The sequence below is a fragment of the Nonomuraea composti genome, assembly GCF_012034275.1.
GTDB lineage: Bacteria > Actinomycetota > Actinomycetes > Streptosporangiales > Streptosporangiaceae > Nonomuraea > Nonomuraea composti.
In genome coordinates, this window is the sequence record NZ_JAATEP010000064.1 from 1 (window position 1) to 57,671 (window position 57,671).

The following is a 57,671-nucleotide window of genomic DNA, read 5'->3' on the forward strand; positions in this document are numbered from 1 at the left end:
AGACGCTGGCCGCCAGCACGGCGTCGGCGCCCGCCGCCACCGCCGGCGGGAAGTGCTCCAGCCGGCCCGCGCCACCGCTGGCGATCACCGGCACCCGCACGGCCGCCCTGACCGCCCGCAGCATCTCCAGGTCGTAGCCGTCGAGCGTGCCGTCGCCGTCCATCGAGTTGAGCAGGATCTCGCCCACCCCGAGCTCCTCGCCCCGGGCGGCCCACTCCACGGCGTCGATGCCGGTGCCGCGCCGCCCGCCGTGCGTGGTCACCTCGAAGCCGCTCGCGGTGCCGGGGGCCCGGCGCGCGTCCACCGACAGCACGACGCACTGCGCGCCGAACCGCCTGGACGCCTCGGTGAGCAGCTCCGGCCGGGCGATGGCGGCGGTGTTGAGCGACACCTTGTCGGCACCGGCCCGCAGCAGCCGGTCGACGTCGTCGACCGAGCGCACTCCCCCGCCGACGGTGAGCGGGATGAACACCTGCTCGGCGGTCCTGCGCACGACGTCGAGCATCGTCTCGCGCTCGCCGGAGGACGCCGTGATGTCGAGGAAGGTCAGCTCGTCGGCGCCCTCCTCGTCGTAGCGCCTGGCCAGCTCGACGGGATCGCCCGCGTCGCGCAGGTTCTCGAAGTTGACGCCCTTGACCACGCGTCCGGCGTCGACGTCGAGACAGGGGATGACTCTTACCGCTACGGTCATGTTCGCAGTGCCTCTATTTCGATCTCGACCAGCATTCTAGGGTCGACCAGCCCCGCGACCCGCACTCCTGTGCAGGCCGGCCGTACCTTGCAGAAGACCTCGTGGATGGCCTGTCCGACGGGGTCGAAGTGGCGCTGCTCCACCACGTAGTAGCGGACCATGACGACGTCCTCCCGCGTCAGGCCGCCCATCAGGACGGCTTCGAGCGCGATGTCGATCGCGGTCAGTGCCTGCTTGTACGGGTCTCCGACGTGCCGCACCTCGCCCGCCACCGTGGCCGTGCAGCCGGACACGATCACCCGCTCGCCCGCCACCACGGCCCGGGCGTAGCCGTACCTCTCCTCCCAGATGCCGCCAGAAAACACCCGGTAACCGGTGCTCTCCATGCCGATGCTGCTGACGCTCATCCCGCCCCCTCCCGGCGAGCTACACGCGTACCGCGGAAAGCGCGTCTTCCAGCGTGAACGCGTGAGCGTAGAGCGCCCTGCCCACAATGGCGCCCTCCACTCCGTCCGGGACGAGAGAAGCCAGTGCCACCAGGTCATCGAGGCTGGAAACGCCGCCGCTGGCGATGACCGGCCGGTCGGTGCGGGCGCAGATCCGCCGGTAGAGGTCGAGGTTGGGGCCCTGGAGCATGCCGTCCTTGGTCACGTCGGTGACGACGTAGCGGGGGCAGCCGTCGGACTCCAGCCGGTCGAGCACCTCCCACAGGTCGCCGGCGTCCTCGGTCCAGCCGCGGGCGGCGAGGGTGGTGCCGCGCACGTCGAGCCCGACCGCGATCCGGTCGCCGTGCTCGGCGATGATCTTCCGGCACCACTCCGGGTTCTCCAGGGCGGCGGTGCCGATGTTGACCCGGCGGCAGCCGGTGGCCAGGGCGGTGGCCAGCGACTCGTCGTCGCGGATGCCGCCGGACAGCTCGACGTTCACATCGAGCTTGCCGATCACCTCGGCGATCAGCTCGCGGTTGCTGCCCCGGCCGAACGCGGCGTCGAGGTCGACCATGTGGATCCACTCGGCGCCCGCCTCCTGCCAGGCCAGCGCGGCGGCCAGGGGCGTGCCGTGGACGGTCTCGGTGCCGGCCTCGCCCTGCGTCAGGCGTACGGCCTGGCCGTTCACGATGTCGACGGCGGGCAGCAGTACGAGCGACATTCAGGTCCTCCGGTCGAAAGCGAGGGTCACGACAACGGGTGCGAGCAGCAGGGAGAAGACGAGCACGCCGAAGCTGAGCGGGAACGAGCCCCAGATCAGCCAGACGATCACCTGCACGAGCAGGAAGCCGAGCGCCACCACCGCGTTCTGGGCGCGGTGGCGGCGGGCCAGCACGCCGCCCTGGCGGTAGAACCGCACCGGGCGCGGCGTCAGGCGGGCCAACACGGCGCGGCGGCGGGCCCGGCGGGCCTGCCGCTCCTCGTTGGCCCGGATCGCGCGCGCCCGCTCGGCCTCCCGCTCGGCCCGGCGGCGCGCGCGTTCCTTGCTCATGACGGGCTCACAGCGTCTGGAGCCAGTTGCGCAGCAGCGCGGCTCCGGCGTCGCCGGACTTCTCGGGGTGGAACTGGGTGGCCATGAGCGGGCCGTTCTCGACGGCGGCCACGAACGGCACGCCGTGCTCGGCCCACGTGACGGCCGGCTCGGCGAAGCCCTCGCCGGTGCGCAGCTCCCACTCGCGCACGCCGTAGGAGTGCACGAAGTAGAAGCGGGTGGCCGCGTCGAGGCCGTCGAACAGCACGCTGCCGGCGGGCGACTTGACGGTGTTCCAGCCCATGTGGGGCAGCACCGGCGCCTCCAGCCGCTCGACCGTGCCGGGCCACTCGCCGCAGCCCTCGGTCTCGACGCCGTGCTCGACGCCCCTGGCGAACAGGATCTGCATGCCGACGCAGATGCCGAGCACCGGCCGGCCGCCGGACAGGCGGCGCCCGACGATCTGCTCGCCGCGCACGGCCTTGAGGCCCTTCATGCACGCCTCGAACGCGCCCACGCCGGGCACGACGAGGCCGTCGCACTCCAGCGCCGCCTCGAAGTCGGGCGTGACGGTCACCTCGGCGCCGGCCCTGGCCAGGGCCCGCTCGGCCGAGCGCAGGTTGCCCGAGCCGTAGTCGAGCACCACGACGTTCTTCTTGCTCACCACCACAGCACCCCCGCCGTGATCGCCATCGCCGCGCCCAGCGCGCAGACGGCCGCACCGATCTTGAGCCCCTGCTTGCCCAGGGAGAAGACGCCACCGGCCAGGAACAACCCGAGGAAGACCATCACGATGGCGAGGACGTTGTCGGTCATAGCACGCCCTTGGTGCTGGGCACCCCAGTGGCGCGGGGGTCGAGTTCGGACGCCTCGCGCAGCGCCCTGGCCAGCGCCTTGAACTGGGCCTCCACGATGTGGTGGGCGTTGCGGCCGTAGGGGACGTGCACGTGCAGGCAGATCGCGGCCTGCGCGACGAACGACTCGAGGATGTGGCGGGTCATCGTCGTGTCGTACTCGGGGCCGATCATCGGCGCCATGCCCTCGGGCTCGGTGTGCACGAGGTAGGGGCGGCCGGACAGGTCGACGGTGACCTGGGCGAGCGACTCGTCGAGCGGGCACGACGCGCTACCGAACCGCCTGATGCCCGACTTGTCGCCCAGCGCCTCGCGGAACGCCGCGCCCAGCGCGAGCGCGGTGTCCTCGATCGTGTGGTGCGAGTCGATGTGCAGGTCGCCCTCGGTCTTGACGGTCAGGTCGAACAGCCCGTGCTTGCCGAGCTGGGCCAGCATGTGGTCGTAGAAGCCGACCCCGGTGGCCACCTCGACCCGGCCGGTGCCGTCGAGGTTCACCTCGACCAGGACCGAGGTCTCCTTGGTGACACGCTCGATGCGACCTACGCGGCTCAAAGCACTCCTTCCAGGGCGGCGCGGAAGGCCGCCATCTCCTCGCTGGTGCCGATCGAGACACGCAGCCACTCCGGCGGGCCCACCTCGCGGATGAGCACCCCGCGCTCCAGCATCGCCTCCCACACCTTGCGCCGGTCGGGGAAGCGCCCGAACAGCACGAAGTTCGCGTCGGAGTCGGCCACGGCCAGGCCCTGGGAGCGCAGCCACGTCACCGTGTCGTCACGCTCGCGGCGCAACGCGCCGACGGTGCCGAGCAGCTCCTCCTGGTGCCGCAGCGCCACGCGCGCCGCCGTCTGGGTGAGCGTGGACAGGTGGTACGGCAACCGCACCAGCAGCAGCGCCTGCACCACGGCCGGGTGCGCGGCCAGGTAGCCCACGCGGGTGCCGGCCATGGCGAACGCCTTCGACATCGTCCGGGTGACGATCATGCGCGGGTGCGCGGGCAGCAGCGTCAGCGCCGACGGCGTGCCCTCGCGGGCGAACTCGGCGTAGGCCTCGTCGACCACCACGATGCCGGGCGCCGCCGCGGCGACCGCCTCGATCGTGTCGAGCGGCTGCGCGGTGCCGGTCGGGTTGTTGGGCGAGGTGATGAAGACGATGTCGGGGCGGTGCTCCTCGATCGCGGCCACGGCCTTGCCGGGGTCGAGCGAGAAGTCGTCCTCGCGGCTGGCCTTGACCCACTCGGTGCTGGTGCCGCTGGTGATGATCGGGTGCATCGAGTAGGACGGCTCGAACCCCATGGCGCTGCGGCCGTGGCCGCCGAACGCCTGGAGGATCTGCTGGAGCACCTCGTTGGAGCCGTTGGCGGCCCACACCTGCTCGGTGCTCAGCCCGTGGCCGAGGTAGGCGGCCAGCTCGGCGCGCAGCTCGACGGCGTCTCTGTCGGGGTAGCGGTTGAGCTCGCCCGCCTGCTCCCCGATCGCCCTGGCCAGGTCGGCGACCAGCTCGGGCGAGGGCGGGTAGGGATTCTCGTTGGTGTTGAGCCGGACCGGGACGTCGATCTGCGGCGCGCCGTACGGCGTCTTGCCCCGCAGGTCGTCGCGGATGGGCAGGTCGTCGAGGTTCACTCGGGCACTCGCCAGTCGAATCGGGCGCGGATCGCCGCGCCGTGTGCGGGCAGGTCTTCGGCGTCGGCCAGGACCGACACGTGGGCCGCCGCGCCGGCCAGCGCCTCGCGGCTGTAGTCGACGACGTGGATGCCGCGCAGGAACGACTGCACCGACAGGCCACTGGAGTGGCAGGCGCAGCCGCCGGTGGGCAGCACGTGGTTGGAGCCGGCGAGGTAGTCGCCGAGCGAGACGGGCGCGTAGGTGCCCACGAAGATCGCGCCGGCGTTGCGCACGCGCGCCGCGACGGCCGCCGCGTCGGCGGTGTGGATCTCCAGGTGCTCGGCGGCGTAGGCGTCGACGACCTTGAGGCCGTCGTCGATCGAGCTCACCAGCACGATGCCGGACTGCTTGCCGCTCAGCGCCTCGGTGATGCGCTCGGAGTGCTTGGTGGCCGAGACCTGGCTCGGCAGCTCCTTCTCCACCGCGTCGGCCAGCTCGGGGCTGGTGGTGACGAGCACGGCGGCGGCGATCGTGTCGTGCTCGGCCTGGCTGATCAGGTCGGCGGCGACGTGCACCGGGTCGGCCGTCTCGTCGGCCAGGATGGCGATCTCGGTGGGGCCGGCCTCGGAGTCGATGCCGATCAGGCCCTTGAGTAGCCGCTTGGCCGCCGCCACGTAGATGTTGCCGGGGCCGGTCACCATGGTGACGGGCGCGCACTCCTCGGTGCCGTACGCGAACATGGCCACCGCCTGCGCCCCGCCCACGGAGTAGACCTCGTCGACGCCGAGCAGCGCGCACGCGGCCAGGATCGTGGGGTGCGGCAGGCCGCCGAACGCCTTCTGCGCCGGGCTGGCCACGGCCAGCGAGCCGACGCCCGCCTCCTGCGCGGGCACGACGTTCATCACGACGCTGGAGGGATAGACCGCGCGGCCGCCGGGGACGTAGAGGCCCACGCGATCGACCGGCACCCACCGCTCGGTGACCGTGCCGCCGGGCACGACCTGCGTGGTGACGTCGGCGCGCCGCTGGTCGCGGTGGACGAGCCTGGCCCGCCTGATCGACTCTTCCAGCGCCGCCCTGACCCTGGGATCGAGCTCGGCGAGGGCCCGGTCGAGGGCCTCGGCGGGCACGCGGGCGGAGGCGATCTCGACACCGTCGAACCTGGCGGTCAGCTCCCGTACGGCTGCCGCCCCGCGATGGCGCACGTCGTCGCAGATGGGCCGCACCTTCTCCAGGGCGGCCTCGACGTCGAGCTCGGCGCGGGGCAGCACGTCGCGCAGGTCCTCCGGCAGAGAACCGCGCATGTCAATACGGGAAATCACCCTGACAGTCTACGGAGTCCGGGCCCTGAATCTGGTTCTGTCCATCATGCGGACATGTCGGGCGCGGCGCTTTGGGGGCGGCTGCGAGGGCGGCACGTCGGGCGCGGCGCTGCGAGGGCGGCACGTCGGGCGCGGCGCTTCGAGGGCGGCACGTCGGGCGCGGCGCAAGTGAAGGCCGCGGGGCGGGCGCTCGCCGACGCGCGCCCCGCGGCCACCATCACCCCGGACCGGGCCTGCCGGGGCGGAAGCCGTGGCCGTCACGGGGGCACGGCCACGGCAGGGAAAAGCTCAAGGGGTCACAACTGCCCGGGAGCGGCCGGATCTAACGTCTCCGCCAAGAAAAACTTTGAGTAATCAAAAGCTAACGTTACGTCATCTTTACGGCCGGGCACGTGTCGTAGAGGGGCCGTCTCATGCACCACACCAGCACCGGCACACATCACCCGGGCCGGACGATCTGCTCATCTCTCCAGCACGCCGCGGCCCTGCACCCGGTCGCGACCGCCGAGCCCGGCGCGGTGGCGGGCATCCCGCTCGTCCGGCCGGCCCGGCATCGACCCCGGCTACGCGATCCCCTCCCACGTCGCCGCCGCCGGCGTGCCGCGCGGCGCCCTGTGGAAGAACGTCCCCGCCGCCGAACCGGGCGAGGAGCACTGGGCCGAGGTACGCAAGGTCTGCGGCGGCTGCTTCACCGACGACGAGCGGCGGCGCGGCACCACCGTCATCGGCCAGCGCGCCACCCACCCCACGGAAAGGCTCGTGCTCGACCACTTCGAGGAGCTGATCTCCCGCTACCCGGAGCACCTGGCGTTCGGCGGCCGCCTGGGCACCCGCTACCCGTGGCGGGCCGCCACCGCCACCGCCGCGGGCGGCACCCGGCTGCGGTACTCCGTGACCAGCGAGATCCGCAAGGCCGTCACCGCGTCCGGCGGGTGGGCGGCCGGCGGCACGATCGACATCACGGTGCCCGGGCACGCCGCGTTCACCGGCGGCTACACGCACGGGGTCGGCACCACCAGCCCCTGGCCCAGCTCCGACACCGTGCACTCGCACCTGCTCGTCGAGCCGGGCGAGCGCGGCAGGATCGACGTCCACGGCATCGGCGGGATCTACTCCGGCTTCCTCTACTTCGCCATGACCGGCTTCCCCCGCCACGACGAGCACGGCGCCCGCTGCTTCGACCTGGGCGGCCACCACGTCTGGACGACCCTCGGCTACCTGTGCTTCCCCGTCGAGGACGCGTTCGTCAAATCGCCCGACGCCCCCGCGGCCGTGCTGCGCTTGCGCCGCACCTGGCCCGACGGCGTTCCCGAGCCGGGCCCCGCCCTGCTCGGCACCCCGGGAGAGGGCCGCCGTTGACGTGTCCATCATGTCCGGGCGCATACCCTTACCGGCATGGGACAGTGGCGCGGGCCGGACGGCATCCTCGTCGAGGCGATCATTCTGGACGATCGCCCGCTGCTGCGTGTCTCCCACCAGGTCAACGGGCGCACCTACCTGCGCGGCTACTGCACCACGGTCTCCGAGCTCGGCCAGCACGGCGTGGACCTGGCCGAACTGGTCGAAGACAGACCTCTTGACCATCTGTAGACCCCTCCTCACCACTGTCGATCAAGCGGACGGGGTACGGCATGAGCCATGGTGCGGCTGCCGGCCTACGCGCCGATGCTGGCCCAGCTCGGGACGCTGACCTCCGTCCAGGGCGACGACTGGGCCGTGGAGATGAAGTGGGACGGCGTGCGGGCCCTCGCCTACATCGAGGACGGCGCCGTCCGGCTGATGTCGCGCAACGGCAAGGACATCACCCCCGCCTACCCCGAGCTGCAGCTCATGGCCGGCGCCATCGGCCGGCACGACACCGTCCTCGACGGTGAGGTGGTGGCCTTCGACGACGCCGGGCGGCCCAGCTTCGAGGCGCTGCAGCCCCGCATGCACCAGCGCAACCCGGCCGCCGTGGCCGAGCTGACCAGGGCGGTGCCGGTCACGTACATGGCCTTCGACATCCTGCACCTCGACGACTCCGGCGTGCTCGCGCGGCCCTACACCGAGCGGCGCGAGCTGCTGGAGGGCACGCTGCGGCCCGGGTACCGGTGGCAGGTGCCCGTGTGGTTCGCCGACCACGCGTCCCAGGCGTTCGACTCCTCGCGGCAGCTCGGGCTCGAAGGGGTCGTGTGCAAGCGGATGGGCTCGCCCTACCGTCCCGGCCGGCGCAGCGGCGAGTGGACCAAGATCAAGAACGTCAGCGCGGTCGAGATCGTCATCGGCGGGTGGAAACCGGGCGGCGGGCGGCGCTCGGGGATGATCGGATCGCTGCTGCTCGGCGCCTACGACCCGCGCGGCCGGCTGCGGTACGTCGGCCACGTCGGCACCGGCTTCACCGAGGCCATGCTGCGCGACCTGCACGACCGGCTCATACCCCTGGAGCGGGACGACTCGCCGTTCGACGAGGTGGTGCCGCGCGAGCACGCCCGCGACGCCCACTGGGTGGAGCCCCGGGTCGTCGGTGAGGTGCAGTACGCCGAGGTCACCGGCGACGGGCGGCTGCGGCACCCGTCGTGGCGGGGGCTGCGGCCCGACCGCGATCCGCGCGAGGCGAGCACCGCCGACCTCCTCCCCGGGCAGGGGGACGCCGCCGCGGGCTGATTTACCCGACACGGACCCCCCGACAGCACATCGTCACCATTTGGTGACTTAAGGTGACCAGAGGTCATCGAGCCGCTCGGGGGACATTGTGCGCAAAACTCTCGTCACCACCCTGACCACGCTGGCCGGGGTCACACTCGCCCTGCCCGCCGACCTGCCGGCGGCGGCCGACCCGCCGCCCGCCACCGGCACCACACCGACCGGCCAGTCACCACCCTCCCTCCAGACGGCGCCCGTCGCCCAGACCGTGCGGCCCGCTCCGCAGGGCCGCCCCTGGGGGGCCGCCGCGTCGCCGGTGATGCGTCCCGGACGGGCGGTGCGGTACTGGACGGCGAACAAGCAGGCCAAGGCCAAGGCCGCCGACCTGCCGCCCAGCGTCCCCAGCACGGGAGTGGGCGCGGGCGTGGGATCGGGATCGGGCGTCGGCGGGGGCACGAGCGTCCGCGCCGGTGCAGGCGTCGGCGCGGACGGGACGGGCACAGGGCCGGGCACGGGCTCAGGCACGGGCTCAGGCACGGGCTCAGGCACGGGCGCCGGTGAGGAGTCGGACGACAGCGGCGGGGCGGCCGAGCGGCGCAGCGTGCCCTCCGCCAAACGCATCACGCCCGGCGGCGACACCAACGGTTACGCCCGGGTGCGCCGCCCGTACACAAGCACGCCGGCCAGCCGGATCACCGGCCGCCTGTTCTTCGTCAACGCGGCCGGCAACGGCGACTCCTGCAGCGCCTCGGTGGTCCGCTCGGCGTCCAGGCTGCTCGTCGTCACCGCCGCCCACTGCGTGTACGGCGTGCCCGCCGGCGCGGCGACCGGCCGCTGGCACACCAGCTTCGCGTTCGTGCCCGCCTACGACGGCCGCGGCGCCACCGTACGGCAGCGCGAGCCGTACGGACGCTGGGGCGGGCGGCGCGCGTGGAAACCCGACGGCTACACCGGCGCGCCCGGCGGCGACTGGAACTCCATCTACGACGTCGCCCTCATCGAGGTCGGCCGCCGCAGCCGCACCCTCCAGGACGCCGTGGGCGCCTTCACCCCGCTGCTCAACCAGGGCGGCAAGCACACGATCGCGACCACCGGCTATCCGGGGCTGCTCGGCAGGAAGCCGTACGACGGCAGGGACCAGCTCTGGTGCCTGGGCAGGACCAGGCCGGCGCTCGGGATCGCCCACGGCGACGGCGTGCTCGCCGCCCGCAGCGCGGCGGCGACGTCGAAGGCGGGGCGGATGGAGACGTTCAACTGCCACCTGTTCAAGGGGCACAGCGGCGGGCCGTGGGTGGTCAAGGGCACCGGCGACCTGGTCGGGGTGCTGTCGGCGGGCAAGGAGGACGGCGAGTCCGACGGCAACTCGGTGGCCAACGCGATCAACCTCGACGGGTACGGCGCGATCGTCAAGCGGGCCGACCCGCGCGGGGTGTACGACGCGCGTTCCATCACTCTGACGGGCCCCGCCCGACCGGTGCGGGCCGGTGGCACCGCCACGCTCACCGCCACCGTCACCATGCGCGGGCTGATGGCCGCCGCCCAGGTGCCCGTCACGCTCACCCTGCCGCCCGGCGCCAGCCTGGCCTCGATCAGCGGCGCCACGTGCAGGAGCGGCGAACGCGAGGCGTCCTGCACGATCGGCAGCCTGCATCCGGGCCATCCGGTACGGCTCCAGGCCCGCGTCCGCGTGGCACCGGGCGCGCCGGACCGGCTGCCGGTCACGGCCCGCGTCACCTCGACCCGCCTGGACCCGGCGCAACGCGACAACACCAGCGTCCTGCGCCTGGCGACCACCCGTTAGCCGGTGGCACCACCGCCTCCCACCCGATCGGACGGCGGCCACCGCCTCCCGCTCGACCGGACGGCGGCCATCGCCTCCGGCCCGGTCGGACGGCCTCCTTCAGCTGGTCAGGCGGCCTGGCTGCTCCGGCGGCGGGCCGGTCAGGCGGCGGGCACCGGCTCCTTGATCGTGCGGGCCATGAGCAGGGCCAGCAGCGGGAACACGATCAGGCAGGCCAGCGCCGTCCGCAGCGACGCCGCCTCGGCCACCGCCCCCACCAGCGGGCTGGCCACGCCGCCCACGCTGACCGCCAGCCCCAGGGTGACGCCGCTGGCCGTGCCCACCCTGGTCGGCAGGAAGTCCTGCCCCAGCGTCACGTGCAGGGAGAACGGGGCGTACAGGGCGATGGAGGAGGCGGCGACGAACAGGTACGCGGCGGGGCCGGGTACGAGCACCACGCCGGCGACGGCGGGCACGGCCAGCGCGTACGACAGCCGCATCGTGCGCACCCGCCCCAGCCGCGCCGCGGCCCGGCCGCCCACCACCGTGCCCACCGCCCCGCCGGCGAACAGCACGAACAACGCCACCGCCCCGGCCGCGCCGCCTCCCATGTAGAGGGCCACGAAGGCGCTCAGCCCGACGTACACGACCGAGCGGAAGACGATCACGAGCGTCAGCCGGGCGAACGACGCCCAGTCGTCCCGCCCCGTGACCGGACCTTCCGCGCGTCCCCGCGGAGCGCCACCGGACAACGCCACGATCGCCGGCAGCGTCAGGACCGCGCCGAGCACCGCGGGCAGCACGAGCAGCGGCGAGGCGCCCAGCCCCCACCCCGCCAGCAGCGGCGTCACCAGCACGGGTGCCGACGCGAAGCCCAGCGTCCCGCCCGTCGCGAACCAGCTCATCCGCACATGGCTGCCCTCGCTCGCCATCCTGGCCAGGCGCGCCGACTCCGGATGGTAGGCGGCCACGCCGAGCCCGGACAGGGCCGCCGCCAGCCAGGTCAGCACGTACGAGTCCGAGACGCCGCACACGGCGACCCCCGTCCCCGCCAGGACCATGCTCGCCGGGATGAGCCACGGCATGCGCCACCTGTCCGTGAGCACCCCGAAGATCGGCTGCACGATGGACGACAGCAGCGTGGCGGCCAGCACGATGCCGGACACGGCGACGTACCCGTAACCGCGCCCCGCCACGAGGAACGGCACGAGCGCGGGGACCGCGCCCTGGTAGAAGTCCACGGTGGCGTGGCCGGCGGCGAGCATGGGGATCCTGTTCACCCCTCGATCCTCGCCCCGGGGACGGATGGCCCGCTTCCGATAAAATGCCAACACATGACGGAAATCCGCCACCTGTCCGAAGCTCCCACTGGCAGGCGCCCCCTGGCACCCGGGGCGGGCATCGACGCCCACCGCCACGACACCCACCAGATCGCCTACGCCGGCCGCGGCGTCATCTCCGTCACCACCGACGCCGGCACCTGGGTCGCCCCGGCGAACCGCGCCCTCTGGGTACCGGCGGGCACCGTCCACGAACACCGCGCCCACGGCGACACGGACCTCCGCCTGGTCGGCCTCACCCACAACCCCCTCGGCCTCAACCGCCCGGCCGTCCTCGCAGTCGGCCCCCTGCTCCGCGAACTGATCATCGCCTACACCGGCGACCCGTCACACGACGCCGCCGACGCGCGGCGGGACGGCAGAGACTCGCAGGGGCGTGCCGGGGACTCGCAGGGGCGTGCCGGGGAGCGGGCGCGGCTGCTGGCGGTGCTGCTCGACCAGCTCAAGCACGCCCCCGAGCAGCCGCTCCACCTCCCCACCGCCCGGGACCCCCGCCTGGCCGCCGTCTGCGCCGTCCTGCACCGCGACCCGGCCGACCCCAGCCCCCTCGCCCGGCTCGCCGCCCGCGCCGGCACCAGCGACCGTACGCTGGCCCGGCTGTTCAGGGCCGAGCTGGGGATGACGTTCCCGCAGTGGCGCACCCAGCTCCGCCTCCACCACGCCCTCCTCCTGCTCGCCGACGGCCTCCCCGTGACCACCGTCGCGCACCGGTGCGGGTGGGCGTCGGCGAGCGCGTTCATCGACGTGTTCAGAAGAGCGTTCGGGTACACGCCCGGCCGGGTGCGCACGACCCCGGGGTGAGCGCCCCGACTCGAACGGCGGCACCCGCACCATGATCGTCAGCCATCGCGCTATGGTCATCAACCATGTCGCGCAAAACCAAGACTGGGGGCACTCCGGCCACCATGGCGCTGGCCAAGGCGGGGGCGGAGTTCACGCTTCATCCGTACGAGCACGATCCCGCCGCCGCGGCCTACGGCGAGGAGGCCGCCGACGCGCTCGGCGTACCGTACGAGCGCATCTTCAAGACGCTCGTCGCGGAGGTGGAGAGCGGGCTGGCGGTGGCGGTCGTGCCGGTGGCGGGCAAGCTCGACCTCAAGGCCCTGGCCGGCGCGCTCAACAGCAAGCGGGCCGCCATGGCCGACGCCGCCAAGGTCGAGCGGGTCACGGGGTACGTCGTGGGCGGGATCAGCCCGCTCGGGCAACGCAAGCAACTCCCCACCGTGGTCGACTCGTCGGCACTGGACTTCGAGACGATCTACTTCTCGGCCGGCAAGCGCGGGCTCCAGATCGAGACCTCCCCCGACAACCTCATCACCCTCACCCGCGCCGTCACGGCCCCCATCGGCAAGACCGCCTGACCCCACCCCTTCCCCACCGCACTCCGGCCGAGCTCCTTCCGGGGTGAAGGGGGAAGGGGCCGCCCACCCTCCGGCCCCGGGGCAGCGGCGACGGGCGCAACCACACCACCAGGCGGCAACGCCCCACGCGCCCGCACCGCAGGAGGGCGGCACACCGGTGCCCGCAGAGCACGGCGGGCCAGCACACACCACAGCGCAGGGCACACGCGTGCACCTCACCACCGACCGGCACCGCACCACGCGCCCGCACCGCATCACCGGAGGCAGCGCATCACCGGAGGCAGCGCACCGAGCGCTCGCACAGCACGGCAGGCCGGCGCAGGGCCGCACGCGCCCGCACCTCACCCGCCGGTCGGCGCCGCGGCACGCCGGAGCGTAGCGCGGGTCCGGTCACCGTCTCCGGCCTTGGTGATGGCCTTCAAGGGGCAGGGCTGGGCGGTGGCGGTGGGGGTGGTCACGCCGCGGGCGTATGACGAGGTGGTGGGGGCGGTCCCCGTGGTGGGGTGGCCATTCCAGGGAGGGTGTGCCGGGGCCCTGGCCGAGGAGCCATTCGAACAGCCTCCGGTAGCGGCGTCCGAACGGGTGGTTCCCGCGCTTCTTGCGTTCCTCCTCCGCCAGCGCCTTCTCCAGCCCCGGCGTGTGGCCGCCGCCGAAGCGGGACATGTCGGGACCCGGGAAGCCGCGGGGTTCGGTCCGGCGCAGGGCGGCGTCCATGGAGTCGACCCAGATCGGCCCGGGCAGCGACGCCCCCTGCACCGACCCGAAGTACTGGTCCCCGATCTGCACCCCTTGGAGGGGGAAGCGGTAGGAGCCGCGGATGTCGCCGACGCTGACGGCCGCCGCGAGGTGCGGCGTGTAGCCGGCGAACCAGGCGGAGGTGTAGCCGTTGTTGGTGCCGGTCTTGCCGGCGGCGGGCCGCCCGAGGGACTGCCCTTTCATGGTGCCCTTGTCGAACACGCCCTGGAGCACGTGGCTGACGGCGTCGGCGACGCCGCGGTCGAGGGCCTGCTCGCAGGAGGGCGGGACGTGGGTGCGCCGCCCGTCCCTGCCGACGATCTCCACGATGGCGAGCGGCCGGCAGTACAGTCCCCGGGCGGCGAAGGCGGCGAACGAGGCGGCGACCGTCACGGGGTCCATCTCGTTGACCCCGAGCGTGAACGTCGGCACCTCCTTCAGAGGCTTCCCGTCGGCCCTGGTGATGCCGAGCGTCCTGGCCATGCGGACGACGTTGCAGAGCCCGACCTTGCGCTCCAGCATCATGTAGAAGATGTTCACCGACTTCCACGTGCCGGTCTCGATGCTGTGCGGCCCGCCCTCGCCCTCGCCGCTGGCGTTCAGCACGCGGGTGTCGGGGTCGTTGACGGGCCGGCCGGAGCAGTCGCGGTAGCCCTGCCCGGGTACGAGCGAGCCGGGCGTCTGGAACCCGTCGCCGAAGCGCCACCCCTGCTGCAGCGCGGTGGCGAGGGTGAAGACCTTGAACGTGGAGCCGGCCTGGAAGCCCTGCCCGCCTCCGTGCGCCACGTCGGCGGGCAGGTTGAAGGTGGTCTTGGGGCCGTTCTTGCGGTCGCCGGGGTTGCGGCCGAAGCGTTTGCTGGCGGCCATCGCCCTGATCCGCCCGGTCCGCGGCTCGACCATGGCCTCGGCGGCGACCTCGGTGTCCTCGGGTGAGACGCGCTCGCGGATGGCCCGTTCGGCGGCGCGCTGCGCGATCGGGTCGAGGCTGGTCCTGATCGTCAGGCCGCCCCTGGCCATCCTGACCTGGCGTTCGCGGGCGGTGTTGCCGAAGACGGGGTTCGACAGGAGCTCCTGCTGCACGTACAGGCAGTAGAACGGGTACCGGCTCTGCGCGCAGCCGCCCGGCTCGGGGCGCAGCTTGATGGCCAGCGGCGCCGCCTTGGCGGCGGCGGCCTCCTGCGGGGTGATCTGCTTGAGCCCGGCCATGCGGTCGAGCACGAGGTCGCGGCGCATCTTCAGGCGTTCCCGCTGCGCCTGCCCGAGCGAGGGGTCGGTCGAGTACGGCATGCGCACCGCCCCCGCCAGCGTGGCCGCCTGGGTCAGGGTCAGCCGGGAGGCCGTGGTGGAGAAGAAGCGCCTGGCGGCCGCCTCCACGCCGTGCGCGCCGGCGCCGAAGTAGGCGATGTTGAGGTAGCGCTCCAGGATCTCGTCCTTGCGGTACTTCTTCTCCAGCGCCAGCGCGTACCGCAGCTCGGTGATCTTGCGGGCGAGGTTGGGGGCGCGCGCCCGGTCGCGTTCGGCGTCGCTGCGCGCGCTCTCCACCAGGATGTTCTTGACGAGCTGCTGGGTCAGGGACGAGCCGCCCTGCCGGATGCCGCCCGCTTGGGTGTTGGTGAGCAGCGCCCGGATGGTGCCTCTGACGTCGAGGCCGCCGTGCTCGTAGAAGCGGGCGTCCTCGATCGCGACGATGGCCTTGCGCATCACGGGCGCGACCGCGCCGAGCCGCACGGCCGTCCTGTTGGCCTCGTAGAACTGGGCGAACGGCCGCCCGTCCTTGTCCAGCAGCCTGGTCACCTGGGCGAGCGGCTCCTCGCGCGGGGCGGGCGGCAGGTCCACGAAGGTGTTCGTGACGCTCATGGCGGCCAGGCCGCCCCCGCCGACCAGCGGCGCGGCCAGCGCGGCCGCCAGCACCCCGCCGAGCGCCCCCGCCAGGCCGAGCGCTCCGACGGATCTGAGTACGGTCACGTCAGATGATCTGCGACGTCCCGATCAGTGGCAAACGCCCGCTTCCTGCCTCTTTACCGTTGCCGTGTGATGTTCAGACCGAGCGAGGCGAACTGCTCGAACGGCCGGTGGTAGCCGCGTTCGATGTGGTGCACGCCGCGCAGCGTGGACGGGCCGTCGGCCACCGCGGCCGCCAGCACCGCCGAGAACCCGGCCCTGATGTCGGGCAGCGTCACGTCGGCGCCCTTGAGCTTGGACACGCCGCGCACGACGGCCGAGTGGCGGGCGTTCGTGTCGTGGTAGCGGCAGGCGGGGCCGCCGAGGCACTGGTCGAACACCTCGATCTCGCAGCCCATCTTCTGCAGCGCCGGCACGTACACGAGGCGGTTCTCGAAGACCGTCTCGTGCAGCACCGACATGCCCTGGCTCTGCGTGAACAGCACCATCAGCGGCGTCTGCCAGTCGGTCATGAACCCGGGGTGCGTGTCGGTCTGCACGGCCGCCGAGCGCAGGCCCTCAGGGGGCGCGGTGGCGCACAGGTACTCGTCGTTGATGTCGAACTGGGCGCCCATCCTGGCCAGCGTGGTGATCGCGGTGACCAGGCGGTCCTGCGGGCAGCCGTGCACGCGCACCTCGCCGCCGGTGATCAGGCCCGCCGCCAGGTACGAGAACGCCTCGATCCGGTCGCCGGTCAGCCACGTCTGGGCGCCGCGCAGCCGTTCGACGCCCTCGATGACGATCCTGCGGTCGGGCGACAGCTCGATCCTGGCCCCCATCCGCTGCAGGAACAGCGCCAGCTCCACCACTTCGGGCTCGGTGGCCGCGTTCTTCAGCACGGTCTTGCCGTCGGCCAGCACCGCCGACATCAGCACCGTCTCGGTGGCGCCCACGCTCGGGTACGGCAGCTCGATCCGGGTGCCGTTGAGCCGCTTGGCCTTGGCGTAGATGCCGGTGTCGCCCACCTGCACCTCGGCGCCCATCGCGCGCAGCGCCTCCACGTGGAAGTTCACCGGCCGCCGGCCGATCGGGTCGCCGCCGACCAGCGGCACGAACGCCTCCCCCGCCAGGTGCAGCAGGGGGCCGAGCATGAGGATCGGGATGCGGTTCAGGCCGGTGAACGCGTCGGGGACGCGCGGCTCGATCTCCGCGCCCTTCTCGATCCTGATCTCGGTACGGGAGATCTCGACGTGGATGCCGAGCGCCCGCAACATCTCGGCCGTGATGCCCACCTCGCCCACCTCGGGGGCGTTGTGGATGCTGCTCTCGCCGTTGCCCAGCATGGCCGCGACCATGTGCTTGGACACGCCGTTCTTCGAACCGCGCACTTCGACGTCGCCCCGGAGCGGTCCGGAGGGCTCTATCAGCCAGGCCTCTTCTGCAATCACGAAGTTCTGCCCTTTTCAATCGAGGTCGTGCGCAACCGCGCACGATGCACGATCGTACGTCGATGCGCCCCGGATGCCGCACTTGTCCGGGGATCACGACGCGCAGGAGGGCCGCCGGCCGGGCTGAGGGATACCATCGAGCTGATTCGGACGTACATGTGAGGGGGAGTGGCGTGACGAGGGAAGTACGCGCTTTTGCGGTAACTGTCCTCACACTCGCCGCTCTCGGGGTCGCCGCCGGACTGCTCTGGTCAGGGCTGACGCCGCGGGCGCCGTACCAGGTCACGGAGCAGGGCACGGTGCTGGCCGACCCGACGACGCAGGCGCTGATCGCGGCCGACGGCTGGTTCGCGGTGATCACGGGCGGGCTCGGGCTGCTGTGCGGCGGAGTGGCCTGGTTCGCGGCGCGGCGGTGGATGTTGCCGGTGCTGCTGGGGTTGTGCGCGGGCGGGGTGGCGGCGGCGTTCCTGACGTTGTGGGTCGGGTCCACGTTCACGCTAGGGGCGGTCACGGTGGAGGCGTCCCCGGCGCTGACGGCGGCCGGGACGAAGGTCGTCCCGGGCGCGCTGCATCTGACCGCCAAAGGGGTGATGGTGGCCTGGCCGCTGCTGGCCGTGGGGTTCTTCGGGCTGCTTGAGGGCATGCACGGCTACCGCGAGTCGCCACTGCGGGAGCCGTACGGCGGCATCGGGCCGGTCTGAGCCTGGAGTGGGAGCCGTACGGCGCGGTCCGAGCTCCTAGAGCGGGGGGCGGCGCAGGCCGTGGCCGGTGGCCTGCTCGAAGGCCCGGGCCACCCGCAGCACCCGGGCGTCCTCGAACGGCCGGCCCACGATCTGCACCCCCACGGGCAGCCCGTCCTCGGTGAACCCGGCGGGCACCGAGGCGGCCGGCGCGTGCAGGACGCTGATCCAGTACGCCGAGCGCATCCACGCCAGGTAGTCGGGCAGCTTCTGGCCGTTGATCTCGCTCACGTACGGCTGCTCGATCGGGAACGGCGGCACCTGGCTGACCGGCGCGAGCAGCACGTCGTAGGTGTCGAAGAAGGCGGCCATGCGCTGGTAGAGGCGGCTGCGGGCGCGCTCGGCCCGGGCCAGGTCGGCGCCGCTGACCTGGCGGCCCTGCTCGACGTTCCAGGCCGTGTTGGGCCCGAGCCCTCCCGTGTCGCCGTGCAGGTCGCCGAACACGAGCAGGTAGTTCCAGGCGCGGTAGGTGCGGAAGGCGTCCTCGGCGTCGCTCAGGTCCAGCTCGACCTGCTCCACGCGGGCCCCGAGCCGCTCGAAGACGGCGGGCGCGGTCGCGGTGACCGCCGCGGTGCGCGGGTCCACCGGCAGCCCGCCGAGGTCGGGGCTCCACGCCACGCGCAGCCCGGCGACCCCCTGCTCGGGCTCGGGCGCGAACACCTCCTTGATCGAGTACGGCGAGCGCCGGTCGAACCCGGCGATGGCCCCGAGCATCAGCGTCACGTCCTCGACCGTCCTGGCCATGGGCCCGGAGACGCCCAGCGTGTACCAGGCGTTGATGTCGGAGATGTCGGGCACCCGGCCGGGTGTGGGCCGCAGGCCGACGACGTTGCAGAAGGAGGCGGGGTTGCGCAGCGAGCCGCCCATGTCGGAGCCGTCGGCCAGCGGCACCATGCCGGTGGCCAGCGCGACCGCGGCTCCCCCGCTGCTGCCTCCGGCGGACTTGGCCGGGTCGTAGGGGTTCCTGGTGGCGCCGAACACCTCGTTGACGGTGTGGGAGCCGGTGCCGAACTCGGGGGTGTTGGTCTTGCCCACGGTGACGGCGCCCGCCGCCCGCAGCCGCTGGACGATCACGTCGTCGTGGTCGGGCACGTGCTCGGCGAACAGCGGGGACCCGTAGGTGGTGCGGATCCCCGCCGTGTCGACGAGGTCTTTGTGCGCGACCGGCACCCCGTGCAGCGGCCCGGCGGCCTCTCCCGAGGCCAGGGCCGCGTCGGCCGCCCTGGCCGCCTCCATGGCCCGGTCGGCGACGAGGGTGACGATGGCGTTGACGTGCGGGTTGACCTGCTCGATCCGGTCGAGATGGGCCTCGAGTACCTCCACGGCGCTCACCTGCCGGGCCCTGATCAGCCGGGCCAGCTCGGTCGCGGTCAGGAAATGCAGTTCGCTCACGCCTGCGATCCTGCCCCACGGCGCCGCCTCCCGGAAACGGGAGGCCGGCGCGGGGGAACGGAGGTCAGGCGCCGAGGCAGGCCGGGCCGAGGAGCTGCTTCAGGTCGCCCATCAGCGCCGGGGACGGCGTGACCCGCAGCCGGTCGTCGACCCGCATCACCGTCGTCTTGGGCCCGTTGTGCACCTGGAGGTGCACCTCGGACGTGCCGGGGTGGGTGGTGAGGATCTCCTTGAGCCGCCCCACCACCGGCGGCGTGCAGCGGGTCAGCGGCAGGCTCACCAGCAGCGGCCCACCGGCCTCCACGGTGAGGTCGGGCGCGGTCACCTCCATCGCGATGATCTTGGCAACGTCCTCCCGCTTGTCGATCCGGCCCTTGACGAACACGATCGCGTCTTCGGCCAGCAGCGTCGAGCAGAGCTGGTACGCCGACGGGAAGATCATCACCTCGATGGAGCCCGCGAGGTCTTCGAGCTGGGTCAGCACCCAGGTGTCGCCCTTCTTGGTGACCTTGCGCTGCACCCCGCTCAGGATGCCGCCCACGGTGACCACCTGCCCGTCGGCCCGGCTCTCGTCCTGGACGGCGCCGATCGAGCAGTCGGCTCCGGCCGCCAGGATGTGCTCGACGCCGAACAGCGGGTGGTCGGAGACGTACAGGCCGAGCATCTCCCGCTCGAACTGCAGCAGCGTCGTCTTGTCCCACTCGCCCACCGGAATCTGCACGTCGAAGGTCTGGTCCTCGCCGCCGTCGATCGCGCCGAACAGCGAGTCTTGGCCGATGGCCTCGTTCTTCTTGATGTCGATGATCGCGTCGACGGCCTGCTCGTGCACCATGACCAGGCCCTTGCGCACGTGCCCGAGCGAGTCGAAGGCGCCCGCCTTGATCAGCGACTCGATCACGCGCTTGTTGCAGACGATCGCCGGCACCTTGCGCAGGAAGTCCTTGAAGTCGGCGAAGCGGCCCTTCTCCTTGCGCGCGGAGATGATGCCGTCGACGACGTTGCCGCCGACGTTGCGGATGGCCGACAGGCCGAAGCGGATGTCGGTGCCGCGCGGGGTGAAGTCGAAGTCGGAGTCGTTGACGTCCGGCGGGAAGACCTTGATGCCCATGCGGCGGCACTCGTTGAGGTAGAGGGCCGACTTGTCCTTGTCGTCCTTGACCGACGACAGCAGCGCGGCCATGTACGCGGCCGGGTAGTTGGCCTTGAGGTAGGCGGTCCAGTAAGCGATGAGGCCGTAGGCGGCCGTGTGGGCCTTGTTGAAGGCGTAGTCGGAGAACGGCAGCAGGATGTCCCACAGCGCCTTGACGGCCTCGGGCGGGTAGCCGCGCTCCAGCATGCCCGCCTCGAAGCCGGCGTACTGTTTGTCCAGCTCCGCCTTCTTCTTCTTGCCCATGGCGCGGCGCAGCAGGTCGGCGGCGCCGAGGGAGAAGCCGGCCACCTTCTGGGCGATGGCCATGACCTGCTCCTGATAGATGATCAGGCCGTAGGTCGTGTCGAGGATGTCCTTGAGCGGCTCCTCCAGCGCCGGGTGGATCGGCGTGATCTCCTGCTGGCCGTTCTTGCGCAGCGCGTAGTTGGTGTGCGAGTTGGCGCCCATCGGGCCGGGGCGGTAGAGCGCGAGGGCGGCGGAGATGTCCTCGAAGTTGTCGGGGCGCATGAGGCGCAGCAGCGAGCGCATGCCGCCGCCGTCGAGCTGGAACACGCCCAGCGTGTCGCCCCTGGCCAGCAGCTCGTACGACTTGCGGTCGTCGAGCGGCAACGCCAGCAGATCGACCTTCTCACCCGTGGTCGCCTCGATCATCTTGAGGCAGTCGTCCATGATGGTGAGGTTGCGCAGGCCCAGGAAGTCCATCTTCAGCAGGCCGAGCGTCTCGCAGGTCGGGTAGTCGAACTGCGTGATGATCGCGCCGTCGGAGTCGCGACGCATGATCGGGATGTGGTCGGTCAGCACCTCGCGGGACATGATCACGCCGGCGGCGTGCACGCCCGTCTGCCTGATCAGGCCCTCCAGGCCCCTGCCGAGGTCCATCGTCGCCTTGACGTCGACGTCTTCCTCGTAGAGGCGGCGCAGCTCGCCGGCCTCGGCGTAACGCGGGTGGTCTTTGTCGAAGATGCCCGACAGCGGGATGTCCTTGCCCATGACGGCGGGCGGGAACGCCTTGGAGACGCGGTCGCCCAGCGCGTACGGGTAGCCCAGGACGCGGCCCGCGTCCTTGATGGCGGCCTTCGCCTTGATGGTGCCGAACGTGGCGATCATGGCGACCTTGTCGGCGCCCCACTTCTCGGTCACGTAGCGGATCACGTCGCCGCGCCTGCGCTCGTCGAAGTCGATGTCGACGTCGGGCATGGAGACGCGCTCGGGGTTGAGGAACCGCTCGAAGATCAGGCCGTGCGGGAGCGGGTCGAGGTCGGTGATGCCCATCGCGTACGCGACCAGCGAACCGGCGGCCGAGCCACGGCCGGGGCCGACCGGGATGCCGTTCTCCTTGGCCCACATGATGAAGTCGGCGACCACGAGGAAGTAGCTCGGGAAGCCCATCTGCTCGATGATGCCGATCTCGTACTCGGCCTGCTTGCGGTGCTCCTCGTCGTAGCCGTCGGGCCAGCGGCGGGCCATGCCCTCCCAGACGGTCTTGCGGAAGAACTCGCTCTCCGTCATGCCCTCGGGGATGGGGTAGGTCGGCATGAGGTTCTTGAACTCGAAGAACCCGGTCGCGTCGACCCGCTCGGCCACCAGCAGGGTGTTGCGGCAGCCCTCGGCCCACAGGTCGGAGGAGTCGACCGCGCGCATCTCGTCGGCGCTCTTGATGTAGTAGCCGGAGCCGTCGAAGCGGAAGCGGTCGGGGTCGGAGAGCTGCTTGCCCGTCTGGATGCACAGGAGGGCGTCGTGGGAGGCGGCGTCGGACTCGTAGGTGTAGTGCGAGTCGTTGGTCACCAGCGGCGGGATGTTGAGCTCTTTGCTGATCCTGGTCAGGCCGTCGCGGACGCGGCGCTCGATCTCGAGGCCGTGGTCCATGATCTCCAGGAAGAAGTTCTCCTTGCCGAAGATGTCCTGGTATTTCGCGGCGGCCTTGAGCGCCTCGTCGTACTGGCCGAGCCGCAGCCTCGTCTGCACCTCGCCCGACGGGCAGCCCGTGGTGGCGATCAGGCCGTCGGCGTGCTCGGCGAGGATGTCGGCGTCCATGCGCGCCCACTTGCGCACGAAACCCTCGGTGTAGGCGCGCGAGGACAGCCGCATCAGGTTGTGCAGGCCCGTCTTGTTACGCGCCCAGATCGTCATGTGGGTGTAGTAACCACCCGCCGAGACGTCGTCCTTCTTCTGGTGCGGCTCGCCCCACAGCACCGGCTTCTTGTTGTGGCGCGACTCCGGCGCGACATACGCCTCGATGCCGATGATCGGCTTGATCTCGGCGGCCGTGGCCTGCTTGTAGAAGTCGTAGGCGCCGTGCATGTTGCCGTGGTCGGTGATCGCGATCGCGGGCATCCCCAGGTCGCCGACCTGCTTGAACATCTGCTTGAGACGGGCCGCCCCGTCGAGCATGGAGTATTCGGTGTGAACATGCAGATGAACGAACGAGTCGCTGGACGACATGGAGCGGCGCCTCCCGGTCTCTGATGGGTTGTGGCATCTGACTCTAGTGGGCTCCACCGACATCCCGGGGACGCTCCACCGCTCCCCCGGGACGGCGCGCCGCGGGAGGCCGCGATCAGCAGCGGCGATAGTCTCGTACGCACCATCGGTAATCGAGGAGTCACCGAGTGCGCACGCAGACCGACGAGGGCTACACGCACGCGCTGGGCAACCGCCAGGTCCAGATGATCGCCATCGGCGGGGCCATCGGCGTGGGGCTGTTCCTCGGCGCGGGGGGCCGGCTGGCCGCCGCCGGGCCCGCGCTGGTGCTCTCCTACGCCGCCGCCGGGCTGGCCGCCTTCTTCGTCATGCGGGCGCTGGGCGAGCTCGTCCTCTACCGGCCGGTCTCGGGCTCCTTCGTCGAGTACGCCGGCGAGTTCATCGGCCCGTGGGCGGCCTTCGCCAGCGGCTGGATGTACTGGATCAACTGGGCGTTCACCGGCATCGCCGAGCTGACCGCGATCGCCGCCTACATCCACTACTGGGCCCCGGCCTTCCCCCAGTGGCTCACGGCGCTGGTCGCGCTCGGCTTCGTCATGACGGTCAACCTGCTGTCGGTGCGCCTGTTCGGCGAGCTGGAGTTCTGGTTCGCCCTGCTCAAGGTGCTGGCCATCACGGTGTTCCTGGTCGTCGGGCTGGTGCTCGTGGTGTTCGCGATCGGCGCGGCCGGCCCGCACAACCTCGTCGCGCACGGCGGCTTCTTCCCCACCGGGTTCCCTCTGGTGCTGATGAGCCTGCAGTCGGTCGTGTTCGCCTACGCCTCGATCGAGCTGGTCGGCATCACGGCGGGCGAGACGGCCCGGCCGCACGAGGTCATGCCGAAGGCCATCAACGGCGTGGTGTGGCGCATCGCGATCTTCTACGTGGGGTCGGTGGCGCTACTGGCGATGGTGCTGCCCTGGACCGCCTACCGCGCGGGCACCTCCCCGTTCGTGACGGTCTTCGCCGGCCTCGGCGTCCCGTGGGCCGCCGACGCGATGAACCTCGTCGTGATCACCGCCGCGCTCTCGTCCTGCAACTCCGGCCTGTACGCCACCGGCCGCATCCTGCGCTCGATGGCCATGAAGCACGAGGCCCCCCGCTTCGCCGGCGCGCTCAGCGGCCGGCACGTGCCGATCGGCGGCATCCTGTTCACCGCGAGCATGTTCCTGGCCGGGGTGGCGCTGTTCTACTTCCTGCCCGAGCGGGCCTTCAACATCGCCACCGCCGTCGCCTCGCTGGGCGTGATCACCACGTGGGGCGTGCTCGTGTTCTGCCAGACCCGGCTGCGCCGCACCGGGCACCGCTCGGCCTTCCCGATGCCCGGCTCGCCCTACACCAACTGGCTGACGCTGGCGTTCCTGGCGCTGGTGGTGCTGCTGATGCCGTTCGCCGACCAGGACCAGCGGGTCGCGTTCTTCCTCATCCCCGCGCTGGCGATCGCCATCGCCGGAGGCTGGCTCGTCGTGCGGCGCCGCCGCCCGTCCTGACCGCCCCCGCTTGGGTAGGCTCGATGGCGCAGCATCGGAGTCACCGCGTGGGGAGGTCGCACTGGACGCTGCGAGACGGAAGATCGTCCAGACGGCGGCCGCGGCCGCGATCGGCGTCGCCCTGGCGTTGACGTGCCTGCCCCTGGGGGTCTACCCCCGGCTGGCCTGCGCCGTGCTCGACGCCGGCTGCCCCGCCGGCGCACCCCGCGGCGAGTTACCGCGCGTGACCAGGCTGACGGCCGTCCAGGTGGCCCAGAGCGGCACGTACGTCGCGCTCGGCGACTCCTACTCCTCCGGCGAGGGCGTATGGGAGCTGAACCAGCCGCCGGTCAACGACGGGGCCGACCGCTGCCACCGCTCCGAAGGCTCCTACGTGCCGCTCGTCGCCAGGACCTACCGCTTCGGCGGCGGCACCGCCTTCTACGCCTGCAGCGGCGCCACCACCCGCCAGCTCCTGTCGGGCCAGCACGGCCAGCCGCCCCAGATCACCCGCGTCACCTCGGCGGCGAGCCTGGTGACGCTCAGCATCGGCGGCAACGACGCCGGCTTCTCCAAGGTGCTGACCGGCTGCATCGTCAAGCTCCCGTGGTCGTCGGCCTGCGTCGAGCAGGACGCCGCGGTCGCCCGGCGCATCGAGGAGCTGCGCACCGACCTGCTCAAGGTGCTCAGGGAGGTACGCGTCCGCGCCCCCGCCGCGCGGATCATCGTGCTCGGCTACCCCCGCCCGTTCCCCAAGGAGCCGGTGGAGACCATCGACAACCTCTCCGCGGCCGACCAGCGCTGGCTGAACACCGTGGCCCGGCGGCTGAACGACACCGTGGGGTCGGTGGTGAAGGACTTCGACCGGGCCATCGCCGCGTTCGGGGCGCCGGGCAGCGCCGAGTACGTGGACGCCTACGAGGCGTTCGACGGGCACGAGGTGGGCAGGCCCCAGCCGTACCTCAACGGGCTGGCGGTCGACATGGACGAGCTGCAGGTCAACGCGCGCAGCTACCACCCGACCGGCGCCGGCTACCGCCGCTTCGCCGAGCTCATCACCCACCAGATCGCCGCCGGGCCCGGCAGGCCGATGAACAACGTGCTGCTCACCGATCCGAACGCTCCTCGGCCAGGTGCAGCCCCGCCTCGATGACGGCGTTCATGATGGCCGACAGCCGCGACTCGCCCAGCGCGGGCGCCCGCACGGCCATCCTGGCCACGACGTCGCGCTCGCGCCCCAGGTCGCGCCCGGCGAAGCCGCCGACGGGCTTGAGCCGCTGCACCATGCCGGCCAGCTCGGCGCGCCGCTCCAGCAGCGTGGCCAGGGCGGCGTCGACCCGGTCGATGGCCTGCCGGCACTCGGCCAGCGTGCCGGGCCGCTCGTCGCGCAGCAGCGCGCCGACGACGGTCACGGCCTCCTCGGCCACCCGCCGCCGCGCCGCGGAAGCAGCCGCCCGGCCCGCTGCGGTGGCCGCCCCGTTCACGCCCGCCGCTCCCGGATCCGCCGCGTCCGTCTCGTCCGCTTCCGTGCCCTCCGCGTCCGTCCCGATGATCAGACCGTCGGCGCCGGCCGCGACGGCGGCGGCCGACAGGCCGAGGTCGGCGGAGACGTCCACCAGCACCGGGCGCCCCGAGGCCGCCCGCGCGGCCCGTACGAGCGCCAGGTCGGGGCGGCGGCCCCCCTCGCAGAGGATCACCCTCCCGTCGCCCTCGCCCGCGCAGTAGGCCGCCAGCTGCAGCCACTCCTCCATGGAGGCGGCGGCCCGCCGCTCCACCACGACCGGCAGCCCCAGCCCCGCCGCCGCGCGCACGAGGGGGATGTCGCGCGTCCACGACGCCCCCACCACCACGGCCGCCGCGTGCTCGGCGATCTCCGGCAGGTCGGCGGCCGTGGCCGGCTCCGCCAGCGTGACGCCCGCGCGCAGCGCCGCGCGCGGGCCCGTGCGCAGGCTCACCCTGTCGCTGATCACCACGGCGGGCCCGGCGCCCACGAGGAGGCCGCCCACGGCGACCGCGTGCCGTTCCAAGGTCGATGACATCCCGACTCCTCATTCGGCCGGCCCCTGGAGCCGGCGGAAAACCAAAAAGGCAGAGACGGGGTGTCTCTGCCTCGTGCCGACTCCAGGTGGTCGCTAGCTGACGACCGGCTCTCCCGGAGCCGGCTCGGTAAACGCGTAGCGACGACAAGTCATATCCGAACCCTACACCCCCGCCTCCACCTGCTGGGCGGCACTTCTCACATGGCGGACTGTCCTTCTGGCGAGTCGCCGTTGATCCCTGCCCGTGAGAGTATTTCTTGGCCTAGAGGAGGGTTTGAGGCCGTTGATGTCGGATCGCAAGCAGGACGGACGCCGCATCGCCGGCCGCTACCAGCTGCAGGAACCCATCGGCAGGGGCGGAATGGGCATCGTGTGGCGCGCCTACGACGAGCTCCTGGACCGCACGGTCGCGGTCAAGGAGGTCAGGTACGCCGCCGCCCTGGGCGAAGAGGTGCAGCTGCTGAACCGGCGCACGATGCGCGAGGCGAGGGCGGCGGCGAGGTTCGAGCATCCCAACGTGATCGTCGTGCACGACGTGATCGAGGAGGACGAGCGTCCCTGGATCGTCATGCAGCTCGTCCCGTCGCGCTCGCTCGGCGCGGTGATCAAGCAGGACGGGCCGCTGCCGCCCAAGCGGGTGGCCGAGATCGGCCTGGCCGTGCTCGACGCGCTGCACCGCGCCCACGAGGCGGGCGTGCTGCACCGCGACGTCAAGCCCGAGAACGTGCTCCTGGCCGACGACGGCCGCGTCGTGCTCACCGACTTCGGCATCGCCACGCTGGAGACCGAGACGCAGCTCACCGTGACGGGCCTGGCGGGCACGCCCGCGTTCATCGCGCCCGAGCGGCTCAAGGGACTGCCCGCGCGGCGCGAGTCCGACCTGTGGTCGCTGGGCGCCACGCTCTACACGGCGGTGGAGGGCCGCTCCCCGCACGAGCGCGGCATGGCGCTGGCCACCATGCACGCCGTGCTCACCGACGAGCCCGATCCCGCCACCCACGCGGGCCCGCTCACCGACGTGATCAACGGGCTGCTGGTGAAGGAGCCGGTGCAGCGGCTGACGTACGAGGAGACGCAGCGCATGCTGCGCCGGGCCCTGGCCGACATGACGGCCGCCGAACTGGCCGCCTCGGCCCCCGCTCCGGCCCCGGCGCCCACCGCCCAGTTCCCCGCCGCGCGGCCTCCCGTCCAGGAGCTGCACGTGCCGGCCGCGCCCCAGCGGCCCGCCGCGCCGCCCGCCCAGCCGAAGCGGACCCGCCCCGCCAAGGCCAGGCGGCCGTACGAGCCCGTCGAGGACGACACCCCCACCGACCCCAACCTGCGCGCCGCCGCCGCCCTCCCCGGCGCCGCCGAGCAGGAGGAGATGCCGGAGACGGGCGCGCGCATCCCGCAGACGCCGACCGTCGAGCCGCCCCGGCCGACGGCCGAGTCCACCATGGACGCGGCCAAGCCCGAGCAGCAGAGCCGCCCCACGATCGTCATCGCGGCGGCCGTGGCGGTCCTGCTGGTGGCGGCCGTCGGCGGCTACCTCGGCCTCAACTCCGCGCCCGACGACCAGACCGCGCAGCGCGCCGGCGCGCGGGCGGCGACCGTGACCACCGGCCCGACCCAGACGCCCGGCGCCTCCACGTCGCCGTCGGCCCCGCCCACGTCGGCCCAGCCCACGACGGCCCCGCCTTCGACGACGCCGCCCTCGGCCTCACCCTCCGAGCCGGCCTCCCCGAGCTCCTCCCCCACCTCGACGCCCGAGGAGACGAAGGACCCGCTGCCGTCCGGCTGGAAGTACTACACGGACAAGAAGCTCGGGTTCAAGATCGGCCTGCCCAAGGGGTGGGACGAGTGGACGCGCACCGGCCGGAGCGTGGAGTTCAAGGGCCCGGGCGGCGCGCCCAACGCGCACGTACGCGTCGAGGAGATGCCCAAGCTGGGCAAGGACCCGCTGAAGGGCTGGAAGAAGCTCGAACCCCGGATGAAGGACCAGTTCGGCGGCTACGACAAGATCGACATCAAGAAGGTCGACTACCGCAAGGCCGCCGCCGACTGGGACTTCTACTGGCCCACCAACACCGGCAAGAGCCGCATCCGCTACCGAGGGTTCATCGCCGAGGACGGGAAGGCGTACGCCATCTACTGGCACACGCTCAGCAGCCACTGGAAGAAGGACTACGACTTCTTCGAGGGCTTCTGTGCCACTTTCGTGCCACCCAAGTAGGTAGGCTGCGCTGCGTGCACGTCAGCAATCGCTACCGCCTCATCGAGCCGCTCGGCGAAGGCGGCATGGGCGTCGTGTGGCGGGCCTACGACGAGCTGCTCGACCGTACGGTGGCGATCAAGGAGGTCCGCTACACCGGCGTCGGCGACGCCAAGCGGGCCGAGCTCAACCGCCGCACCATCAGGGAGGCCAGGGCCGCCGGGCGGCTCGACCACCCGTCGGTCGTCGTCATCCACGACGTCGTGGAGGAGGACGGCCGGCCCTGGATCGTGATGCAGCTCGTCCGCTCGCGCTCGCTGGCGCAGGTGATCGGCGAGAGCGGGCCGCTGCGACCCGGGCAGGTCGCGGTGATCGGCGGCCGGGTCCTCGACGCGCTGCGGGCCGCGCACGCCACCGGCGTGCTGCACCGTGACGTCAAGCCCGAGAACGTGCTGCTGGCCGACGACGGCCGCGTCGTCCTCACCGACTTCGGCATCGCCTCCATGGAGACCGAGGCGGGGCTGACGGCCACCGGCGGGCTGGTGGGCACGCCCGCGTACATGCCGCCCGAGCGGCTGAACGGCGATCCCGCCCGCCCCGAGTCCGACCTGTGGGCGCTGGGCGCCACCCTGTACACGGCGGTCGAGGGCCGGCCGCCGTTCAAGCGCGACTCGTGGGCCGCGACGGTGGCGGCGGTGCTGCGCGACGAGCCGGAGCCGCCGGTGCGGGCCGGCGCGCTGGAGCCGGTCATCATGGGGCTGCTGCGCCGCGACCCCGCCGCCCGGCTGCCCGCCGAGCAGGCCGCCAGACTCCTGTACGAGGCCGCGTCGGCGCCGCCCGGCCCGTTCGCCCCCGCGCCTCCTGACACCCCGTCGTCGCACTGGCAGGCGGCCACCGGCCCCGGCCCGCGCGGCACCACCGGCCCCGGCCCGCGCGGCACCACCGACCCGGCGGCCGGCAGCCACTGGCGGACGACCGGCAGCGGCCCGCACCCGGGCGGGCCCGCTTCGGGCCCGTCGCACACCATGCCCGAGCAGCGGCGCGGGCGGCGCAAGGCGCTCTGGATCGGCCTGCCCGCCGCGCTGGTGACCGTGGCGGCGCTGGGCACGGGCGGCGTCCTGCTGTCCGACAAGTGGAACGCCACGGCCCCCACCCTCAGCCCGGCCCCCAGCCCCACCCGGACGACCCCCAGCCCCACCGAAGCACCCACCACAGCACCCACCACAGCACCCACCACAGCACCCACCACTGAGCCGGCCGAGGCCACCGCCACCCCCGAGCCCACCCGGACGGCGGCGACGGTGCCCGAAGGCTGGCGCTCGTACCGGAACGCGGCCGGCCGCTTCCGGATCGCGATGCCCGAGCGGTGGCGCGCGGAGAAGAACCCCACCCGCGACAGCATCACCATCAAGGGCCCCGGCACCCCCGGCATGATGATCGTCGAGTGGACCGTCCCCGACATCCCGTGGGACGACCCGGTGCGGCACTGGCTCGGCCTGGAGAAGGAGATCCGCGCCAAGGGCGAGTTCCAGCAGTACGAGCGCGTCGGCATCACCCCCACCGGCTACCTGGGGCTGAAGGCGGCCGACTGGGAGTTCACCCGGGTCCGCGACGGGCAGACGATCCACGTGATCAACCGCGGCTTCCACACCGACGACGGCCGCCCGTACGCGCTGTACTGGGAGACCACCGACTCCCGCTGGGACGCCGACCGGCACTACTTCGAGACGTTCGTCAAGACGTTCAGGCCCCTGTGAAGGAGCAGGCCCGGTTCTGGCGGCACCCGGCGGTGCCGGGCACCGACCTGCTCAAGGCCCGCTACGTGACGCACCGCTTCTCCCGGCACGTGCACGACGGCTACGCGATCGGGCTGATCGTCTCGGGGGTGGAGGAGTTCGACTACCGCGGCACCCTGCACCGGGCGGCGGCCGGCGAGCTGGTGCTCGTCAACCCCGACGCGGTGCACACGGGGCACGCCGGGGTGCCGGGCGGGTGGGCGTACCGGATGCTCTACCCGTCGATCGACGCGCTGGCCGGGATCGCGGCGGAGCTGGGGGCGCCCTTTGGGACGCCGCACTTCCCCGAGCAGGTGGTGCGCGACGAGCAGGTGGCGGCGCTGCTGCGGCGGGCGCACGAGGCGGCCGAGCGGGGTGACGCGCTGGCGGCCTCGACGCTGAGCCGCACGATGTTCGCCCGGCTGCTGTCCCGCCACGCCGCGCCGAGGCCCGCGGCGGTGCTGCCGGCGGAGGGCAGGCGGGCGGTGCGCGCGGCGCTCGACGTGCTGCACGAGAGCCTCGTGGACCCGCCGACGCTGGAGGGGCTGGCGCAGGCGGTGGGGGCACGGCCGTTCGCGCTGCTGCGGGCGTTCAAGGCCGTCACGGGGCTGCCGCCGCACGCCTACCTCACCTCGCTGCGAGTGCGGCAGGCGCGCCGGCTGCTGCAGTCCGGCGTGCGGCCCGCGCGGGTGGCCGCCGAGGTGGGCTTCACCGACCAGGCCCACCTGAGCCGCCACTTCAAGCGCATCGTCGGCGTTCCGCCCGCCGCGTATCAGCGGGCCGCAGGAGCGTAGAAGCCGCCGCCCGTCAGCGGGCGTGGGGGCGTACCCATCAACAAGCCGCAAGAACGTACAAGACGGGCTATTCGCCCGGCGCCTAGCGTCGGGCGGCATGGAAGAGACGACCTCCCGTTCCGCCGCCGTGCGGGACGGTCTCGGCGTGGGGCTGGCCGTGGGCCTGTCCGGGATCGCCTTCGGCGCCGCCGCGGTCACCGCGGGCCTGTCCGTGCCGCAGGCATGCGTGCTGAGCCTCCTGGCGTTCACGGGCGCCTCGCAGTTCGCGCTGACCGGCGCGGTCGCCGCCGGCGGCGACCTGGTGGCCGCCACGCTGGGCGCGCTGCTGCTCGGCGGCCGCAACACGCTCTACGGCCTGCGCATGGCCGAGCTCCTTCGGGTACGCGGCCCGCGCCGCCTGCTGGCCGCCCACGGCGTGATCGACGAGACCACGGCCGTCACGATGGCCCAGCCCACCCCGGAGTCGGCCCGCACGGGTTTCGTGACGACGTTCGCCAGCCTCTACACCACCTGGAACCTGAGCACGCTGGCCGGCGCGTACGGCACCTCGTTCCTGGGCGACCCGGCCGTGCTGGGCCTGGACGTGGTGGGCCCGGTGGCGTTCCTGGCCATCCTGTGGCCGCGCCTGGCGGCCAGCGCGGAGCTGCGCTGGCTGGCGGCGGGGGCGGCGGCGATCGCTCTGTGCGCGACCCCGTTCCTGCCGGCCGGCGTGCCGGTGCTGCTGTCGGCCGCCGCGGTGCTGGTGGTGCTGTTCCGATGACCGGGGGTGCTCCGATGGCGTTGTGGTGGGCGATCGCGGCCGTCTGCGCGGGCTGCTACGCGTTGAAGCTGGCGGGGCTGGCCGCGCCCCGGCGGGTGCTGGAGCATCCGCGGGTGCGCAGGTTCGCGGAGCTGGTGCCGGTGGCGCTGCTGGCGGCGCTGATCGCGGTGCAGACGTTCACGGCTCAGGGCGGGCTGAGCTTCGACCCGGCGCGGGCGGCGGGGCTGGGGGCGGCGGTGGTGGCGTTGCTGCTGCGGGCGCCGTTCCTCGTCGTGCTGGCCTCGGCGGCCGTGGTCACCGCGCTTGCCCGGATGCTTCTGGGGTAGTCGCCGTGCATGTCCGATTCAGTAGGGTTGGTGGTCGGTGGGCGTTATCGGCTGCTCAGGACCATCGGAAAGGGCGGCATGGGCATGGTGTGGCATGCCCACGACGAGGTGCTCGGCCGGGACGTGGCCGTCAAGGAGGTGCTTCCCCCTCCCAACATGAGCGGCCCTGAGCGCGAGGAGTTCGCCGTACGGACCTTCCGCGAGGCCAGGGCGGCGGGCCGGGTGGCGCATCCCGGCGTGGCCACCGTCTATGACGTCCTGGAGGAGCGCGGTCACCCCTGGATCGTCATGCAGCTCGTGCAGTCGCGCACGCTGGGCGCGCTGATCCGCGAGGAGGGTCCGATGCCGCCCGCGCAGGCGGCGGGCATCGGGTTACAGCTCCTGGAGGCGCTGCGCGCGGCGCACGCGGCCGGGGTGCTGCACCGCGACGTCAAGCCCGACAACGTGCTGCTGTCGCAGGACGGCCGCGCGGTCCTGACCGACTTCGGCATCGCCACCACTGAGGATGAGGCGCCGGTCACGAGGACGGGCATCCTGGTCGGCACCCCCGCGTTCATGGCGCCGGAGCGGGCCGCCGGCGGCCGGGCCACGCCCGCCTCGGACCTGTGGTCGGTGGGCGTGACGCTCTACCTGGCCGTCGAGGGCCACTCCCCCTTCCAGCGGGACACCGCCCTGGCCACGCTGGGCGCCGTCATGCACGCCGAGCCCCGGCCGCTGGCCCGCGCGGGCGTGCTCGCCCCCGTCCTGCTCGGGCTGCTGCGCAAGGACCCGGCCGAGCGCATGTCGCTGGAGGAGGCGGAGCGGCGGCTGACCGCGATCCTGACCGGCGCCGCGCCCGAGCGGACCGGCCCCGTCACCGTCCCGGCGGGTCACCGGCGCCCGCGGCGGCGGCTGCTGCCGCTGGCCGCGATCGTCGGCGGCGCGCTGGCCGTCGGGCTGGTCACCGGGGGCGCGGCCTGGTGGTCGCAGCGACCGCGGCAGCCGGTCACCCCCAGCCCTGTGCCCGCCGTGGTGACCACCGAGAAGACGACCGTGTACGAGTCGCCCACCCCGGAGCTGAAGACCACCCGGCCGGAGAGCACCGCCCCGTCCCCCTCCGGGCCGCCGTCTCCGCCCCAGTCCCGGCCGCAGTCCCACGAGGCGAGGACCAGCAGCACCCCGCCGCCGACGCGCGAGCAGCAGCCGCGCAGCCCGTCGCCCACGGCGAAGAAGAAGACCCCCACCAAGGAGCCGAAGCCGACCAAGACCAAGGAGGAGGCCACCGGCCGGGCCCCCGGCCAGATCGAGGGCACGGGCAACGGCCGGGCGCTCGGCAAGGGCAAGAAGAAGAAGTCCGCCTGAGCGGCTAGGACTCCTCGCGCACGATGTCGAGCGCCTTCTGCAGGTCCTGCGGGTAGTCGGTGCTGAACGACATCCACTCCCCCGTCGAGGGGTGCTCGAAGCCGAGCGCGACCGCGTGCAACCACTGCCGCGTGACGCCCAGCCGGGCCGCCAGCGTCGGGTCGGCGCCGTACAGCAGGTCGCCGACGCACGGGTGGCGCAGCGCCGACATGTGCACCCGGATCTGGTGCGTACGCCCCGTCTCCAGCTTGATGTCCAGCAGCGACGCCGCCCTGAACGCCTCCACCGTGTCGTAGTGCGTGACGGACGGCTTGCCCCCGGCCACCACCGCGAAGCGGCCGTCGCCCGACGGGTGCCGGTCGATGGGCGCGTCGACCGTGCCCCTGAACGGGTCGGGATGGCCCTGCACCAGCGCGTGGTAGCGCTTGTCGACCGTGCGCTCCTTGAAGGCCCGCTTGAGGTGGGAGTAGGCGTGCTCGCTCTTCGCCACCACCATGGCGCCCGTGGTGTTGGCGTCGAGCCGATGCACGATGCCCTGGCGCTCGGCGGCGCCGCTGGTGGCGATCGTGTGCCCGGCGCCGAGCAGCCCGCCGATCACCGTGGGGCCGGTCCAGCCGACGGTGGGGTGGGCGGCCACGCCGATGGGCTTGTTGACCACGATGATGTCGTCGTCCTCGTACACGATGGACATGCCCGGCACCGGCTCGGCCACCGGCATGGGCGTGCTGACCGGCGGCGGCAGCGTGACGTCCAGCCACGCGCCCGCGTGCACCCGGTCCGACTTGGCCGGCTGGCGGCCGTCCACGAGCACCTCGCCGGCCGTGATCAGCTCGGCCGCGCGGGTGCGGGAGAAGCCGAACAGCCGCGAGAGGGCGGCGTCGAGCCGCTCGCCCTCCAGCCCGTCGGGCACCGGCAGGCTGCGCTGCTCAGTCATTGCCGCTCACCTCCCTCGACCCGTCGATCTGCACGTTGCGCCAGGCCAGGATGACCGCCAGGATGCCGCCGCAGACGATCGCCGAGTCGGCGATGTTGAAGACCGGGAAGTAGTCGATGACCGGGAAGTTGCCCGGCAGCACCTCGATGAAGTCGACCACGTGCCCCTGGAGCTGCGTGGAGCGCCCGAACCCCGACGGGTAGCGCAGCAGCCGGTCGGTGAGGTTGCCCGTCGCGCCGCCCAGCAGCAGGCCGAGCGTGACCGCCCAGGACCGGCTGCCGAGCTTGCGCGCCGTGCGCACGATCGCCACGACGACACCCGCCGCGATGAAGGTGAAGATGAACGTCATCCCGGTGCCGATGCTGAACGCGGCACCCGAGTTGAAGATCACCCTGAACTGCAGCACGCCCGGGATGACGACCAGCGGCGGCTCACCCTCCAGCGACCGCAGCACCACCGTCTTGGTGGCCAGGTCAGCCGCGTAGATCACGGCCGCCAGCGCCACGAGAACGGCGAAGAGGCGCCGGCGGGGCCTGCCCGCCGCGCCTCCCGTGCCCGTGGCGGGGGAGCCCGTTACCGGCGCTCCTCCTTCTGCTTGCAGGTCACGCACAGCGTCGCCCTCGGGAACGCCTGGAGGCGTTCCTTGCCGATCGGCTTGTGGCACGATTCGCACACTCCATAGGTCCCTGCGTCGATCCTGGCGATCGCACGTTCGTTCTGCGCGACCAGATCGCGCGCATTCAGGGTAAGGGCGATCTCGCGTTCGCGCTCGTACGTCTTGGCGCCGGCGTCGGCCTGGTCGTCGCCCGCGCCCTGGGTCACGTCCCCAGAGGCTATCTCCGACTCGTGGCGGAGGATGTCCGCCTCGAGCTCGTCGATCTCCGTCTGGAGCCTGCCGCGTACCTCGGCCAGCTCCTCTTCCGACCACATCGAGGGTGTCGCGGTCTGCGTGACTGCCGCCATGGCTGCCTCCATTGCTGATCAAGGCCGTAAATGGTGCGGGCAGCTTAGGATCCAGATAACGGAACGGCAAACGACCCGCCGGACGGTTTACCTCCCCCGTACTATCCCGCCTCGCGCATTCAACTCCTCCCCAGCGGCGTCCATTCCCACATCTTTGCGCCGTTGACGACTTGCGTACCGGTCGCTGATCGGGGGACGGGGCGCCACCAGGAAAACAAGGAAGCCTTCGCCTCCACTCTGCGTTATGGTTTGAGACTGCAAGGCGTTGATGGGGCCCCACTGTGAGGGATATCACCCCGGAGCCGCCGGAAGAACGGCTCTCCCGAGAGCTCATTAGACCCGGCAGCAGCCCAAAATGAAGAGGGCCCCGCCCCGCGCGGGGTCAAGAAGGGTGGTACCGCGGAGCCGCCAGGCTTCGTCCCTTCACGCGTCAAGCCCAGTCGTTTGATCAAGCGTGGAGGTCGCGCCCGAGATGTCTTCCCCATCATTCCGCTCTCTTCCCGCGCAGGTCGACCTGCCCGCGCTCGAGCGCGAGGTCCTCGACCGCTGGCGGGACGGGAAGATCTTCGAGCGTTCCGTCGAGCAGAACGCGGGCAACCCCGCCTGGGTCTTCTACGAGGGCCCGCCCACCGCCAACGGCCTGCCCGGCGTGCACCACGTCGAGGCCCGCGTCTTCAAGGACCTGTTCCCCCGCTACAAGTCGATGCGCGGCTTCAGCGTGCCCCGCAAGGCGGGCTGGGACTGCCACGGCCTGCCCGTCGAGGTGGGCGTCGAGCGGGAGCTGGGCCTGTCGGGCAAGCGCGACATCGAGACGTACGGCATCGCCGAGTTCAACGCCAAGTGCCGCGAGTCGGTGCTGCGGCACGTCGACGCCTTCGAGCAGATGACCGAGCGGATGGGCTACTGGATCGACCTGTCCCAGGCCTACCGCACGATGGACCCGTCCTACGTCGAGTCCGTGTGGTGGTCGCTGAAGGTCGTCTTCGACAAGGGCCTGCTGTTCCGCGACTTCCGCATCACGCCCTACTGCCCGCGTTGCGGCACCGGCCTGTCCGACCACGAGCTGGGCCAGCCCGGCGCCTACGAGACCGTCTCCAGCCCGTCGGTCTACGTCCGCATGCCCGCCACCTCCGGCCCGCTGGCCGAGCTCGGCGCCGCGCTGCTCATCTGGACGACCACGCCGTGGACGCTCGTCTCCAACACCGCCGTGGCCGTGCACCCCGACGTCACCTACGTCGCCGCCCGCACCGCCGACGGCGAGGTCCTCGTCGTGGCCGAGCCGCTGCTGTCGGTGCTCGGCGAGGGCGCCACCGAGGTGGCCCGCTTCACCGGCCGCGAGCTGGAGCACACCACCTACACGCGCCCGTTCGACCTGGTCGACATCCCGGGCGCCCACTACGTCGTGCTCGGCGACTACGTGACCGTCGAGGACGGCACCGGCCTGGTCCACCAGGCGCCCGCCTTCGGCGCCGACGACATGGCCGTGATCAGGAAGTACGAGATGCCGGTCGTCAACCCGATCGGCCCCGACGGCCGCTTCCTCGACGACGTGCCCATGGTCGGCGGGACGTTCTTCAAGGACGCCGACGAGGAGCTGACCGAGGACCTGCGGGCGCGCGGCCTGCTCTACCGCGGCGGCCACTTCGAGCACAGCTACCCGCACTGCTGGCGCTGCCACACGGCGCTGCTCTACTACGCCCTGCCCTCCTGGTACATCCGCACCACCGCGATCAAGGACCAGATGCTGTCCGAGAACGCCGACACCAACTGGTTCCCCGAAACGATCAAGTGGGGCCGGTTCGGCGAGTGGCTGCGCGGCAACGTCGACTGGTCGCTGTCGCGCTCGCGCTACTGGGGCACGCCGCTGCCGCTGTGGGTGTGCTCCGAGGACGAGTCGCACGTGACGTGCGTCGGGTCGCTGGAGGAGCTGGGCACGCTGGCCGGCCGCGACGTCTCGGCCCTCGACCCGCACCGCCCGTACGTCGACGACGTCACCTTCGACTGCCCGTCGTGCGGCGCCCTGGCCACGCGCGTGCCCGACGTCATCGACGCCTGGTACGACTCGGGCTCCATGCCGTTCGCCCAGTGGGGCGAGCGCGGCAAGCCGGACGTCTACCCGGCCGACTTCATCTGCGAGGCCACCGACCAGACGCGCGGCTGGTTCTACTCGATGATGGCCGTCGGCACGCTCGTCTTCGGCCAGTCGTCCTTCCGGAACGTGCTGTGCCTCGGCCTCATCCTGGCCGAGGACGGCCGCAAGATGAGCAAGCACCTAGGCAACATCCTCGAGCCGATCCCGCTGATGGACCAGCACGGGGCCGACGCGCTGCGCTGGTTCATGGCCTGCTCCGGCTCGCCGTGGGCGGCCCGCCGGGTGGGCCACACCACGCTGGAGGAGATCGTCCGCAAGGTCCTGCTGACCCTGTGGAACACCTCGTCGTTCTTCACCCTCTACGCCAACGCCGAGTCCTGGTCCCCGGACAAGCTCGCCGAGGCCGCGCCGGCGGCGCAGCGCCCGCTGCTCGACCGCTGGGCGCTGGCCGAGCTGCACCGCACGGTGGCCGAGGTCACCTCGGCGCTCGACGAGTACGACACCCAGCGGGCCGGCCGCCGCCTGGCCGACTTCCTCGACGACCTGTCCAACTGGTACGTCCGCCGCTCGCGCCGCCGCTTCTGGCAGGGCTCCCCGGACGCGTTCGCGACCCTGTACGAGTGCCTGGAGACGGTGCTGCGGCTGATGGCGCCGATCACGCCGTTCGTCACCGACTACCTGTGGGACGTCCTGCGCCCGGCCGGCGCGCCCTCCTCGGTCCACCTCGCCACGTGGCCCGAGGTGCGCGCGGACCTGCTCGACCCGGCGCTGTCGGACCAGATGGCCCTCGTGCGGCGCCTGGTGGAGCTGGGCCGCTCGGCCCGCGCCTCCTCGGGCGTCAAGACCCGCCAGCCGCTGCGCCGGGCCCTGGTCGGCGCGCACGGCTGGCCGTCGCTGCCCGACGAGCTGCGCGGCCTCGTCGCCGACGAGCTGAACGTCCAGGCACTGGAGGACATGTCCGGCTTCAGCGCCGACCTCGTGTCCTACACGATCAAGCCGAACTTCCGCGCCCTGGGCAAGCGCTTCGGCTCGCAGACCAAGCTCGTGGCGGCCGCCGTCACCGCCGCCGACGCCGCCCGCGTCGCCCGTGCCCTGCGCTCGGGCGCCACCGTCATGGTGGAGGCCGACGAGCTCGGCGAGGTCATGCTCGGCCCCGACGAGGTGATCGTCAACGAGCAGCCCCGCTCCGGCTGGGCCGTCGAGACCGGCGCCATCGGCACCGGCACCGGCGAGACGATCGCGCTCGACCTGGAGCTGACCGACGAGCTGCGCCGCGCCGGCCTGCTGCGCGAGGTCATCCGCCTCGTCCAGGAGGCCCGCAAGTCGACCGGCCTGTCCATCACCGACCGGATCGACCTGTGGTGGAGCGCCACCTCCGACGACCTCGCCGCCGCGCTGCGCACGCAGGGTCACGTGGTGGGCGAGGAGGTCCTGGCGACCACCATCGCGGAGGGCACCGCCGCGGACCTCCCGTCCCACACGGACGCCGACCTCGGCCTCACCTTCCAGCTCCGCCGCGCCTGACCGACCCCGGGGAGGGGGCACCCTCCGGCGCCCCCTCCCCGCCCAGGCCCTCGACGTCCCGCACACCCCGCGGGGCCCCGTCCAGATCCTCGACATCCTTCACGCCCCGCAGAGCCGCGTACACCGGCAGCGGCGACAGCAGCACGACGACCGCCGCCACCCACAGGGTCTGCCGCGCCCCCGCCACCTCCCCCAGCACCCCGCCCAGCAGGGCGCCCAGGGGGAACAGCCCCATCATGAGGAACCGCATGGTGGCGTTGACCCGGCCCAGCATCCGCTCCGGGCACAGCCGCTGGCGCAGGCTGACGTTCGTGACCGCGTACACGATCTGCCCCAGCTCCCCCGCCGCCGTCCCGACCACGAGCAGCCCCACCGCCCAGCCCCGCCCCGCCAGGGGGCTGAGCATCGCGACGGGCCCCGTCACGGCCAGGGCCAGCCAGATCACCCTCGCCGACCCCGCACGGCGCGCGAGCAGCGGCGTGAGGGCCGCACCCGCCAGGGCGGCGACGGAGCCGGCGGCGAGCACGAGCCCGATGCCGGTGGGCGACAGGCCGAGCGTGCGGACCATGAACACGAAGCTCACCGCCGACGCGAGCGCGAAGGCGAAGTTCCCGGCGGCACTGGTGATCGCCGTCGCCCGCAGCACCGGCGTCCTGAGAACGAACACCAGCCCTTCCCTGATCTCGGCGCCCAGCCCCGCCGACGCCGATGCGGCGGGAACCGGCGCCGGCTCACGGGCCTTGATGGCCAGCAACGAGACGGCCGACGCAGCGAACGTGACCGCCTGAACGAGCACCACGTTCGCCGCGCCCAGCACACTCACGGCCCACCCACCGGCCCCCGGCCCCGCCACCTGCCCACCCGCCCGGATGCTCTCCATCGCCGAGTTCCCCGCGAGCAGACCCTCCCGCCCCACCACGGACGGCAGATAACTCTGGTACCCCACATCGAAGAACACCCTGGCAACCCCGGCCAGCAGCGAGACGACCACGAGCTGCCAGATGCCCAGCACCTCGAACATGGCGGCGAGCGGCACCGTGGCCAGCACCACCGCGCGAGCCAGATCGGCCCCCACGAGCACGGGCCGCCGCCGCCGCCACCGATCGACCCACGCCCCGGCCGGCAGCCCGATCACCGCGAACGCGACCGTCCCGGAAGCCGTGATCAGGCCGAGCTGCAGGGGTGAGGCATCAAGGGTCACAACGGCCAGCAACGGCACCGCCACGCCGCTGACCTGCGTACCGAGCTGGGCGGTGGTCTGCCCGAACAGGAGCAGCCGGAAATCGCGCCGCTTGAACGGCGAACGGCTGGACATCGAAGAGCCTCCAGAGAGCCGGTGGGTGTCGAACCCCCACCCGCAGCTCCGAAAGGCGTCGCTAGGGGTGGGGTACGTTACCGCCCCCCACCCCACCCGTCAACCACCCGCCCCCTCGCCCGTCTCACGCCGACGCCCCGCCTGCGCACAGCGCGCCCCGCGCCTGCGCGCCGCCGTGCCCGGTGCCCCATGCCGACGTACAGCTCCGGACGCAGAACGGAGCCAAGTTGGGCCGGACGCACGAGCTGGACCCCGCAGACTTCCCTCCCCTTGGACAACCGCACGCCTGAGCCACTAAGGTACCGACCGTCTAGACGGTCGGCACCTTGGTCATGCACGACGAAGAGGAACGATGCGAGATCGAATTCTGGACTGTGTCGAGCACATGCTGATCGCCGGAGGCGCGGATGCGATCCGGCTCGATGCGGTCGCGGCGAAGGCCGGAGTCAGCAAGGGCGGCCTGCTCCATCACTTCAGGTCCAAGCAGGCCCTGCTGGAGGGTGTGCTCGACCGGCAGGTGAAACGCTTCCAGGCCGAGCTGCCACCGCCGGGATCACCGCCCGGGGCCTTCACCCGAGCCTGGCTGGACGCCACCATTCCCGACACCGACGTCCCTGCCCAAGCGCACTCCGACCAGGTAGCGGTGGCTCTGCTCGCCGCCCTGTCCGGCGGCCCGGAGGTGCTGGCGTCGTTCCGGCGCCAGTACGAGGCCTGGCAGGACAGGCTCGCCGACGACGGCCTCGATCCGAGCACGGCCTACCTCGTCCGGCTGGCCGTCGACGGCTGGTGGCTGGCGCGCCTGCTGAACCTCGCGCCGCCTCGCGACGACCTGCACCGCCAGGTTCGCGCGCGACTGACCGCCATGCTCCAGGACGGGACCAACCTCCAGGACGGGACGAACCGCCCGTGAACCGCATCCTGGGCGCGACGAAAGTCGCCATGCTGATCACCGACGTCGGGCTCCTGCTGTACTGGGCGGTGGTGTTCGCCGGCCTCATCCCGCCCGAGCTGGCCTACCAGGACTACACCAACCCGATCCTGACCGACTGGAACGCCTCGTTCGTCCTGCTCGACCTGGCCGCGAGCCTGACCGGCCTGGCAACCCTGTGCACCACGTCCTCGCCGCGCCCCCTGATGACGGTGTCCCTCACCCTGACCAGCACCGCCGGCCTCCAAGCCATCGCCTTCTGGGCGCTGCGCGGCGACTTCACCCTCACCTGGTGGCTGCCCAACCTGTTCCTGCTGCTGTTCCCGCTGCCTGCGCTCATCGTCCTGCTTCGCCCAGCCACGACCACTGCCACCGGCCGGTAGCCGACCCCCCACCCCCTCACACCCTCGCGCACCATGCCCGCCACTCTGGGGCGCACGAGGATGCTGGGGGCATGGGACGCGCATGGGCATGGCGCGTGAGGGCGTGCGGGTGCCCCACCTCGTCCGGCCCGCACGAGTGCGCCTGTGCCCACGCGCCCTGTGCTCGCGCGCCGCTGTGCCACGGCACCCTGTGGGCCCCACCCGTGGCCGCGCGCCACCACACCCGCCCGCACTCAGCGCGCCCAGGGCGTCCAGGGCGTGCAGCGCCTCATCCCCTTGCACCTTCGTGTGCGACGCCCGCACTCTCACACCTCCGAGCACCTCATTCGCGCCGCCCTCATGCGCTTCGCACACCTGCGCTCCGGCAGCCGTACAGCCGCAGCACCCGGGCCCAGCGCCCCGCTCCCTCGCTCTCCGCGCCCTGTGCACTCCCTCCGGTGCCTTCCCAGCGAAGCTCGTACCCCGCGTGACCCACACCGCGGGGCCCACACCGCGGGGCCCACACCGCGGGGCCCATACCGCGGGGCCCGCGCCCCAGCAGGAACCCGCCGCCCCCTTCCCCCAGGCCGGAATGCCGAAAGGCCCCCAGCATGATGCTGGGGGCCTTGGTGGTGGATCTCAGGTCGTGGGCTCAGCTGACCGTCTCGCGGTCGTGCTGGCACACCGAGCAGCTGGTCAGCCCGGCCGCCTCGGCGGCGGCGAGCGTCATCGTCTCCACGCCGGTCTCGCCCGCGCCGCGGATCAACGGGCAGGCGGTGCTGTGGTAGCGGCGGGTGCCGACGATGACCTTCACCGTGCCCTGCCGTTCGCCCTTATCGTCCTTGGCAGGCTCGTCACCCGGCTTTCCGGTAGCCGCGCCCTTCGGCGGCTCCCCCTTGGAGACACCGGCCTTGGGCGCGGGCGGGCGCTCGGGCACGGTCTTCCCGGGCTCGGTCTTCCCGGGCTCGGACATGCTGGACTTGGGCTTTCCAGGTGCGGACGATCCCGGAGCGGTCGCGGGCTTGGACGGCTTGGCGGGAGCGCCCGGGGGCAGCGGGCCCTTGGGCTTGGCGGTCGACTCGGCCGAGGACGCGGGCCGCTCGTGCAGCACCACGGTCTCCCCCGGCGCGGGCGGCTCCTCCGTACGGCCGGACGGGCGCTTGGTGGCCGACTCTCCGGACGACGTCTCGGACACCGGCATGCCGGACGCGGTCACTCGCGGCTGCGGCGCCGTGTCGGGCCCCGACACGTCATCGTCGTCGACCCGCCACGCGGCCACCCCGGACGCCACCCCGGCCGGGCCACCGGCCCGCTCGCCCTTGCCGCCGGACGGCTGCGGCCGGCCGGCCGGGCTCTGCGGCTGCTCACCGGGGCTCGCGGTCTTGGCGTCGGCGGATGTCCGAGGCTTGCCACCGGAGGTCTGCGGCTTGGCGTCGGCGGACGTCTCAGGCTTGGCGCCGGAGGTGTGCGGCTTGCCGTCGGGTGTCTGGGGCTTGCCGCCCGCCTGCCCCGGCTTGCCCGCCGCACCGGGCCGCGGCGCGGCGGCACTGCCGGTCTGCGTCGGCTTGCCACCCGGCTGCTCGGACTTGCCGGCCGGCTGCTCGGGCTTGCCACCGGCCTGGCCTGGCCTGTCGCCGGACTGCCCGGCCTTGCCGCCAGTCTGCGTCGGCTTGCCACCGGGCTGCTCAGGCGTGCCGGCGGTCTGGCCGGAGGACGTCTGGCCGGACGACGGGGCCTGACCGGGCCGGGCCTCGGGCTTGGGGCCGGTTGCAGGCTTCGGGCCGGTTGCGGGCTTCGTTCCAGGCTGCTCGGGACCGGTGGGGGCGGGGCGGGAGGGCTTGGCGGTCGGGCGGGCGTTGGCCGGGGAGGTCTCCGTCTCGTCGGAGGCGGGCTCGCCGGCGGAAGGGCCGGCCTTGCGCGCGAAGGGCGGCGGCCGGAAGTAGGAAGTCTGTGCGTCGTCCGCCTGCTCGTCGTCCGAGCCGGGCTCGGGGGCGGCGGACGAGGAGGTCTTGGCCTGGCCGGCCGCGGGGGCGGCGGGGGATCGGCCGAACCACCCGGTGGCGCCTTCCTCGTGGGAGGCGGCAGGCTCCGGGCTGGGGGTGGAAGCCTTCGTGTCGGGCTTCGGCGGGGCGACCGGCGGACGTACGTCGCGGGTCTCCGCGGAGCTTTCGGCCCTGCTCGCCGTGGGAACGTCGGCGGGGCCGGCGGTGACGGCGGGCTCGGGGTCGGCGGCAGGTGGGAGCTGCCGTCCGCCGAGCGCTGCGTCCGGCAGGCACGCCGTGCAGGGCGTGAAGCCCTCCTCGCGTGCCTCTTCGTAGGTGAGCTCCTCGTGATCCCGGCCGATCAGCTGCCTGCAGCCGGGCACGTGGTAGCGCTTGCGTCCGGGGATCACCAGCACGATCGCGTCCGGCGAGATGCCGCCCGGCGCGGGACGGCGCGGACCGGGGGCCGGTGCGGTCGCCGTCCGCTGCGGCGCGTGGGGAGGCGCCTGCGGATGTTGCCGTGGCTGCGGATGCTGCTGGTGAGCCATCGGACCGGTCTGGTTGTACGGCGGCGCGGGCGGCGTGAGCCCCTTCGGGGGGGTGGCCGGCGCAGCGGCCTGCCCACCTCCGGGAAAAAGCTCGTTGCGCCGCAGGAAAGCCCCGATCACCAGGAACAGCGCGGACAGCACGCTGACCACGATGGACCACATGATCAGGAACGGCTTCGCCAGTACGAAGCCCGCGATCAGCAGAACCACTGCCGCGAGCACCAAACCAGCACTGATAAGGATCACAGGGGGCTCTTTCGAGTGACAGGTCCTAGTGACCCTTTACTCTACCGGCGGTCGTTGTGCGGACCGTCACTGCCGGGGAAGGCGCCCTGCGGTGCCTCGCCGCCGAACGGGCTCGGGCCACCGGGGAGAGGCGGCTGGCCGCCCTGCGGCACGGCGTGCGACATGGCGGGAGCCTGACCCTGCGGACCACCGGACATGACCGGGAACCCCCCGCTGCCCTCGGCGGAGACGTTGAGCTCGGCCAGCTGGTTCTCCAGGTAGAGCTTGAGCCGGCTGCGGTATTCGCGCTCGAAGCTGCGCAGCTCCTCGACCTTGCGCTCGAGCTCGTCGCGGGTCTGGACCAGCGAGCCCATGGCCTGGCGGTGGCGCTCCTGGGCGTCGCGCTCGAGCGTCTCGGCGCGGGCGCGGGCGTCGCCGATGACCTGCTCGGCCTGGCGGCGGGCCTTGGTGAGGATCTCGTCGGCCTCGCGGCGGGCGCGGGTGACGGTCTCGTCCGCCTCGCGGCGGGCGTCGGCGATCGCCTGGTCGGCGGTCTGCTGGGCGAGCGCGAGCACGCGGGCCGCGGTGTCCATGTTGTCCTCGGCGGGAGGCATGCTCATCGCCACGGGGACCGGCGGCTGCTGCTGCACCGGCGGCGGCTCGGGGGCCCGCATGGGCTCCGGCTGCGGCGGCGCCATCATCTCGGGCTTGGGCTGCTCCTGGATCGGGGCGGAGGCCATGGGCATGTTCATGCCGCCCGGTACCTTCCCGCGCAGGCACTCGGCCAGCTTCGCGCGGAGCTCCTCGTTCTCTTGGATCAGGCGGTCGAGCTCAGCCTCCACCTCGTCGAGGAAGGCGTCGACCTCTTCCTCGTCGTAGCCCGGCCGGAGCCGGGTGGTACTGAACTGCTTGTTCCGCACATCAGCGGGCGTCAGCGGCATTTTTTGGTCTCCTTGGCGCGCTTGGAGTCTGTCCGGAGGACGGTAACCCGAATCACTTCAGCGCGGACACGAGTTGGATCACGACCGGCGCCTCACCGGCCCGGTCATCGCAGGGTCCCGGCGATCTGGATCAAGATCAGGACCACGATGAACAGGACAGTGAAGCTTAGGTCAAAGGCCACCGTACCCAACCGGAGCGGAGGAATGAAACGGCGGAGGAACTTGAGGGGTGGGTCGGTCGCGGTGTAGGTGGCCTCCGCCAGCACCAGGACGACGCCGGAAGGCCGCCACTGGCGGGCGAAAGCCTGCACCGTCTCAAAGATCATCCTGCCGATGAGCAGCACCAAATAGAGAGACAGGACAACGACCAAGATCCCACCGATGATCTCCACGGCCCGGCCGCGCCTCCACTTCTGATGTGCCCTCCCGGCCTCGGTGAGACCGGGTTGGGTCCGATAGGCATACAGAGACTCTAACTCTGGTTGAAGAACCCGCGTTCCGCGATTCGAGCCTTGTCCTCGGCAGTCACCTCGACATTGGCAGGGGACAACAGGAACACCTTGTTGGTAACACGTTCAATGCTGCCGTGTAGGCCAAAGACCAGACCTGCCGCGAAATCCACAAGCCGCTTGGCGTCGCTGTCAACCATCTCGGTCAGGTTCATGATCACCGGGGTGCCGTCGCGGAAGTGCTCGCCGATCGTCCGGGCCTCGTTGTACGTGCGGGGGTGCAGGGTGGTGATGCGGGCCAGATCGGTCGTACGGCGTTCGACGATGGTCGTGGTGGGCCTCGGTGCGGGGACCCCCGCGTCGGGCTCGTCCTCGCGTTCCTGGACCGCGACGGCGCGTTCCTCGCCGGGCCGCTGCACGTCGTCGTCGTAGGGGTAGTCGTCGGTGTAGGTCTCGTACCTCTCGTAGCGGTCGTCCTCCACGAGACCGAGGTAGACCGCCATCTTGCGCATCGCGCCGGCCATCGCTACGTCGTCCTCCTGCTCATGGTCGCACTCGCTCGGGCCCGTCGCCGTGTCCGAGGCGGTAGCCGTACCCCCTTGGAGCTCACCGCTGCTCGACCTCTACTTGGTCATGGGCCTGAAGACCCACTTGAGGGGACATTACCTGACGAAGGGCTTGCGACGACCGAGCAACGCCGTACCGACCCGTACGTGTGTCGCGCCGTAGGCGATGGCCTCGGCGAGATCCTCGCTCATCCCCGCCGAGATCATGGTGGCCCGGGGGTGCTGCTCCTGGAGGCGCAGCGCGAGGTCGCGCAGCCGGGCGAACGCCTTGGCGGGGTCCTCCCCCAGGGGCGCGACCGCCATGACGCCGCCGAGCCACACCCCTTCGGCCAGCGCCACCTCGTCGGCGAGCTCCAGCAGGTCGGCGGGGCGCACCCCGCCTCTGGCCGGGTCGTCGTCGAGGGCGATCTGCACCAGGCAGCCGATCCTGCGGCCCTGGCGCACCGCCTCCTTGCTGATGGCCTCCACCAGCCTGAGGCGGTCGACGGAGTGGATCACGTCGGCGTACCCGACCACGGAGCGGACCTTGTTGGTCTGCAGCTGGCCGACGAAGTGCCAGGTGAGCGGCAGGTCGGCGAGCTCGCGCGCCTTGACGGCGGCCTCCTGGTCGCGGTTCTCGCCGACGTCGCGCACGCCCAGCTCGGCCAGGACGCGGACGTCCTCGGCCGGTCGGGTCTTGGTGACGGCGATCAGCGTGACCTCGCCCCGGTCGCGCCCCACCGCGTGGCACGCCTCGGTGATGCGCGCGTCGACCTCGGCGAGACCGGCCGCGATCTCGTCCCTTCTCACGTGCCTCTCCCCCTCACTCAGGTGTCCTCGCCGGCATCACGGACGCACACCGTGCTTCACGTACGCACACCGCGCTTGACGTAAGCACACCGTGCTCGACGTACGCACGACGGCGCCGCTCCCGTGGTCCCTGGGGGGAGCGGCGTCAGGCGCGGCTACTTGACGGCTACTTGAGGAAGTCGGGAACGTCGAGTTCCTCTTCCTGCTCCTCGAAGATCACTCGAGGACGTTTGGGCGGCTCCGACATGCGGGAGGTGATGGGCGTGGGCGGGTTGGCGGGCTCGGGCGCGGGCCGGGGGATCGAGACGGGGCCCGACGGCTCGTCGGCCGGGTCGTCACCGGGCCCGGAGTCGCGCACGGAGTCACGCCCGGTGTCGCGCACGGCCTCGCGCAGCGGCTCGCGCGGCGTGTCTCGCACCGGCTCGACGGGGCGCACCGGCTCGGGGCGGGGCGGCTCGGGCCTGAACTCGGCACGCGGCTCCGGCCTGAAGTCCGCGCGCGGCTCAGGACGCGGCTCAGGGCGGGGCTCGGGGCGCGGCTCGGGCCGGAAGTCCGCACGAGGCTCGGGACGGGGCTCAGGACGCGGCTCAGGGCGCGGCGCGGGCGGCTCGGACTTGATGCTCGGGGCGGCCGCGCTGGGCCGCGGAGGCGACGCAGGAGCGGGCGCGGACGGCTGCGCGGGCGCGCGGCCCATCGGGCGTGGCGCCTGCTTCTCCGCCGGGCCTGGCACGTCGTCGAAGCCGGCCGCGATCACGGTCACGCGCACCTCGTCGCCGAGGGCGTCGTCGATGACCGTACCGAAGATGATGTTGGCGTCGGGCGCGGCGGCCATGGAGACGAGCTGGGCCGCCTCGTTGATCTCGAACAGGCCGAGGTCGGAGCCGCCGGCGATCGACAGCAGCACGCCGTGCGCGCCGTCGATGCTGGCCTCCAGCAGCGGGCTGGAGACCGCCATCTCGGCCGCCGCCACCGAGCGGTCGTCGCCGCGGGCGTGGCCGATGCCCATGAGGGCGGAGCCGGCGCCCGACATGACCGACTTGACGTCGGCGAAGTCGAGGTTGATCAGACCGGGGGTGGTGATGAGGTCGGTGATGCCCTGCACACCCGACAGCAGCACCTGGTCGGCGGCCTTGAACGCGTCGAGCACGCTCACCTGCCGGTCAGAGATCGACAGCAGCCGGTCGTTGGGGATCACGATGAGGGTGTCGACCTCGTCGCGCAGCGTCTCGATGCCCGCTTCCGCCTGCGAGGCCCGGCGCCGCCCTTCGAAGCTGAACGGCCGGGTCACGACACCGATGGTGAGCGCGCCGAGCGATCTGGCGATGTTGGCCACGACGGGGGCGCCGCCCGTGCCGGTGCCGCCGCCCTCACCCGCCGTGACGAAGACCATGTCGGCCCCCTTGAGGACCTCCTCGATCTCCTCACGGTGGTCCTCGGCCGCCTTCCGGCCGACGTCGGGGTTGGCGCCCGCGCCCAGTCCGCGCGTGAGCTCGCGGCCCACGTCGAGTTTCACATCGGCGTCACTCATCAGCAGCGCCTGGGCGTCGGTGTTTATCGCGATGAACTCGACGCCCTTGAGTCCCTCCTCGATCATCCGGTTGACGGCGTTGACTCCGCCGCCGCCGATGCCGACGACCTTGATGACCGCGAGGTAGTTCTGCGGTGCTGCCACGACGAGGGGCCTTTCCGCTCGTTGACTTGCCATTTCGGTGCGGATTGTCTCCGCTTTTTGTTAGTTCGGGTAACTCTCAACCTCAGGTTGAGATTTAGATTTATGTCAACCTGAGGATTGATACGGACAGTAGGAGTTACGCTCCAGGCGGGTCAACTAACCGCGCCGCAAGCACGTCCGGCGTGTCGCGGGCTGTCCGTTTCGCTCCGCAGTCTCGCCTGGTGGCGGCCCTCCTTCGCCGAAAGTCCGGCTTACAGGCTCTCACGCCGCGACCCCCGCCTCGCACAGGCTCGGCGATGCCCTTGCCGCTGAGTTGCCAGACCCTGACGATCACGATCACTTCAGGGTCACCACGTCGGGCGAGCTGACGTCGTACATCGTGGCCGACCTTTCGCGCTTCAGCAGCGTGCTCAGGATGCGGCCCTTCTCCTCGGGACGGTCGGGGCCGCCCCACAGCACGGTACGGCCGTCCGACAGCACCAGCGTGACACCCTCGGCGGTGCCCGCGCGTACCTGCCTGACCTTGGCCGCCACCTCGTCGGGCACCGCCTGCACGACCTTGAGCGCCGCCATCATGGCGGGGTCGCCCTGCTGCGGGCGGTCCACCTTGAGCAGCGGCAGCATGGGCGGGGCCGTCTGCCTCAGCTCGATCACCACGCCCTGGCCGTCGACGATCGCCACCTTGTCGCCCGCCGGGACGGCGGCGACCGGCTCGCGCTCGACCACCTCGATCCTGAGCGTGCCCGGCCAGATCCGGTCGACCTTGGCGGAGGCGAGCTGTCTGATGCCGAGGACGCGGGTCTGGACGTCGGCGAGGTTCACGGTGGCGAGGGGATGCAGATCCGCCACGCCGGCCTGCTGCTCGATGCGCTCGCTGGGGACTGTGAGATTTCCCACGATCTCGATCGAGCGTACGCCGAGCACGGGCGAGAAGAACACCAGCCACGCGGCCGATCCCACCACCCCTGCCGTCAGCAGCACCAGGAACGCCGTGCGCGCCTTCATCGCCCTCCCCACCACATGCGGCTCATGTCGGCACCGAACCTACGCCGACACGCGGCCCTACACCCGCGCGCCACGCCCAAACACCCCACCGTCCGGGTCGCCGCCGCAGCGCACCCCTCGCCGTCCAGCGCCGCCCGCGCCACCGCACGGGGCTGAGGTCCTTCGAGGGGTGGCGCGCCGGAGAGGCGTGGCCCTCCGGCGCCCGCAGCCGAGCACCCGGCGGACCTGCGTCGAGGGCCCGGCGGGCGGGCGCCGGGGACGCGGCAGGCCGACGTCGAGAGCGCGGCGGGCGGGCGCCGGGGGGCGGCAGGCCGGCGTCAGGAGCCGAGCGGGCCGGCGTCGGGGCGTCAGGACAGGCGGGCCACGATCTGCGGCCCCAGCTCGGTCACGTCCCCCGCCCCCATCGTCAGCACGATGTCACCGGGCCGGGCCCGCTCGGCCACCAGCCCCGGCACCGCCGACCGGTCCGGCGCGTACGCGACCCGCTCCGGCGGCAGCGGCACCCGCCCCGCGACCATGGCCCCCGACACCCCGGGCTCGGGATCCTCCCTGGCCCCGTACACGTCGAGGACGATGGCCTCGTCGGCCAGCCCGAGCGCCGCGCCGAACTCGTCGGCGAAGAACCGGGTGCGCGAGTAGAGGTGCGGCTGGAAGATCGCGATGACCCGCCCGGTGCCGGAGTAGGACGCCACGACGTCGCGCGCCGCCTTGAGGTCGGCGGTCAGCTCGGTCGGGTGGTGGGCGTAGCTGTCGAACACGGCGATGCCCCCGGCCTCGCCCTTGGCCTCGAAGCGCCGCTTGGCCCCGGTGAAGGCCCCGAGGCCCTCCCTGATCTCCTCGAACGGCAGCCCCAGCTCGTCGGCCACGGCGATCACCGCGGTGGCGTTGAGCGCGTTGTGGGCCCCGGGGACGGCCAGCCGCACCTCCCCCCGGCCCTCGATGGCGAAGACGGTGCCGAACCCGTCGGGCCGGACGCCGGACACGCGGTAGTCGTCGCCCTGGAGGCCGTAGGTCTTGACGCGCAGCCCGCGCTCCCTGGCCCGCCGCGCCACCTCGGCCGCGCCGGGGTCGTCGGCGCAGGCGATGAGCAGCGAGCCGACCCGGTCGGCGAAGCGCGCGAAGCTGTCGTGGACGGCGCGCGGGTCGCCGTAGTTGTCGAGGTGGTCGGCCTCGACGTTGGTGACGACGGCGATGTCGGGGGCGAGCATGAGGAAGGAGCCGTCGCTCTCGTCGGCCTCGGCGACGAACATCCGGCCCTGCCCGTCGTCGGCGCCGAGCCCGGTGGTGACGAGCTGGCCGCCCACGCAGTAGGACGGGTCGGCGCCGCACTTCTGCAGCGCGACGGTGAGCATGGAGGTGGTGGTGGTCTTGCCGTGGGTGCCGGCGATGGCGACGGCGGTGCGCCCGGCCATGACGGAGGCCAGCGCGGCGGCCCGCGGGATGATGCGCAGCCCCTGCTTGAGCGCCTCGCCCAGCTCGGGGTTGGAGTCGCGGATGGCGGTGGAGACGACCACGGTGTCGACGTCTCTGATGTGGGAGGCGGCGTGGCCGATGTGCACGGTGGCGCCCAGCTCGCGCAGCTCGGTGATCAGCTCGGAGCTGCGCGCGTCGCTGCCGGTCACCCGCACGCCGCGCTTGAGCAGGATGCGGGCGATGCCCGACATGCCGGCGCCGCCGATGCCGATGAAGTGCACCCGCCCCAACTCTTCGACGGACACGGGGTCGACCAGCTTCACGAGACTCATCGGGCTATCTCCAACACTTTCCTGGCAAGCATGATATCGGCGTCCTTCCTCCCCAGTCTGGAGGCGGCCTCCGACATGACGGCGACCCGCTCGGGGTCGCGGAGGATGGGCAGCAGGTTGTGGATGATCCATTCGGGTGACAGCTGGGCGTCGTCGACCAGCAGGCCGCCGCCGCCCGCGGCGATGCGCTCGGCGTTGAGCCGCTGCTCGCCGTTGCCGTAGGGCAGCGGGACGTAGGCGGCGGGCAGCCCGACCGCGGTCAGCTCCGCGCAGCTCAGCGCGCCGCTGCGGCACAGGGCCAGGTCGGCGGCGGCGTAGGCGAGGTCCATCCGGTCGACGTAGGGCAGCAGGACGTACTGGGGGTCGCCGGGCGGCGGCTCGTGCTCGACCGTGTTCTTCGGGCCCAGCACGTGCAGCACCTGGATGCCGGCCCGGCGCAGCGCGGGGGCGGCGGCGAGCGCGGCCTCGTTGATCGACCTCGCGCCCTGCGAGCCGCCGAACACCAGCAGCGTCGGCCGGTCGTTCTCCAGCCCGAACCAGGAGCGCGCCTTGTCGCCGGTGGACAGCCGGTCGAGCGTGACGATCTCGCGCCGCAGCGGCGTGCCGATGAACTCGGCCTTGGGCAGCGCGGCGTCGGGGAACCCGCTGAAGACGTGGTCGGTCAGCCGGGCGCCGAGCCGGTTGGCCAGGCCGGGGCGCGGGTTGGCCTCGTGGACGACGATCGGCACGCCGCGCCGCTTGGCCGCCAGGTAGGCGGGGGTGGCGACGTAGCCGCCGAAGCCGACGAGGACGTCGGCCTTGACCCGGTCGAGGATCGCCGCGGTGGCGTTGATCGCCCCGGCGAGCCGGCCCGGCACGGTGAGCAGGCTCGGAGTGATCGCCCTGGGCAGCGGCACGGCCGGCACCAGCTCCAGCTCGTAGCCCCTGGCAGGCACGAGCCGCGTCTCCAAGCCGCGCTCCGTGCCCACGCAGGTGATGCCGACGCTGCGGTCTAGATGACGCAGCGCGTCCGCAAGGGCGAGCGCGGGCTCGATGTGCCCGGCCGTCCCCCCACCGGCGAGGACCACCCTCATCTCGGTCACTCCCTAACGTGTCGCTCGGCCTCTGGACGTACCCCCCAGGCCAAGCCAGCTTAGGGCCCGGGCGGCCGGTCCGGGGCCACGAGCGGCCAAGGCCTCGCGTGCGCCGGGCTCGCGTTTGGCGAACGACAGCAGCATGCCGAGCGCGGCGAGCGTGGGCAGCAGGGCGGAGCCGCCGTACGAGACCAGCGGGAGGGGGATGCCGGTGATCGGGAGCACGCTGAGCACGGCCCCCATGTTGACGGTCGCCTGGCCGACGATCCAGGCCACCATGGCGGCGGCGGCGAGCCTGATGAAGGCGTCGTTGACCCGGATGGCCACGCGCAGGCCCGCGTAGCCGAGCAGCCCGAACAGGGCCACGACCATGAGCGTGCCCATCAGCCCCAGCTCCTCGCCGACGATGGCGAAGATGAAGTCGCTCTCGCCGTGGGGCAGCCAGCTCCACTTCTGCCGGCTGCTGCCGAGCCCGAGCCCGAACCAGCTCCCGGAGCCCATGGCGATCTGCCCCTGGACGGCCTGGTAGCCGGCGCCCTGCGCGTCGGCCCACGGGTCGAGGAAGGCGCCGATGCGCGCCATCCGGTACGGCTCCACCCTGATCATGATGACCGCGGCCAGCACCGCCAGCGCCATGATGCCGCCGAACAGCTTGACCGGCGCCCCCACCACCCACAGCAGCGACAGGAAGATCATGAACAGGACGAGCGTGGTGCCGAGGTCGCGGCCGAGCATGACCATGACGGCCAGGATCGCGGTGCCGGGCATGAGCGGGATCAGCAGCTGCCGCCACTCGATGCGGCCCTGCCGCGCCCGCCTGGCCAGCAGGTCGGCGCCCCACAGCACGAGCCCGAGCTTGGCCGGCTCGGACGGCTGGATGGTCAGCGGGCCGATGTAGATCCACCGCTGCGCGCCCAGCTCGGATGAGCCGATGAACAGCACCATGACCAGCGCGATGATCGACAGCGCCATGAGCGGGTAGCCGGCCCAGCGGAAGAACTTGACGGGCAGGCGCGAGCACACGTACATGACGGGCACGCCGACCGCGGCCGACAGCGACTGCTTGATGAACCACGAGAACGGGCTGCCGGTCTTTTGCAGCGCCTCGATGCTGGAGGCGGACAGCACCATCATCAGCCCGAGCGCGAGCAGCAGCGCGCTGCACATGATGATCAGGTAGTAGGTGGTCAGCGGCCGGTCGAGCAGCTCCTTCAGCGCGCCGAGCTGCTCGCGCAGCCAGCCCTGCGGGTTCGCGCCCGGGGCGCTCTCAGCGCTCGTGCTCATGGTGTCGCGTCCTCAGGCCACGTACGGCACGCGCGAAGGCCTCCCCCCGCGCCGGATAGTTCGCGAACATGTCGAGCGAAGCCCCCGCCGGGGAGAGCAGCACGGTGTCTCCCGGGGAGGCCAGCCGCGCGGCTTCGGTGACGACTTTTTCCATCGCACCAGTGTCCCGATCCGGGATGTCCACGAGCGGGACATTCGGCGCGTGTCGCGCGATGGCTTCGGCGATCCTGGCGCGATCGGCGCCGAGCAGCACGGCGCCGCGCAGCCGGGGGGCGGCCTGGCGTACCAGGTCGTCGACGTCGGCGCCCTTGAGCTGGCCGCCCGCCACCCACACGATCGACGGGTACGAGGCCAGCGCCGCGGCGGCGGCGTGCGGGTTGGTGGCCTTGGAGTCGTCGACGTAGTCGACCTCGCCGATCCGGTCCACGTGGGCCAGCCGGTGCGGGTCGGGCACGAAGTCGCGCAGGCCCTGGCGGACCGACTCGGAGGGCACGCCGAGCGAGCGGGCCAGGGCGGCGGCGGCCAGCGCGTTGGCGACGTTGTGCGGCGCGAAGGGCCGGATGTCCGCCAGCGTGGCGAGCTCCTCCGCCGCCTCGACGGGGTCGGCCACGAACGCCCGGTCCACCAGCAGGTCCTCCACCACGCCGATCTCGCCGCGCTTGGGCACGCGCAGGGTGAACCCGACGGCGCCGGGGTAGGGGGCGGCCAGCCGGGCGGACTCGGGGTCGTCGGCGTTGAAGATCACGGTGCCGGCGCGCTCGAAGATGCGGCCCTTGGCGGCGGCGTACGCCTCCATGGAGCCGTGCCAGTCGAGGTGGTCGGGCGCCACGTTGAGGACGGCCGCGGCGTGCGGGGCCAGCGTGCCGGACCAGTGCAGCTGGAAGCTGGACAGCTCGACGGCCAGCACGTCGTACGGCTCGCCGACGGCTTGCACGACGGGCACGCCCACGTTCCCCACGGCCAGGGCCTTGCGGCCGTCGGCCTGGAGGATGGCGGTGAGCATGCGGACGGCGGTGGTCTTGCCGTTGGTGCCGGTGAGCGCCAGCCAGGGGGCGGCCTGCTCGGGCCGCAGCCGCCAGGCCAGCTCCACCTCGCCGACGACCTCGACGCCGGCCTCCAGCGCGGCGGCGATCAGCGGGTGGTGCGGCGCCCAGCCGGTGGTGACCACCCGCGTCACCCCTTCGGGCAGGGCCGGCTCGCCGAACCGGGTCTCCACGCCGATCCTGGCCAGCTCGGCCGCGGCGGCCAACTGCCGCTCACCCTCCGCCGCCTCGACGACCACGACCCGCTCGCCGCGCGCGGCCAGCACCTTCGCCACGGCGGTGCCGGACACTCCGAGCCCGGCCACACAGGTGTAACTCATTACTTGGGCATCCACTCCACGTAGAACAGCCCCAGCCCGAGCGCCGCGCACAGGATCGCGATCAGCCAGAAGCGGACCACGATCGTGGTCTCGGCCCAGCCCTTGAGCTCGAAGTGATGCTGCAGGGGGGCCATTCTGAACACACGCTTCCCGGTCATCTTGAACGACCCGACCTGGATGATGACCGACAGCGTGATGACCACGCACAGGCCGGCGAGGATGATCAGCAGCAGCTGCGTACGGGTGGCGATGGCCAGCCCGGCCAGCACGCCGCCCAGCGCCAGCGACCCGGTGTCACCCATGAAGATCTTGGCCGGCGGGGCGTTCCACCACAGGAACCCGATCAGCGCCCCCAGCACGGCGGCGGCCACCACGGCCAGGTCGAGGGGGTCGCGCACCCAGTAGCAGTTGGGGCCGAGCTGGTCGATGCAGTTGTTGCGCAGCTGCCAGTTGCCGATCAGCACGTACGCCGCGAGCACCGCGCCGGTGGCGCCGCTGGCCAGGCCGTCGAGACCGTCGGTGAGGTTCACCGCGTTGGAGAACCCGACGATCATGATGAGCACCCAGATGGTGAACCCGACGATGCCGATCGACGGGCCGATGTCGCGCAGGAACGACACGCGGGTCTCGGCGGGGGTGATGCCGTACACGTTCGGCTGGCGGGTCACCAGGACGGCGAAGACCGCGCCGACGACGAGCTGGCCGAGCGCCTTGGCGCCGCTGCGCAGGCCGAGGCTGCGCTGCTTGTAGATCTTGATGAAGTCGTCGAGGAAGCCGACCGCGCCCAGCCCGGTCATCAGGAACAGCACCAGCATGCCCGACACGGTCGGGGGCTCCAGCATGGCCAGGTGGGAGGCGCCGTAGGCGAGCAGGGCGGCCAGCACGAAGACGATGCCGCCCATCGTGGGCGTGCCCTTCTTGCCGAGGTGGGCCTGCACGCCCTCCTCGCGGACGTTCTGGCCGATGCCGCGCCGCGAGAACAGCCGGATCGCCAGCGGGGTGCCCAGCATCGAGAGGATCAGGCCCACCGCACCGGCGATGATGATGTTGTTCACTGGGTGGCACCTCCGAGCACGAGCTCGGCCGTGCGCTCCAGCCCCATGGCGCGCGGTCCCTTGATCAGCACCGCGTCACCGGGGCGCAGCCACCCGGCCAGCTCGGCCGCCGCCGCCTCGGCGTCGGGCACGTGCACGATCCGCGTCCCCGGCGCCGGGCCGCCCGGCCCTCCCGGGGGCCCGCCCGCCTGAGCGGCCCGCTGGGCCGCCTCGTGGGCGCCCGCCAGGACCGGCTCGGCGTCAGGGCCCGCGATGATCAGCCCCGCCAGCCCCGCCCCGCCGGCCAGCCGGCCGAGCTCGGTGTTGAGCGCGGGCCCGTCGTCGCCGAGCTCCCGCAGCGCCGCGATGACCGCGAAGCGCCGCCGCCCCTTGCCCAGCACCTCGAACGCCGAGAAGGCGGCCTTCATGGAGTCGGGGTTGGCGTTGTAGGCGTCGTTGACCACGGTGACGCCGTCGGGCCGGTCGGTGACCTCCATCCGCCACCGGCTGCTCGGGGTGGCCGCCGACAGCTCCTCGGCGATCGTGGCGACCGGCAGGCCCAGCTCGTACGCGGCCGCCGCCGCGGCGAGCGCGTTCTCGACGGCGTGCTCCCCGTAGAGCTTCAGCGCCACGTGCGCGGTGCCCGACGGGGTGCACAGGGTGAACGAGGCGCGCCCGCGCACGTCCACCACGACCCCCTCGGCCCTGATCGCGGCCTGCTCGCTGCGCCCGTAGTAGGTGACCCGCGCGTCGGTGCGGGAGGCCATGCCGCGCACCAGCGGGTCGTCGGCGTTGAGCACCGCCACGCCGGCCCGCGGCAGCGCCTCCACCAGCTCGCCCTTGGCCTTGGCGATCGCCTCCTTGCCGCCGAACACGCCGAGGTGCGCGGTGCCGACGTTGAGCACGACGCCGATCCGCGGCGGCGCGATGCGGGTCAGCTCCTTGATGTGGCCGATGTTGCGCGCGGCCAGCTCCAGCACCATGTAACGGGTGTCGAGGTCGGCGCGCAGCACGGTCAGCGGGTGGCCCAGCTCGTTGTTGAAGCTGCCCTTGGGGGCGATGGTGGCGCCGGCCCTGGCGGTGAGCCGGGCCAGCAGGTCTTTGGTGCTGGTCTTGCCGGCCGAGCCGGTCACGCCGATGACGGTGACGTTCGGGAGCATGCGGACCTGCGCGGCGGCCAGCGCGGCGAGCGCGGCGGCGGCGTCGGGCACGATCACGGCGGGCGCCTCGACGGGCCTGGTGGCCAGCACGGCGACGGCTCCGGCCCGGACGGCCTGCGCGGCGAAGTCGTGACCGTCGACCCGCGCGCCCTTGATGGCGACGAACAGGGATCCCGGTTCTACGGCC

50 protein-coding genes (1 of these 50 running past the window's edge) are annotated in these 57,671 nt (G+C 72.4%); 18 read left to right on the top strand and 32 right to left on the bottom strand.

What is annotated here, in order from left to right; genetic code table 11:
• The 9 genes from hisF to hisD form a co-directional block, all read right to left on the bottom strand.
• A partial coding sequence (gene hisF / locus HCN51_RS49325; RefSeq protein ID WP_168019304.1) for an imidazole glycerol phosphate synthase subunit HisF occupies positions 1-691 on the bottom strand: 691 nt, incomplete at its 3' end.
• Complete coding sequence (locus tag HCN51_RS49330; protein WP_080041026.1) at positions 688-1,098, bottom strand: Rid family hydrolase; 411 nt, start codon at positions 1,096-1,098, stop codon at positions 688-690. The genes hisF and HCN51_RS49330, both read right to left, overlap by 4 nt.
• Positions 1,099-1,117: 19 nt before the next feature.
• Entirely contained in the window at positions 1,118-1,840 is a 723-nt protein-coding gene (gene priA, locus HCN51_RS49335; protein WP_168019306.1) for a bifunctional 1-(5-phosphoribosyl)-5-((5-phosphoribosylamino)methylideneamino)imidazole-4-carboxamide isomerase/phosphoribosylanthranilate isomerase PriA, read from the bottom strand.
• Positions 1,841-2,170, bottom strand: coding sequence for a hypothetical protein (locus tag HCN51_RS49340; protein ID WP_080041028.1), 330 nt, complete (start codon positions 2,168-2,170; stop codon positions 1,841-1,843). It lies immediately after the preceding gene.
• A 7-nt stretch (positions 2,171-2,177) separates the two neighbouring features.
• The gene (hisH, locus tag HCN51_RS49345; RefSeq protein WP_346434077.1) at positions 2,178-2,816 is read right to left on the bottom strand and encodes an imidazole glycerol phosphate synthase subunit HisH; all 639 of its coding nucleotides are present in this window, start codon (positions 2,814-2,816) and stop codon (positions 2,178-2,180) included.
• On the bottom strand, positions 2,810-2,965 hold the full coding sequence (locus tag HCN51_RS49350) for a hypothetical protein (RefSeq protein WP_168019310.1): 156 nt from the start codon (positions 2,963-2,965) through the stop codon (positions 2,810-2,812). Before HCN51_RS49350 ends, hisH begins: the two co-directional genes overlap by 7 nt.
• Positions 2,962-3,555 carry an imidazoleglycerol-phosphate dehydratase HisB gene (gene hisB, locus HCN51_RS49355; protein ID WP_080041029.1) on the bottom strand — a complete coding sequence of 198 codons (594 nt, stop codon included), beginning with the start codon at positions 3,553-3,555 and terminating at the stop codon, positions 2,962-2,964. Before hisB ends, HCN51_RS49350 begins: the two co-directional genes overlap by 4 nt.
• Positions 3,552-4,622: a histidinol-phosphate transaminase gene (locus HCN51_RS49360; RefSeq protein ID WP_168019333.1), complete on the bottom strand. Its 1,071-nt coding sequence runs from the start codon at positions 4,620-4,622 to the stop codon at positions 3,552-3,554. Before HCN51_RS49360 ends, hisB begins: the two co-directional genes overlap by 4 nt.
• Complete coding sequence (hisD, locus tag HCN51_RS49365; RefSeq protein ID WP_168019335.1) at positions 4,619-5,926, bottom strand: histidinol dehydrogenase; 1,308 nt, start codon at positions 5,924-5,926, stop codon at positions 4,619-4,621. Before hisD ends, HCN51_RS49360 begins: the two co-directional genes overlap by 4 nt.
• Before the next feature lie 597 nt (positions 5,927-6,523).
• Between hisD and HCN51_RS49370 the strand changes: the two genes are divergently transcribed.
• The 4 genes from HCN51_RS49370 to HCN51_RS62745 all read left to right on the top strand — a co-directional run bounded on the left by HCN51_RS49370 (position 6,524) and on the right by HCN51_RS62745 (position 10,349).
• Positions 6,524-7,285: a hypothetical protein gene (locus HCN51_RS49370; protein ID WP_168019337.1), complete on the top strand. Its 762-nt coding sequence runs from the start codon at positions 6,524-6,526 to the stop codon at positions 7,283-7,285.
• Between the two features lie 36 nt (positions 7,286-7,321).
• Positions 7,322-7,516 (top strand): hypothetical protein, encoded by a 195-nt coding sequence (locus HCN51_RS49375; protein ID WP_080041033.1) that lies wholly within the window; start codon positions 7,322-7,324, stop codon positions 7,514-7,516.
• Between the two features lie 48 nt (positions 7,517-7,564).
• Positions 7,565-8,569 (top strand): non-homologous end-joining DNA ligase, encoded by a 1,005-nt coding sequence (gene ligD, locus HCN51_RS49380; protein WP_168019339.1) that lies wholly within the window; start codon positions 7,565-7,567, stop codon positions 8,567-8,569.
• Between the two features lie 88 nt (positions 8,570-8,657).
• Complete coding sequence (locus tag HCN51_RS62745; protein WP_206068804.1) at positions 8,658-10,349, top strand: DUF11 domain-containing protein; 1,692 nt, start codon at positions 8,658-8,660, stop codon at positions 10,347-10,349.
• A gap of 140 nt (positions 10,350-10,489) precedes the next feature.
• Here the strand turns inward: HCN51_RS62745 and HCN51_RS49395 are convergent, their stop codons facing one another.
• Positions 10,490-11,608 (bottom strand): MFS transporter, encoded by a 1,119-nt coding sequence (locus HCN51_RS49395; RefSeq protein WP_346434078.1) that lies wholly within the window; start codon positions 11,606-11,608, stop codon positions 10,490-10,492.
• A gap of 54 nt (positions 11,609-11,662) precedes the next feature.
• On the opposite strand from HCN51_RS49395, the gene HCN51_RS49400 reads away from it, so the two are divergent.
• Together HCN51_RS49400 and ybaK are read left to right on the top strand one after the other, a co-directional pair.
• Complete coding sequence (locus HCN51_RS49400; protein WP_168019343.1) at positions 11,663-12,469, top strand: AraC family transcriptional regulator; 807 nt, start codon at positions 11,663-11,665, stop codon at positions 12,467-12,469.
• A 65-nt stretch (positions 12,470-12,534) separates the two neighbouring features.
• Entirely contained in the window at positions 12,535-13,029 is a 495-nt protein-coding gene (ybaK, locus tag HCN51_RS49405) for a Cys-tRNA(Pro) deacylase (RefSeq protein ID WP_168019353.1), read from the top strand.
• 390 nt (positions 13,030-13,419) lie between these two features.
• Here the strand turns inward: ybaK and HCN51_RS49410 are convergent, their stop codons facing one another.
• Both HCN51_RS49410 and murA read right to left on the bottom strand, forming a co-directional pair.
• Positions 13,420-15,729, bottom strand: a complete 2,310-nt coding sequence (locus tag HCN51_RS49410; RefSeq protein WP_346434079.1) for a transglycosylase domain-containing protein — start codon at positions 15,727-15,729, stop codon at positions 13,420-13,422.
• 53 nt (positions 15,730-15,782) lie between these two features.
• Positions 15,783-17,093: a UDP-N-acetylglucosamine 1-carboxyvinyltransferase gene (gene murA / locus HCN51_RS49415; protein WP_230466401.1), complete on the bottom strand. Its 1,311-nt coding sequence runs from the start codon at positions 17,091-17,093 to the stop codon at positions 15,783-15,785.
• A gap of 173 nt (positions 17,094-17,266) precedes the next feature.
• On the opposite strand from murA, the gene HCN51_RS49420 reads away from it, so the two are divergent.
• On the top strand, positions 17,267-17,794 hold the full coding sequence (locus HCN51_RS49420; RefSeq protein WP_080041038.1) for a hypothetical protein: 528 nt from the start codon (positions 17,267-17,269) through the stop codon (positions 17,792-17,794).
• A gap of 36 nt (positions 17,795-17,830) precedes the next feature.
• On the opposite strand, the gene HCN51_RS49425 is transcribed toward HCN51_RS49420, so the two are convergent.
• Both HCN51_RS49425 and dnaE read right to left on the bottom strand, forming a co-directional pair.
• Positions 17,831-19,225: an amidase gene (locus HCN51_RS49425; protein WP_168019355.1), complete on the bottom strand. Its 1,395-nt coding sequence runs from the start codon at positions 19,223-19,225 to the stop codon at positions 17,831-17,833.
• Positions 19,226-19,289: 64 nt separating this feature from the next.
• Entirely contained in the window at positions 19,290-22,817 is a 3,528-nt protein-coding gene (dnaE, locus tag HCN51_RS49430; protein WP_168019357.1) for a DNA polymerase III subunit alpha, read from the bottom strand.
• Between the two features lie 167 nt (positions 22,818-22,984).
• Between dnaE and HCN51_RS49435 the strand changes: the two genes are divergently transcribed.
• On the top strand, positions 22,985-24,325 hold the full coding sequence (locus tag HCN51_RS49435) for an amino acid permease (protein ID WP_346434080.1): 1,341 nt from the start codon (positions 22,985-22,987) through the stop codon (positions 24,323-24,325).
• 223 nt (positions 24,326-24,548) lie between these two features.
• Positions 24,549-25,457, top strand: coding sequence for a GDSL-type esterase/lipase family protein (locus HCN51_RS49440; protein ID WP_168019359.1), 909 nt, complete (start codon positions 24,549-24,551; stop codon positions 25,455-25,457).
• Here HCN51_RS49440 and HCN51_RS62750 read toward each other — a convergent pair.
• The gene (locus tag HCN51_RS62750) at positions 25,411-26,343 is read right to left on the bottom strand and encodes a chorismate mutase (RefSeq protein ID WP_168019361.1); all 933 of its coding nucleotides are present in this window, start codon (positions 26,341-26,343) and stop codon (positions 25,411-25,413) included. The genes HCN51_RS49440 and HCN51_RS62750 overlap by 47 nt on opposite strands.
• A gap of 286 nt (positions 26,344-26,629) precedes the next feature.
• Between HCN51_RS62750 and HCN51_RS49450 the strand changes: the two genes are divergently transcribed.
• From HCN51_RS49450 to HCN51_RS58595, 6 genes are all read left to right on the top strand, one after another.
• Positions 26,630-28,555, top strand: a complete 1,926-nt coding sequence (locus HCN51_RS49450; protein WP_168019363.1) for a serine/threonine-protein kinase — start codon at positions 26,630-26,632, stop codon at positions 28,553-28,555.
• Between the two features lie 14 nt (positions 28,556-28,569).
• On the top strand, positions 28,570-30,291 hold the full coding sequence (locus HCN51_RS58590) for a serine/threonine-protein kinase (protein ID WP_346434081.1): 1,722 nt from the start codon (positions 28,570-28,572) through the stop codon (positions 30,289-30,291).
• Complete coding sequence (locus tag HCN51_RS49460) at positions 30,288-31,103, top strand: AraC family transcriptional regulator (RefSeq protein ID WP_346434082.1); 816 nt, start codon at positions 30,288-30,290, stop codon at positions 31,101-31,103. Before HCN51_RS58590 ends, HCN51_RS49460 begins: the two co-directional genes overlap by 4 nt.
• Positions 31,104-31,200: 97 nt before the next feature.
• A complete protein-coding gene (locus HCN51_RS49465) occupies positions 31,201-31,863 on the top strand; it encodes an AzlC family ABC transporter permease (RefSeq protein WP_168019365.1) in 663 nt (220 codons plus the stop codon).
• Positions 31,864-31,877: 14 nt separating this feature from the next.
• Positions 31,878-32,189, top strand: a complete 312-nt coding sequence (locus tag HCN51_RS49470; RefSeq protein ID WP_080041045.1) for an AzlD domain-containing protein — start codon at positions 31,878-31,880, stop codon at positions 32,187-32,189.
• 9 nt (positions 32,190-32,198) lie between these two features.
• Positions 32,199-33,530 (top strand): serine/threonine-protein kinase, encoded by a 1,332-nt coding sequence (locus HCN51_RS58595; RefSeq protein ID WP_206068805.1) that lies wholly within the window; start codon positions 32,199-32,201, stop codon positions 33,528-33,530.
• Positions 33,531-33,534: 4 nt separating this feature from the next.
• Here the strand turns inward: HCN51_RS58595 and HCN51_RS49480 are convergent, their stop codons facing one another.
• The 3 genes from HCN51_RS49480 to HCN51_RS49490 form a co-directional block, all read right to left on the bottom strand.
• Positions 33,535-34,464, bottom strand: a complete 930-nt coding sequence (locus tag HCN51_RS49480; protein WP_168019367.1) for an RluA family pseudouridine synthase — start codon at positions 34,462-34,464, stop codon at positions 33,535-33,537.
• Positions 34,457-34,969, bottom strand: coding sequence for a signal peptidase II (gene lspA, locus HCN51_RS49485; protein WP_346434084.1), 513 nt, complete (start codon positions 34,967-34,969; stop codon positions 34,457-34,459). The genes HCN51_RS49480 and lspA overlap by 8 nt, the downstream gene beginning before the upstream one ends.
• Positions 34,970-35,037: 68 nt before the next feature.
• Positions 35,038-35,427, bottom strand: a complete 390-nt coding sequence (locus HCN51_RS49490; RefSeq protein WP_186405017.1) for a TraR/DksA family transcriptional regulator — start codon at positions 35,425-35,427, stop codon at positions 35,038-35,040.
• A 472-nt stretch (positions 35,428-35,899) separates the two neighbouring features.
• On the opposite strand from HCN51_RS49490, the gene ileS reads away from it, so the two are divergent.
• Positions 35,900-39,043: an isoleucine--tRNA ligase gene (ileS, locus tag HCN51_RS49495; protein WP_168019386.1), complete on the top strand. Its 3,144-nt coding sequence runs from the start codon at positions 35,900-35,902 to the stop codon at positions 39,041-39,043.
• On the opposite strand, the gene HCN51_RS49500 is transcribed toward ileS, so the two are convergent.
• A complete protein-coding gene (locus tag HCN51_RS49500; protein WP_168019388.1) occupies positions 39,018-40,358 on the bottom strand; it encodes an MFS transporter in 1,341 nt (446 codons plus the stop codon). The two genes, ileS and HCN51_RS49500, sit on opposite strands and share 26 nt — an antisense overlap.
• Before the next feature lie 352 nt (positions 40,359-40,710).
• Here HCN51_RS49500 and HCN51_RS49505 point away from each other — a divergent pair, with 352 nt between their 5' ends.
• Together HCN51_RS49505 and HCN51_RS49510 are read left to right on the top strand one after the other, a co-directional pair.
• Complete coding sequence (locus tag HCN51_RS49505) at positions 40,711-41,268, top strand: TetR/AcrR family transcriptional regulator (RefSeq protein WP_168019398.1); 558 nt, start codon at positions 40,711-40,713, stop codon at positions 41,266-41,268.
• Positions 41,265-41,669 carry a DUF5360 family protein gene (locus HCN51_RS49510; protein WP_206068806.1) on the top strand — a complete coding sequence of 135 codons (405 nt, stop codon included), beginning with the start codon at positions 41,265-41,267 and terminating at the stop codon, positions 41,667-41,669. Before HCN51_RS49505 ends, HCN51_RS49510 begins: the two co-directional genes overlap by 4 nt.
• Before the next feature lie 631 nt (positions 41,670-42,300).
• On the opposite strand, the gene HCN51_RS49515 is transcribed toward HCN51_RS49510, so the two are convergent.
• From HCN51_RS49515 to HCN51_RS49575, 13 genes are all read right to left on the bottom strand, one after another.
• Positions 42,301-44,388, bottom strand: coding sequence for a hypothetical protein (locus HCN51_RS49515; protein WP_168019400.1), 2,088 nt, complete (start codon positions 44,386-44,388; stop codon positions 42,301-42,303).
• A 77-nt stretch (positions 44,389-44,465) separates the two neighbouring features.
• Entirely contained in the window at positions 44,466-45,344 is an 879-nt protein-coding gene (locus HCN51_RS49520; protein ID WP_168019402.1) for a DivIVA domain-containing protein, read from the bottom strand.
• Between the two features lie 104 nt (positions 45,345-45,448).
• Entirely contained in the window at positions 45,449-45,736 is a 288-nt protein-coding gene (locus HCN51_RS49525; protein ID WP_080041054.1) for a YggT family protein, read from the bottom strand.
• Positions 45,737-45,816: 80 nt separating this feature from the next.
• Positions 45,817-46,317, bottom strand: a complete 501-nt coding sequence (locus HCN51_RS49530) for a cell division protein SepF (protein ID WP_168019411.1) — start codon at positions 46,315-46,317, stop codon at positions 45,817-45,819.
• Positions 46,318-46,455: 138 nt separating this feature from the next.
• On the bottom strand, positions 46,456-47,148 hold the full coding sequence (locus HCN51_RS49535) for a YggS family pyridoxal phosphate-dependent enzyme (protein ID WP_080041056.1): 693 nt from the start codon (positions 47,146-47,148) through the stop codon (positions 46,456-46,458).
• Between the two features lie 166 nt (positions 47,149-47,314).
• Positions 47,315-48,820 carry a cell division protein FtsZ gene (ftsZ, locus tag HCN51_RS49540; RefSeq protein ID WP_346434083.1) on the bottom strand — a complete coding sequence of 502 codons (1,506 nt, stop codon included), beginning with the start codon at positions 48,818-48,820 and terminating at the stop codon, positions 47,315-47,317.
• A 336-nt stretch (positions 48,821-49,156) separates the two neighbouring features.
• Complete coding sequence (locus tag HCN51_RS49545) at positions 49,157-49,825, bottom strand: cell division protein FtsQ/DivIB (protein WP_080041058.1); 669 nt, start codon at positions 49,823-49,825, stop codon at positions 49,157-49,159.
• 347 nt (positions 49,826-50,172) lie between these two features.
• The gene (gene murC / locus HCN51_RS49550; RefSeq protein WP_080041059.1) at positions 50,173-51,570 is read right to left on the bottom strand and encodes a UDP-N-acetylmuramate--L-alanine ligase; all 1,398 of its coding nucleotides are present in this window, start codon (positions 51,568-51,570) and stop codon (positions 50,173-50,175) included.
• Entirely contained in the window at positions 51,567-52,643 is a 1,077-nt protein-coding gene (gene murG, locus HCN51_RS49555; RefSeq protein WP_168019413.1) for an undecaprenyldiphospho-muramoylpentapeptide beta-N-acetylglucosaminyltransferase, read from the bottom strand. Before murG ends, murC begins: the two co-directional genes overlap by 4 nt.
• 12 nt (positions 52,644-52,655) lie before the next feature.
• Positions 52,656-53,927 (bottom strand): putative lipid II flippase FtsW, encoded by a 1,272-nt coding sequence (ftsW, locus tag HCN51_RS49560; RefSeq protein ID WP_080041060.1) that lies wholly within the window; start codon positions 53,925-53,927, stop codon positions 52,656-52,658.
• Complete coding sequence (gene murD / locus HCN51_RS49565; RefSeq protein WP_168019422.1) at positions 53,911-55,290, bottom strand: UDP-N-acetylmuramoyl-L-alanine--D-glutamate ligase; 1,380 nt, start codon at positions 55,288-55,290, stop codon at positions 53,911-53,913. The genes ftsW and murD overlap by 17 nt, the downstream gene beginning before the upstream one ends.
• Positions 55,290-56,345, bottom strand: a complete 1,056-nt coding sequence (gene mraY, locus HCN51_RS49570) for a phospho-N-acetylmuramoyl-pentapeptide-transferase (protein WP_168019424.1) — start codon at positions 56,343-56,345, stop codon at positions 55,290-55,292. The genes murD and mraY overlap by 1 nt, the downstream gene beginning before the upstream one ends.
• Positions 56,342-57,671: the 3' portion of a UDP-N-acetylmuramoyl-tripeptide--D-alanyl-D-alanine ligase gene (locus HCN51_RS49575; RefSeq protein WP_168019426.1), read on the bottom strand. It continues 107 nt past the right edge of the window; 1,330 of the gene's 1,437 nt are visible here — the last part of the coding sequence; its start codon lies beyond the right edge, outside the window; the stop codon is at positions 56,342-56,344. The genes mraY and HCN51_RS49575 overlap by 4 nt, the downstream gene beginning before the upstream one ends.

What these genes read in the sequence shown, in the direction of transcription:
- HCN51_RS49450 (WP_168019363.1), top strand. Translation starts at nt 26,630, where the DNA reads ATGTCGGATCGCAAGCAGGACGGACGCCGCATCGCCGGCCGCTACCAG.
- ligD (WP_168019339.1), top strand. Translation starts at nt 7,565, where the DNA reads ATGGTGCGGCTGCCGGCCTACGCGCCGATGCTGGCCCAGCTCGGGACG.
- ybaK (WP_168019353.1), top strand. Translation starts at nt 12,535, where the DNA reads ATGTCGCGCAAAACCAAGACTGGGGGCACTCCGGCCACCATGGCGCTG.
- HCN51_RS58595 (WP_206068805.1), top strand. Translation starts at nt 32,199, where the DNA reads ATGTCCGATTCAGTAGGGTTGGTGGTCGGTGGGCGTTATCGGCTGCTC.
- priA (WP_168019306.1), bottom strand. Translation starts at nt 1,840, where the DNA reads ATGTCGCTCGTACTGCTGCCCGCCGTCGACATCGTGAACGGCCAGGCC.
- HCN51_RS49500 (WP_168019388.1), bottom strand. Translation starts at nt 40,358, where the DNA reads ATGTCCAGCCGTTCGCCGTTCAAGCGGCGCGATTTCCGGCTGCTCCTG.
- HCN51_RS49470 (WP_080041045.1), top strand. Translation starts at nt 31,878, where the DNA reads ATGGCGTTGTGGTGGGCGATCGCGGCCGTCTGCGCGGGCTGCTACGCG.
- HCN51_RS49375 (WP_080041033.1), top strand. Translation starts at nt 7,322, where the DNA reads ATGGGACAGTGGCGCGGGCCGGACGGCATCCTCGTCGAGGCGATCATT.
- HCN51_RS49330 (WP_080041026.1), bottom strand. Translation starts at nt 1,098, where the DNA reads ATGAGCGTCAGCAGCATCGGCATGGAGAGCACCGGTTACCGGGTGTTT.
- ftsW (WP_080041060.1), bottom strand. Translation starts at nt 53,927, where the DNA reads ATGAGCACGAGCGCTGAGAGCGCCCCGGGCGCGAACCCGCAGGGCTGG.
- HCN51_RS49505 (WP_168019398.1), top strand. Translation starts at nt 40,711, where the DNA reads ATGCGAGATCGAATTCTGGACTGTGTCGAGCACATGCTGATCGCCGGA.
- HCN51_RS49520 (WP_168019402.1), bottom strand. Translation starts at nt 45,344, where the DNA reads ATGCCGCTGACGCCCGCTGATGTGCGGAACAAGCAGTTCAGTACCACC.
- HCN51_RS49490 (WP_186405017.1), bottom strand. Translation starts at nt 35,427, where the DNA reads ATGGCGGCAGTCACGCAGACCGCGACACCCTCGATGTGGTCGGAAGAG.
- murD (WP_168019422.1), bottom strand. Translation starts at nt 55,290, where the DNA reads ATGAGTTACACCTGTGTGGCCGGGCTCGGAGTGTCCGGCACCGCCGTG.
- ileS (WP_168019386.1), top strand. Translation starts at nt 35,900, where the DNA reads ATGTCTTCCCCATCATTCCGCTCTCTTCCCGCGCAGGTCGACCTGCCC.
- HCN51_RS49350 (WP_168019310.1), bottom strand. Translation starts at nt 2,965, where the DNA reads ATGACCGACAACGTCCTCGCCATCGTGATGGTCTTCCTCGGGTTGTTC.
- HCN51_RS49530 (WP_168019411.1), bottom strand. Translation starts at nt 46,317, where the DNA reads ATGGCCGGCGCGATGCGCAAGATGGCGGTCTACCTCGGTCTCGTGGAG.
- dnaE (WP_168019357.1), bottom strand. Translation starts at nt 22,817, where the DNA reads ATGTCGTCCAGCGACTCGTTCGTTCATCTGCATGTTCACACCGAATAC.
- murG (WP_168019413.1), bottom strand. Translation starts at nt 52,643, where the DNA reads ATGAGGGTGGTCCTCGCCGGTGGGGGGACGGCCGGGCACATCGAGCCC.
- HCN51_RS62750 (WP_168019361.1), bottom strand. Translation starts at nt 26,343, where the DNA reads ATGTCATCGACCTTGGAACGGCACGCGGTCGCCGTGGGCGGCCTCCTC.
- HCN51_RS49480 (WP_168019367.1), bottom strand. Translation starts at nt 34,464, where the DNA reads ATGACTGAGCAGCGCAGCCTGCCGGTGCCCGACGGGCTGGAGGGCGAG.
- HCN51_RS49465 (WP_168019365.1), top strand. Translation starts at nt 31,201, where the DNA reads ATGGAAGAGACGACCTCCCGTTCCGCCGCCGTGCGGGACGGTCTCGGC.
- murC (WP_080041059.1), bottom strand. Translation starts at nt 51,570, where the DNA reads ATGAGTCTCGTGAAGCTGGTCGACCCCGTGTCCGTCGAAGAGTTGGGG.
- HCN51_RS49545 (WP_080041058.1), bottom strand. Translation starts at nt 49,825, where the DNA reads ATGAAGGCGCGCACGGCGTTCCTGGTGCTGCTGACGGCAGGGGTGGTG.
- HCN51_RS49400 (WP_168019343.1), top strand. Translation starts at nt 11,663, where the DNA reads ATGACGGAAATCCGCCACCTGTCCGAAGCTCCCACTGGCAGGCGCCCC.
- HCN51_RS49340 (WP_080041028.1), bottom strand. Translation starts at nt 2,170, where the DNA reads ATGAGCAAGGAACGCGCGCGCCGCCGGGCCGAGCGGGAGGCCGAGCGG.